The 55,332-nt window shown below is 58.4% G+C and carries 58 protein-coding genes and 1 riboswitch (2 of these 59 running past the window's edge); of the genes, 22 read left to right on the top strand and 36 right to left on the bottom strand.

Features of this window, described 5'->3' with window-relative positions; translation table 11 throughout:
* Positions 1–247, top strand: the 3' end of a protein-coding gene (phaR, locus tag GOV38_RS04430) for a polyhydroxyalkanoate synthesis repressor PhaR (protein WP_171098275.1). It extends 308 nt beyond the left edge of the window; only the last 247 of its 555 coding nucleotides appear in the window; its start codon lies off the left edge, out of view; the stop codon is at positions 245–247.
* A gap of 6 nt (positions 248–253) precedes the next feature.
* Here the strand turns inward: phaR and GOV38_RS04425 are convergent, their stop codons facing one another.
* The 6 genes from GOV38_RS04425 to GOV38_RS04400 form a co-directional block, all read right to left on the bottom strand.
* On the bottom strand, positions 254–1,987 hold the full coding sequence (locus tag GOV38_RS04425; protein WP_171207753.1) for an adenylate/guanylate cyclase domain-containing protein: 1,734 nt from the start codon (positions 1,985–1,987) through the stop codon (positions 254–256).
* Between the two features lie 88 nt (positions 1,988–2,075).
* Positions 2,076–3,290: a DegT/DnrJ/EryC1/StrS aminotransferase family protein gene (locus GOV38_RS04420; protein WP_171207752.1), complete on the bottom strand. Its 1,215-nt coding sequence runs from the start codon at positions 3,288–3,290 to the stop codon at positions 2,076–2,078.
* Positions 3,291–3,403: 113 nt separating this feature from the next.
* A complete protein-coding gene (locus GOV38_RS04415; protein WP_171207751.1) occupies positions 3,404–4,708 on the bottom strand; it encodes an FAD-binding oxidoreductase in 1,305 nt (434 codons plus the stop codon).
* A gap of 45 nt (positions 4,709–4,753) precedes the next feature.
* Positions 4,754–6,112, bottom strand: coding sequence for a glutamine synthetase family protein (locus GOV38_RS04410; RefSeq protein ID WP_171207750.1), 1,359 nt, complete (start codon positions 6,110–6,112; stop codon positions 4,754–4,756).
* Positions 6,112–6,792 carry a type 1 glutamine amidotransferase gene (locus GOV38_RS04405; protein ID WP_171207749.1) on the bottom strand — a complete coding sequence of 227 codons (681 nt, stop codon included), beginning with the start codon at positions 6,790–6,792 and terminating at the stop codon, positions 6,112–6,114. Before GOV38_RS04405 ends, GOV38_RS04410 begins: the two co-directional genes overlap by 1 nt.
* A 58-nt stretch (positions 6,793–6,850) precedes the next feature.
* Entirely contained in the window at positions 6,851–8,170 is a 1,320-nt protein-coding gene (locus GOV38_RS04400) for a glutamine synthetase family protein (RefSeq protein WP_171207748.1), read from the bottom strand.
* Positions 8,171–8,315: 145 nt separating this feature from the next.
* Between GOV38_RS04400 and GOV38_RS04395 the strand changes: the two genes are divergently transcribed.
* The gene (locus tag GOV38_RS04395) at positions 8,316–9,125 is read left to right on the top strand and encodes a zinc-dependent peptidase (protein WP_171207747.1); all 810 of its coding nucleotides are present in this window, start codon (positions 8,316–8,318) and stop codon (positions 9,123–9,125) included.
* On the opposite strand, the gene GOV38_RS04390 is transcribed toward GOV38_RS04395, so the two are convergent.
* The 12 genes from GOV38_RS04390 to secG all read right to left on the bottom strand — a co-directional run bounded on the left by GOV38_RS04390 (position 9,122) and on the right by secG (position 18,354).
* Positions 9,122–9,928: an ABC transporter permease gene (locus tag GOV38_RS04390; RefSeq protein ID WP_171207746.1), complete on the bottom strand. Its 807-nt coding sequence runs from the start codon at positions 9,926–9,928 to the stop codon at positions 9,122–9,124. The two genes, GOV38_RS04395 and GOV38_RS04390, sit on opposite strands and share 4 nt — an antisense overlap.
* A 91-nt stretch (positions 9,929–10,019) precedes the next feature.
* The gene (locus GOV38_RS04385) at positions 10,020–10,907 is read right to left on the bottom strand and encodes an ABC transporter permease (protein ID WP_171098289.1); all 888 of its coding nucleotides are present in this window, start codon (positions 10,905–10,907) and stop codon (positions 10,020–10,022) included.
* 84 nt (positions 10,908–10,991) lie between these two features.
* A complete protein-coding gene (locus tag GOV38_RS04380) occupies positions 10,992–11,741 on the bottom strand; it encodes a transporter substrate-binding domain-containing protein (RefSeq protein ID WP_171098291.1) in 750 nt (249 codons plus the stop codon).
* A gap of 32 nt (positions 11,742–11,773) precedes the next feature.
* Positions 11,774–12,550, bottom strand: a complete 777-nt coding sequence (locus GOV38_RS04375; protein ID WP_171128872.1) for an amino acid ABC transporter ATP-binding protein — start codon at positions 12,548–12,550, stop codon at positions 11,774–11,776.
* A 128-nt stretch (positions 12,551–12,678) separates the two neighbouring features.
* Positions 12,679–13,422, bottom strand: a complete 744-nt coding sequence (locus GOV38_RS04370; protein ID WP_171207941.1) for a phosphate/phosphite/phosphonate ABC transporter substrate-binding protein — start codon at positions 13,420–13,422, stop codon at positions 12,679–12,681.
* Between the two features lie 5 nt (positions 13,423–13,427).
* On the bottom strand, positions 13,428–13,865 hold the full coding sequence (locus GOV38_RS04365) for a TerB family tellurite resistance protein (protein ID WP_171098295.1): 438 nt from the start codon (positions 13,863–13,865) through the stop codon (positions 13,428–13,430).
* 20 nt (positions 13,866–13,885) lie between these two features.
* Positions 13,886–14,335: a TerB family tellurite resistance protein gene (locus GOV38_RS04360; RefSeq protein WP_171099235.1), complete on the bottom strand. Its 450-nt coding sequence runs from the start codon at positions 14,333–14,335 to the stop codon at positions 13,886–13,888.
* A gap of 42 nt (positions 14,336–14,377) precedes the next feature.
* Positions 14,378–14,671, bottom strand: coding sequence for a DUF1330 domain-containing protein (locus GOV38_RS04355; RefSeq protein ID WP_171128877.1), 294 nt, complete (start codon positions 14,669–14,671; stop codon positions 14,378–14,380).
* Between the two features lie 68 nt (positions 14,672–14,739).
* Positions 14,740–15,516 (bottom strand): isocitrate lyase/phosphoenolpyruvate mutase family protein, encoded by a 777-nt coding sequence (locus tag GOV38_RS04350; protein ID WP_171207745.1) that lies wholly within the window; start codon positions 15,514–15,516, stop codon positions 14,740–14,742.
* A gap of 63 nt (positions 15,517–15,579) precedes the next feature.
* Positions 15,580–16,062: a bacterioferritin gene (locus tag GOV38_RS04345; RefSeq protein WP_171207744.1), complete on the bottom strand. Its 483-nt coding sequence runs from the start codon at positions 16,060–16,062 to the stop codon at positions 15,580–15,582.
* Positions 16,063–16,180: 118 nt separating this feature from the next.
* On the bottom strand, positions 16,181–17,824 hold the full coding sequence (locus GOV38_RS04340; protein WP_171098302.1) for a CTP synthase: 1,644 nt from the start codon (positions 17,822–17,824) through the stop codon (positions 16,181–16,183).
* A gap of 161 nt (positions 17,825–17,985) precedes the next feature.
* Positions 17,986–18,354 (bottom strand): preprotein translocase subunit SecG, encoded by a 369-nt coding sequence (secG, locus tag GOV38_RS04335; protein WP_171098304.1) that lies wholly within the window; start codon positions 18,352–18,354, stop codon positions 17,986–17,988.
* A 149-nt stretch (positions 18,355–18,503) separates the two neighbouring features.
* Between secG and nthA the strand changes: the two genes are divergently transcribed.
* The 5 genes from nthA (at position 18,504) to GOV38_RS04310 (ending at position 21,774) form a co-directional block, all read left to right on the top strand.
* Positions 18,504–19,118 (top strand): nitrile hydratase subunit alpha, encoded by a 615-nt coding sequence (gene nthA, locus GOV38_RS04330; RefSeq protein WP_171207743.1) that lies wholly within the window; start codon positions 18,504–18,506, stop codon positions 19,116–19,118.
* Positions 19,115–19,792 (top strand): nitrile hydratase subunit beta, encoded by a 678-nt coding sequence (gene nthB / locus GOV38_RS04325; protein ID WP_171207742.1) that lies wholly within the window; start codon positions 19,115–19,117, stop codon positions 19,790–19,792. The genes nthA and nthB overlap by 4 nt, the downstream gene beginning before the upstream one ends.
* A complete protein-coding gene (locus GOV38_RS04320; RefSeq protein WP_171207741.1) occupies positions 19,789–20,127 on the top strand; it encodes a nitrile hydratase accessory protein in 339 nt (112 codons plus the stop codon). The genes nthB and GOV38_RS04320 overlap by 4 nt, the downstream gene beginning before the upstream one ends.
* Before the next feature lie 112 nt (positions 20,128–20,239).
* Entirely contained in the window at positions 20,240–21,535 is a 1,296-nt protein-coding gene (locus GOV38_RS04315) for an adenylosuccinate synthase (protein WP_171098310.1), read from the top strand.
* Positions 21,535–21,774 (top strand): DUF2842 domain-containing protein, encoded by a 240-nt coding sequence (locus GOV38_RS04310; RefSeq protein ID WP_171098311.1) that lies wholly within the window; start codon positions 21,535–21,537, stop codon positions 21,772–21,774. The genes GOV38_RS04315 and GOV38_RS04310 overlap by 1 nt, the downstream gene beginning before the upstream one ends.
* Positions 21,775–21,968: 194 nt before the next feature.
* On the opposite strand, the gene GOV38_RS04305 is transcribed toward GOV38_RS04310, so the two are convergent.
* Positions 21,969–23,756, bottom strand: a complete 1,788-nt coding sequence (locus tag GOV38_RS04305) for a hypothetical protein (protein WP_171207740.1) — start codon at positions 23,754–23,756, stop codon at positions 21,969–21,971.
* Positions 23,757–23,877: 121 nt separating this feature from the next.
* Here GOV38_RS04305 and GOV38_RS04300 point away from each other — a divergent pair, with 121 nt between their 5' ends.
* Entirely contained in the window at positions 23,878–24,585 is a 708-nt protein-coding gene (locus GOV38_RS04300) for a thiamine diphosphokinase (RefSeq protein WP_171207739.1), read from the top strand.
* Here the strand turns inward: GOV38_RS04300 and GOV38_RS04295 are convergent.
* From GOV38_RS04295 to GOV38_RS04280, 4 genes are read right to left on the bottom strand one after another with little or no spacing between them, the layout of a single operon-like run.
* Positions 24,530–25,444, bottom strand: coding sequence for a DMT family transporter (locus GOV38_RS04295; protein ID WP_171207738.1), 915 nt, complete (start codon positions 25,442–25,444; stop codon positions 24,530–24,532). The genes GOV38_RS04300 and GOV38_RS04295 overlap by 56 nt on opposite strands.
* 47 nt (positions 25,445–25,491) lie before the next feature.
* Complete coding sequence (locus GOV38_RS04290) at positions 25,492–25,908, bottom strand: GFA family protein (RefSeq protein WP_171207737.1); 417 nt, start codon at positions 25,906–25,908, stop codon at positions 25,492–25,494.
* A 32-nt stretch (positions 25,909–25,940) separates the two neighbouring features.
* Positions 25,941–27,314 (bottom strand): L-serine ammonia-lyase, encoded by a 1,374-nt coding sequence (locus GOV38_RS04285; protein WP_171128895.1) that lies wholly within the window; start codon positions 27,312–27,314, stop codon positions 25,941–25,943.
* Between the two features lies 1 nt (position 27,315).
* Positions 27,316–28,017 (bottom strand): glutathione S-transferase family protein, encoded by a 702-nt coding sequence (locus GOV38_RS04280; RefSeq protein WP_171207736.1) that lies wholly within the window; start codon positions 28,015–28,017, stop codon positions 27,316–27,318.
* Between the two features lie 167 nt (positions 28,018–28,184).
* Between GOV38_RS04280 and rpiA the strand changes: the two genes are divergently transcribed.
* The 6 genes from rpiA to GOV38_RS04250 all read left to right on the top strand — a co-directional run bounded on the left by rpiA (position 28,185) and on the right by GOV38_RS04250 (position 34,368).
* Positions 28,185–28,970, top strand: a complete 786-nt coding sequence (gene rpiA, locus GOV38_RS04275; protein ID WP_171207735.1) for a ribose-5-phosphate isomerase RpiA — start codon at positions 28,185–28,187, stop codon at positions 28,968–28,970.
* Positions 28,971–29,095: 125 nt separating this feature from the next.
* A complete protein-coding gene (gene gor, locus GOV38_RS04270) occupies positions 29,096–30,454 on the top strand; it encodes a glutathione-disulfide reductase (RefSeq protein ID WP_171207734.1) in 1,359 nt (452 codons plus the stop codon).
* Between the two features lie 72 nt (positions 30,455–30,526).
* Entirely contained in the window at positions 30,527–31,672 is a 1,146-nt protein-coding gene (gene hflK / locus GOV38_RS04265; RefSeq protein ID WP_171098326.1) for an FtsH protease activity modulator HflK, read from the top strand.
* On the top strand, positions 31,672–32,550 hold the full coding sequence (gene hflC / locus GOV38_RS04260; RefSeq protein ID WP_171128905.1) for a protease modulator HflC: 879 nt from the start codon (positions 31,672–31,674) through the stop codon (positions 32,548–32,550). Before hflK ends, hflC begins: the two co-directional genes overlap by 1 nt.
* Complete coding sequence (locus GOV38_RS04255; RefSeq protein WP_171098330.1) at positions 32,550–32,744, top strand: DUF2065 domain-containing protein; 195 nt, start codon at positions 32,550–32,552, stop codon at positions 32,742–32,744. The genes hflC and GOV38_RS04255 overlap by 1 nt, the downstream gene beginning before the upstream one ends.
* A gap of 172 nt (positions 32,745–32,916) precedes the next feature.
* Complete coding sequence (locus GOV38_RS04250; RefSeq protein ID WP_171207940.1) at positions 32,917–34,368, top strand: Do family serine endopeptidase; 1,452 nt, start codon at positions 32,917–32,919, stop codon at positions 34,366–34,368.
* Between the two features lie 234 nt (positions 34,369–34,602).
* On the opposite strand, the gene GOV38_RS04245 is transcribed toward GOV38_RS04250, so the two are convergent.
* From GOV38_RS04245 to ftsY, 4 genes are all read right to left on the bottom strand, one after another.
* Positions 34,603–35,271, bottom strand: a complete 669-nt coding sequence (locus GOV38_RS04245; RefSeq protein WP_171098334.1) for a Crp/Fnr family transcriptional regulator — start codon at positions 35,269–35,271, stop codon at positions 34,603–34,605.
* A gap of 84 nt (positions 35,272–35,355) precedes the next feature.
* Positions 35,356–35,982, bottom strand: a complete 627-nt coding sequence (locus GOV38_RS04240; RefSeq protein ID WP_171207733.1) for an inner membrane-spanning protein YciB — start codon at positions 35,980–35,982, stop codon at positions 35,356–35,358.
* A gap of 17 nt (positions 35,983–35,999) precedes the next feature.
* Positions 36,000–36,902: an EamA family transporter gene (locus GOV38_RS04235; RefSeq protein WP_171128908.1), complete on the bottom strand. Its 903-nt coding sequence runs from the start codon at positions 36,900–36,902 to the stop codon at positions 36,000–36,002.
* Between the two features lie 83 nt (positions 36,903–36,985).
* The gene (gene ftsY / locus GOV38_RS04230; protein WP_171207732.1) at positions 36,986–38,092 is read right to left on the bottom strand and encodes a signal recognition particle-docking protein FtsY; all 1,107 of its coding nucleotides are present in this window, start codon (positions 38,090–38,092) and stop codon (positions 36,986–36,988) included.
* 176 nt (positions 38,093–38,268) lie between these two features.
* Here ftsY and GOV38_RS04225 point away from each other — a divergent pair, with 176 nt between their 5' ends.
* A complete protein-coding gene (locus GOV38_RS04225; RefSeq protein ID WP_171207731.1) occupies positions 38,269–38,664 on the top strand; it encodes a hypothetical protein in 396 nt (131 codons plus the stop codon).
* Here the strand turns inward: GOV38_RS04225 and GOV38_RS04220 are convergent, their stop codons facing one another.
* On the bottom strand, positions 38,665–39,306 hold the full coding sequence (locus GOV38_RS04220) for a glutathione S-transferase family protein (protein ID WP_171207730.1): 642 nt from the start codon (positions 39,304–39,306) through the stop codon (positions 38,665–38,667).
* 3 nt (positions 39,307–39,309) lie between these two features.
* Complete coding sequence (gene xseA / locus GOV38_RS04215; RefSeq protein ID WP_171207729.1) at positions 39,310–40,794, bottom strand: exodeoxyribonuclease VII large subunit; 1,485 nt, start codon at positions 40,792–40,794, stop codon at positions 39,310–39,312.
* Positions 40,795–40,869: 75 nt separating this feature from the next.
* Here xseA and purD point away from each other — a divergent pair, with 75 nt between their 5' ends.
* Positions 40,870–42,132: a phosphoribosylamine--glycine ligase gene (purD, locus tag GOV38_RS04210; RefSeq protein WP_171207728.1), complete on the top strand. Its 1,263-nt coding sequence runs from the start codon at positions 40,870–40,872 to the stop codon at positions 42,130–42,132.
* A gap of 105 nt (positions 42,133–42,237) precedes the next feature.
* On the opposite strand, the gene GOV38_RS04205 is transcribed toward purD, so the two are convergent.
* Both GOV38_RS04205 and GOV38_RS04200 read right to left on the bottom strand, forming a co-directional pair.
* Complete coding sequence (locus GOV38_RS04205; protein WP_171207727.1) at positions 42,238–43,011, bottom strand: VCBS repeat-containing protein; 774 nt, start codon at positions 43,009–43,011, stop codon at positions 42,238–42,240.
* On the bottom strand, positions 43,011–43,334 hold the full coding sequence (locus GOV38_RS04200) for a 2Fe-2S iron-sulfur cluster-binding protein (RefSeq protein ID WP_171098350.1): 324 nt from the start codon (positions 43,332–43,334) through the stop codon (positions 43,011–43,013). The genes GOV38_RS04205 and GOV38_RS04200 overlap by 1 nt, the downstream gene beginning before the upstream one ends.
* 323 nt (positions 43,335–43,657) lie before the next feature.
* Between GOV38_RS04200 and GOV38_RS04195 the strand changes: the two genes are divergently transcribed.
* Positions 43,658–44,566, top strand: coding sequence for a DMT family transporter (locus tag GOV38_RS04195; RefSeq protein ID WP_171207726.1), 909 nt, complete (start codon positions 43,658–43,660; stop codon positions 44,564–44,566).
* Between the two features lie 277 nt (positions 44,567–44,843).
* Positions 44,844–45,617 (top strand): hypothetical protein, encoded by a 774-nt coding sequence (locus tag GOV38_RS04190; RefSeq protein ID WP_171207725.1) that lies wholly within the window; start codon positions 44,844–44,846, stop codon positions 45,615–45,617.
* A gap of 35 nt (positions 45,618–45,652) precedes the next feature.
* On the opposite strand, the gene GOV38_RS04185 is transcribed toward GOV38_RS04190, so the two are convergent.
* Together GOV38_RS04185 and GOV38_RS04180 are read right to left on the bottom strand one after the other, a co-directional pair.
* Positions 45,653–46,342, bottom strand: coding sequence for a glutathione S-transferase N-terminal domain-containing protein (locus GOV38_RS04185; protein ID WP_171207724.1), 690 nt, complete (start codon positions 46,340–46,342; stop codon positions 45,653–45,655).
* Positions 46,239–47,300, bottom strand: coding sequence for an alpha/beta hydrolase (locus GOV38_RS04180; protein ID WP_254430435.1), 1,062 nt, complete (start codon positions 47,298–47,300; stop codon positions 46,239–46,241). Before GOV38_RS04180 ends, GOV38_RS04185 begins: the two co-directional genes overlap by 104 nt.
* Before the next feature lie 131 nt (positions 47,301–47,431).
* Positions 47,432–47,509: riboswitch (SAM riboswitch) on the top strand.
* Positions 47,510–47,572: 63 nt separating this feature from the next.
* Here GOV38_RS04180 and metZ point away from each other — a divergent pair.
* Positions 47,573–48,763, top strand: coding sequence for an O-succinylhomoserine sulfhydrylase (gene metZ, locus GOV38_RS04175; RefSeq protein WP_171207723.1), 1,191 nt, complete (start codon positions 47,573–47,575; stop codon positions 48,761–48,763).
* A gap of 187 nt (positions 48,764–48,950) precedes the next feature.
* Positions 48,951–50,054 (top strand): GTP cyclohydrolase FolE2, encoded by a 1,104-nt coding sequence (folE2, locus tag GOV38_RS04170; protein ID WP_171207722.1) that lies wholly within the window; start codon positions 48,951–48,953, stop codon positions 50,052–50,054.
* A 410-nt stretch (positions 50,055–50,464) separates the two neighbouring features.
* On the opposite strand, the gene GOV38_RS04165 is transcribed toward folE2, so the two are convergent.
* On the bottom strand, positions 50,465–50,833 hold the full coding sequence (locus GOV38_RS04165; RefSeq protein WP_171207721.1) for a hypothetical protein: 369 nt from the start codon (positions 50,831–50,833) through the stop codon (positions 50,465–50,467).
* 72 nt (positions 50,834–50,905) lie between these two features.
* Entirely contained in the window at positions 50,906–51,100 is a 195-nt protein-coding gene (locus GOV38_RS04160; RefSeq protein ID WP_171207720.1) for a hypothetical protein, read from the bottom strand.
* A 191-nt stretch (positions 51,101–51,291) separates the two neighbouring features.
* Here GOV38_RS04160 and GOV38_RS04155 point away from each other — a divergent pair, with 191 nt between their 5' ends.
* On the top strand, positions 51,292–52,740 hold the full coding sequence (locus GOV38_RS04155) for a TrkH family potassium uptake protein (RefSeq protein ID WP_171098369.1): 1,449 nt from the start codon (positions 51,292–51,294) through the stop codon (positions 52,738–52,740).
* Positions 52,740–54,317 carry a 5-guanidino-2-oxopentanoate decarboxylase gene (locus tag GOV38_RS04150; RefSeq protein ID WP_171207719.1) on the top strand — a complete coding sequence of 526 codons (1,578 nt, stop codon included), beginning with the start codon at positions 52,740–52,742 and terminating at the stop codon, positions 54,315–54,317. The genes GOV38_RS04155 and GOV38_RS04150 overlap by 1 nt, the downstream gene beginning before the upstream one ends.
* A gap of 52 nt (positions 54,318–54,369) precedes the next feature.
* On the opposite strand, the gene GOV38_RS04145 is transcribed toward GOV38_RS04150, so the two are convergent.
* A protein-coding gene (locus GOV38_RS04145; RefSeq protein ID WP_171207718.1) for a serine protease crosses the window boundary here: on the bottom strand, positions 54,370–55,332 show its 3' portion. 774 nt of this gene lie beyond the right edge of the window; 963 of the gene's 1,737 nt are visible here — the last part of the coding sequence; its start codon lies beyond the right edge, outside the window — the gene reads right to left on this strand; the stop codon is at positions 54,370–54,372.

Here is a 55,332-nt window from a genome sequence, read left to right as displayed (position 1 = left end):
GCTGCGCGAAAGCCAGACCAAGATGATGGAGAACATGAACGCGATGAACCCGATGTCGCAGATGCCCGGGTTCGAAGCGATGCAGGCGCAGCAGCAGGCCTTTCTCAAGGCAATGACCGGTGGCCTGTCTGGGAACTGGTCCGGGCCGGACAGCGAAGCCGAAGGCGATGACGAGCCCAAGGAAGATCTGGACGACATCAAAAAGCAACTCGCCGAGTTGCAGCAAAAGCTGTCGAAACTCAGTTAATCCGCATCACTCGGGAAGGCCGGCGCGCCGCAAGCCTTCCAGCCATTTCTCCCAGTCGTCGTCATAGCGCACGGGTACCATCTTGCGGACCATGGCGATGGTCAGGCTGGGCATGGTGTGCAGCAACCTGTCAACGGATGCCTGTGCCTCATCCGATTTGCCAAGCATTGCAAGAGAGGCCGCCTCTTGCCGCATCAAAGAGGCATAACCGGGGCTCTCCTTCAGGCCCGCGCGGGCGTTTTCAAGACAGATATCGAAACGGTCCGTCACATAGGCGGCAATTCCAAAGCCACCCCGCCAGAAGGCCCGCAAGGGATCCCGAGGGCTGAGGATGGTCGACTTTTCATAGGCTGCCTTGGCCTCGTCAAACCGACCTGCAATTCCATAGTAGGCTGCGAAGTTGCCAAACCCTGTCGCGAGGTTTGGATTAAGCGTCACCGCGCGTGACAAGTGAGTTTCAGCCTCGTCATATTCGCGCGCGAACATACTGGCCATGCCAAGCATCGCGTGGGCATGCGCATTGTTGTCGTCCAACCCGGTGGCGATACTTGCCGCATCTTTCGCCGACAAGATTGCGTCGCGCGTATCCGGCCGCCAGACATGCAGCATGGCCATCAAATCGCAAAGCGCAATGCCGGCATGCCCGTCACACAGGTTCGGGTCAGCCTCCACTGCGTTTGAGAGCAAAGCCCGCGCCGCGTCGTTGTCGGCTTTGGCGAACTTGCCCAAATGCCATCGGGCCTGCAGCACCTTGTCCCACGAGGATAGGCTGTCAGGCCGTTTGGCCCGCGCACGGCGCGTTTCGGCCCCCAGCGTTTCCGGCGCAACGGCTTGGACAATGGCCTGGGTGATCTCGTCTTGCACCGCAAAAATGTCGTCGATGGCGCGGTCGTACCGCTCGGCCCAGATATGCGCCCCTGTCGACCCGTCAATCAGCTGTGCCGTCACTCGGACCCTTTGACCGGCCTTGCGCACACTGCCTTCCAGCAAATAGCGCACCCCAAGATCGCGACAGACCTCGTCCACACGAATGGCTTGGCCCTTATAGGTAAACGACGTGTTCCGCGCGATGACAAAGAACTCTCGGAAATGGGACAGGGCGGTGATGATGTCTTCGGCAATACCGTCCGAGAAATATTCCTGCTCGGGGTCGGCGGACATGTTGTCAAAGGCCAGAACTGCGATGCCCGGATTGTCGCTGATTGGCTGGGTCTCGGTGACGTTCTGCGGTACCGGCGCGTCATCTGGGGACCATTGATAGATGCGCACGGGGTCTTCGATGTTCTTCAGACAATGCTCACCGCCATCCGAAAACATCGCACGTAATCTTTGGCCGATCCCCTGTCGCACCATGTCCGAGATACAAATACCGCCGGGTTGCGCCTTCGCCTCAAGGCGGGCGGCAACATTGACGCCCTGGCCATAGATGTCGCCGCCTTCGATGATCACATCGCCCAGGTTGATCCCGATCCGCAGACGTAACTCGGGATCCGCCTCAGCCTCGATCTGCGTCTGCACCGCAATCGCGCAGGTGACCGCATCCGTGACGCTTGGGAATTCGACCAACGCACCATCGCCCATCAGCTTGACCAAACGCCCCGAATGCGCGGCGATTTGAGGATCGAACACGGTTTTGCGCAGGGTGAGCAGCTTGTCGAGGGTGCCTTGCTCGTCCCGCGCCATCAGGCTGGAATATCCAACGACATCAGCGGCAAGAATAGCGATCAGACGGCGGGGCATGGCGATCTCCGGACATCAGGTCCAATCGCCTGACGTCCGGTATTTGTACAAAATTTTCGACACTTGCCTACTTAAAAAGGTCGGGCTGTCAGGTGCCAAAGGCCTGTGCAGGCGTTGTCACATCAGCCACGGCAGCCAGCAGGATGTCGGCGATTACGTCCAGCTCTTCCCGTGTCAGACGGACCGGTAGGCGCACATCGCACGCTTTCATCAGCATGGCGCGGGTCTGGGGCAGGTCGAACTGCTCGGGCAGGAATTGCCAGTTCCAGAACGCCCGCGCGTTATCTTCGCTCAGGCCAAACACCTGAACCTTGACGCCGCGCGCCTCGGCGGCGGCGGCAAATTCGCGTGTTTCGGCTTCGCTCAGCCCAACCAGGTTGAACTGAATGGAATCAGGTGCGCGCCGTTCTGGGGCCAGCGGGGCAGGCACGTTGATATAGGGCGAGCTGTTCAGGCGTCCGGCCACATAGTCGTGGTTCACCAACCCGTCTTTCACACGCCGCGCAAGCTCCGGGATCTGTGGGCGGATAACTGCCGCGCTCAGATTGCTCATCCGCAGGTTATAAAGCGGCAACTGGTTCTGCCATCGGGCAAAGGCTTCTGCCAGATCCGACGTATTGTCGCCCTGCGGGCCTTTGTGCTTTTTCCAGTTATGCTCGTAAGCGCCCGACATGATCACCGCGCGAGCAACAAGATCCGCGTCATCCGTGATCAGGATGCCACCTTCGCCCGCATTGATCATCTTGTAGGACTGGAATGAGAAACACCCGACCTTGCCAATCGTGCCGATATTGCGCCCGTGCCAGGTTGTGCCCAGCGAATGGGCCGCATCTTCGACCACCGGAATACCGCGCGCATCGCACAGTTCCATGATCGCGTCCATATCCGAGGTATGGCCTCGCATGTGGCTGATGATCACCGCTTGAACATCGTCCAGCTTGGCCGCGAAATCCGTCATATCGATGCGATAGTTTTCACCGACCTCGCACAAGACCGGAATGCATTCCGCATGTACGACCGAGGACGGGACAGCGGCAAAGGTAAATCCGGGGATCAGCACCCGCGCGTCCCGCGGCAGACCCAACGCCTTGAGCGACAGGAACAGCGCAGCCGAGCAGGAAGAGACCGCCAGCGCGTATTTGGTTCCCAAAAGGGCCGCAAATTCCGCCTCAAGCAGGGCAACCGGCGCATCTTGCGGCGCGGTATAGCGAAACAGGTCGCCTGATTGCATCAGGGCGTCAATGGCATCTCGGGCTGCGGGAGGGATCGGTTCGGCGTCGTGGACGTTAGGAGGAAGCGTCATATTTGATTTTCCCAAATTCTATTATTTGGAAATATAAAGTAACGCGACAGTCAAACCAAGTGTTCATTCTGCCACTCGGCAAAATTTCACCAAACTGTCGTAGTTTTAGGGGATCAGACGCCCAAACGGTCGCGCAGCGCGTACCAGGTCATCGCCAGTGCCAAAAGCGGGCTGCGCAGCGCCCCGCCGCCGGGAAAGGGCAGGGCGGGCACGCGGGCCATAGTATCAAACCCCTCGGCCTGACCCTGAATGGCCAGCGCCATCAATTGACCTGCATGGGTTGCCGTGCCGACACCGTGGCCCGAATAGCCCGAGGCCGACAGGATGTTCCTGCCAACCCGGGCCATATAGGGCATACGTCGCATGGTAATGGCCAACGTCCCGCCCCAGGCATAGTCGATCTTTACGTCGCTCAAATTCGGAAAGATCTCGCTCATGGGTTTGCGCACTTTCGCCGCGATGTCAGCGGGAAAACGATAGCCATAGCTTTCACCACCCCCAAACAAAAGACGGTTATCGGCGCTGAGGCGGAAATAGTTCACAACAAACTTGGTGTCGGCAACCGCCACGTCCTGGGTCAGAACCCGCGCGGCCTCGGCGCCCAAAGGCTCGGTTGCCGCGATGAAATTGTTGATCGGCATGACCCGCGCCGCCACCTGGCCCTGCAACGCGCCCAGATAGCCATTGCAGGCCAGGATCACATGAGCCGCTTTCACCTGGGCCTTCGCTGTTCGCACGATGGCCGGATCGGTTTCCTCCAGACCGGTGACCTCGGTGCTTTCAAAGATCCGCACGCCCGCCGCAACCGCAGCTTTTGCCAGACCCAGCGCGTAGTTCAGCGGATGCAGATGCGCAGCACCCCGATCCAGATACCCGCCACAATAGGCGGGCGAGGGGCAGAGGTCATGGCCACCCGCCGCGTCCAGCAGTTCCATCTGGTCATAGCCATAGCGGTCCGACAAATGCGCCGCGTGATCGTGCAACTCTTGCTGTTCGCTACGGTTGAGCCCCAAAACCGCCACGCCCGGTTTCAGGTCACATGCGATCTGGTGCTTCGCGATCAGCGATTTGACCAACTCTTTCGCATCTTCGGCCAAATCCCACAGCTTTGCGGCGTCATCGTCGCCGACCAGCTTTTCCAGATCTTCCTGATCCATCCGCTGCGCGCTGCCCAACTGGCCGCCATTGCGACCCGAGGCACCAAACCCGACCCGGTGCGCCTCAAGCAGCACAACATCCATCCCGGCCTCTGCCAGATGCAGCGCCGCCGACAGGCCAGTATAGCCGCCACCCACGATGCACACATCCGCTTTCAGATCTTCCCCAAGCGCCGGAAACCGCTCCATTGGGTTTGCCGTGGCCGCGTACCAGCTGCCCGGATATTCGCCCCTACGGTCGTTGGAATAGAGCAGATTCATCTTCTTCTCGTTCCAAATTCGGAAATCCCGAACAGCCCCAGAAGCTCAGACATTCAGCAACAGGTGCTCGCGCTCCCAAGGTGAAATCACCTGAAGGAACTCCTCATACTCGGCACGTTTGACGATGCCATAAACACGCGCGAATTCAGGGCCCAGAACCTGATGGAGCGCTTCGGCCTCATCAAACAGATCCAAAGCGCTGCCCATTACCTGGGGGATGTCCCCGTCGCCATCATAGGCATCGCCATAGAACTGCCGGCGCGGGCGTTCTTGATTGACCATGCCCAAATACCCGCAAGCCAGCGAGACAGCGATGCCCAGATAGGGGTTACAGTCCATCCCGGCGATGCGGTTTTCAACCCTGCGGCTGTCCGGCCCCGACAGGGGCACCCGGATCCCGGTTGTGCGGTTGTCGCGCGCCCATTCCAGATTGATCGGTGCCGCATGGTCTTTCACATAGCGGCGATAGGAATTCACATAGGGCGCCATCACGGCCAGCCCAGCGGGCAGATGGTTTTGCAGCCCGGCGATGAAGTTATAGAACGCATCCGTCTCGCCACCTTGCGGGCCCGAGAAGATGTTCTGCCCGGTCTCCAGATCGGTGATCGAGTGGTGAATGTGCATCGCCGATCCCGGCTCATCCGCAATGGGTTTGGCCATAAAGGTGGCAAAGCAGTTGTGCCGTAAGGCGGCCTCGCGGATCAGGCGTTTGAAATAGAACACTTCATCCGCCAGTTTCACCGGATTGCCGTGACGCAGATTTATCTCAAGCTGACCTGCACCACCTTCCTGGGTGATTCCGTCGATCTCGAACCCCTGGTGCTCGGCGAAATCATAGATATCGTCGATCACCGGGCCAAACTCGTCCACCGCCGTCATCGAATAGGCCTGCCGTGCGGCTGCCGGTCGGCCTGAGCGCCCCATCATCGGCTTGATGCCCTGCGCGGGGTCGACATTGGGGGCGACCAGAAAGAACTCCATCTCGGGCGCGACAACCGGCTTCCAGCCTTTGTCATGATAGAGCTGCACGACGCGTTTCAGCACGTTACGTGGGCTGAAAGGGATCGGTTTTTCATCCCGGTCATAGGCGTCATGGATCACCTGCAAGGTCCAGTCCCCGGTCCAGGGCGCGGCGGATGCGGTTGAGAAATCGGGCTTGAGGATCATGTCGCGTTCGATGAAACCATCCTCGCCCGCAGCCTCTCCCCAATCGCCGGTGATGGTTTGGTAAAAGATGCTGTCCGGCAGGTGGAAATAGGCCTGTTTGGCGAATTTCGAAGCGGGTACGGCCTTGCCGCGCGCGATGCCTGGCAGGTCCGAGATGATGCACTCGACCTCATCCAGACGCTGACCTTCGATATAGGTTTGTGCCGCTTGCGGCAGCTCGTCTTTCCAGTCGGCCATCAGGCCCTCTCTTTCTTCAAGAAGTCAGCCATGAATTGGGCGATGCGCTTGTTGTCATCGTGGCTGCCCATGCGCGTGGTTGCCGAGTCCAAAAGCGGGTCCGGTATCGCGCCTTTGCCGCGTGTTTCGATCAATCCGCGCTGAAACCCATCAGTATGTTCCGGGTGCGGTTGCACCGTCCAGATCGTGTCCCCGTAAGCCACCACCGCATTGCGGCAAAATGCATTCGAACCCAAAACCTTGGCGCCCTCGGGCAGCTTGGTGACCTGATCCTGATGCCATGCGTTCAACGCCACGGTTTCGCCGTTCAGCTGATATTCCGTGCGACCAACGGCCCAACCTTCGCGGAATTTCTCGACCGTGCCGCCAAGCGCCTGCGCAATGATCTGGTGCCCAAAGCACACACCGATCAGCGGTCGCCCGCTGCGTTGAATGGCCCGGATCAGATCCTCTAGCGGCGGGATCCAGGTCAGATCTTCATAAGCTCCGTGGCGCGACCCGGTGATGATCCAGCCATCGGCAGCCTCGGGGCTTGCAGGGAACTCTCCGTCGACCACCGCAAACGAGACATAGTCGAACCCATTGCCTTCCAGCAATGTGCTGAACATGGTGTCGTATTCACCGAACTCGTTGAGCAGTTCGTCAGGCGGATGGCCGGTCAGAAGGATGCCAATTTTCATAGGTCACCAAATTTGATCAAATTTATCCTAAGGCCGGAACTCGGGGCGGACAAGGGGGTCATACAGAATCGAGATAGCTGAGCCAATGTTCGTCTTTTGAGCGATCCGCGAAGCGGGCGATTTCCTGACGCTTGGTCAGGCAGAAATTGCGGATCAGATCAGTTGGCAAAACCCGAGCCATCAAAGGGTCCGATTCGAAGGCAGCAATGGCCTGCGGCCAATCGGCGGCCAGCTGCGGCAAGCCCTTGACCTCGTAGGCATTGCCGGAAACCGGGGGCGGCGGTTGCATATTGTCTTCGATCCCCACCAAAGCGGCGCCCAAGACGGCAGCCAGCATCAGATAGGGATTGGTGTCCCCACCCGCAACGCGGTTTTCGATGCGACGTGCGACAGGCGCGCCACCGGGGATCCGCAGCGCGGCGGTTCTGTTATCATAGGCCCAGCTTGCCCCGGTGGGTGCATGCGCGCCTGGCACAAGCCGGTCATAAGAATTGCCGAAGGGTGCAAAGATCAATGTACTGGCGGGCATTGCCGCCAGACATCCCGCCACAGCAGCGCGAAGTAGGTCTGAACCTTGCGGGCTTCCGTCATCAAAGATGTTTTTGCCCGTCTTGTCTTTGACCGAAAAGTGCACATGCATCCCATTGCCCGCGTCGTCGCGATATGGCTTGGCCATGAAGCTTGCGGCAAACCCGTGTTTGCGCGCCAGTCCTCGGGTCAACATCTTGAAAAGCCATGTATCGTCAGCACAGCGCATCGCGTCCTGATGGTTCAGGTTGATCTCGAACTGGCCGACGCCACTTTCCGAGATTGCAGTTTGCGCCGGAATGCCCATGGCCGCGCAGCCGTCATAGAGCGCGTTGAAAAACGCATCAAACGCGTCCAGCTCTGACATCGATAAAACCGCTTCGCCGGCAAGTCGCCGACCCGTTACCGGGTTGATGGGTGGGCGAGGTCGGTCACCTGACGCGTCAAGCAGTGTGAACTCAAGCTCGGTTGCCGCGACAACTGACCACCCACGCTGTGCATAGCGGTCCAGAACCGATTGCAGCGCATGGCGGGGATCTCCGGAAAACGGAGTGCCATCATCGTCAAAAAGGCTCATCGGAACCAATGCGGTCGGAGTGTCCAGCCACGGGACCGGCACCGGCCCGCGTGCGGTCGGGCGCAGCACACCATCCGCGTCACCGGTTTCAAACACCAGCGGGCTATCTGCGATATCCGCCCCCCAAAGATCGACATTCAGGGCCGAGAACGGCAGGCGCACCGCGCCTTTGTCCAGTTTCTCACCATAGCTGGACGGGACGCGTTTACCACGGGGCACGCCGTTCAGATCACAGGCGGCGACGCGAAATGTGTGCAGGGCACTCAGGTCCATGGGGGCTCCGTTCCTAGTCTGGGGTAGGTGTAATTCAGCTTGCGGCCCTTGTCACGGAATTTGATCAAATTCTTAATACTGCAGCAAACGGTGCGAAACGTTAAAGCAATTGTGCCGCGAAGCTTGCACCATATATTGGTTGGCGATGGTTATATTCTTCTCAGTCCTTCTCTTGGTTGCCGGTATTCTGGCCTATCGGTACTGGTCGAAACAATCCAAACGCGCGGCGCTGTTGGCCACAGCCTTGTCCGAGGACGAGCGTGACACGATCGAGCGGATGGTGCCGATCATCCGAAGGTTGCCCGCAGGTTTACGCAATAAGCTGGACGGCAAGGTGAACCTGTTTCGCAATCAGGTCAGCTTTTACGGATGCGACGGGTTGGAGGTGACGGAAGAGATGGAGCTGTCTATCGCTGCCCAAGCCTGTCTGCTCGTGATCAACAGCGATCTTTGGTATGACAATCTGACAACGATCCTGATCTATCCCAACGCCTTCAAATCCAAGCAGCAGCGGCATTCGGGTTATGTGGTGACCGAAAAGGAAATCATCCGCACCGGTGAAAGCTGGGATCGGGGTCCGGTTATCCTGTCCTGGGCGCATAGCAAACAGGGCGCTTTGGATGACCATGACGGGCATAATGTGGTGCTGCACGAGTTCGCGCATCAGATTGATGATCTGTCAGGCGGCACCAACGGTGTCCCGATCCTGAGCGAAGGGCAAAGCTTTGCCGAATGGGAAAAGGTCTTTCTGACCGCCTATGACGCGCATGTTCAGGCGGTGGAACATGGCCATCCCACGGTGATCGATCCATATGGCGCCACCGGGCATGAAGAGTTTTTCGCCGTATCCGTCGAGGTGTTCTTTGAACGCCCGCGCGCGCTGAAACAGGCAGTGCCGGATGTGTACGCTCAGTTATCCAAGCTCTTCCGGCTGAACCCCGTGGACTGGGCTTAGCGCGCCAGGTTCGGGCGAAAGCGCATTTTGCTGCGATGGGCTGCAGGCAGGTGACGGTTCAGACGTTTGTTGACCCGGCCAAAACCCCAGACGATCACAAGTGTGAGCAGGATGAAATAGAAGGCCAGGATCGGGTAGGGGATGAACGGATTGAACGTCTTATCCGCGAAATAGCTTGCATAATACAGCGCATCACCGCGTTGCTGCCAGGCCGGGAAGGCCGAGAAAAAGACCAGCGTGGTCGACTGGAACACAAAGATCGCCTCATTTGTATACGCAGGCCAGGCCAGACGCAGCATGGTAGGCCAGACGATCCTGCGAAACCGCGCCCAACCGGTCATGCCATAGGCGTCGGCGGCCTCGATATCGCCTTTGGGGATCGAGCGCAGCGCACCATAGAAGATCTCACCCGAATAGGCGGATGTGTTCAGAAACAAGACGATCAGCGCCCCAAACCAGGCCGAGGTAAAGGCGTCGAACATCGGATAGGCCTTCTTCAACGACAGGAAGAAGAAATAGGCAAAGAAGAACTGGATAAAAAGCGGCGATCCACGGAACAGGAAGATGAACCACTCGGCCGGTTTGCGCAGCCATTTGTTTGGCGAGGCTTTTCCAACCGCCAATGCGGTGGCCAGAAAGAATCCGGTTACCATGGCCATAATCCCGAAATAGATATTCCAGATCATGCCCGAGCCGATCAGCGTAAAATGCTCGCACAGGGTGAAGTCTGTTTTGGGAAGCAGCCGTTCGCCGAAGCCGATGGACCGGAGCGCGTAGTCCTGAATGGTCTGGATGCAGCTCATGCGCGGGCTCCTTGGAAAAGAGCGCGGGTGCGCGGCAGTGGTTGTGCAGCAACTGCGCGCGGCATGCAGAAGAGGTCGTGCAACAGGCGGATCATGCTGTGGTCTCCTTGCGCAGAAGCTCTCCGCCCGATGTGGCCTGACCGTGGGACAAGCGCCGCATCAACCTCTCGAGCCCGATTTCCGAGACGCGGGTCATGCCCAGATAGAAGATCAGCAGGAACAGGAAATACCACATGCGCCAATCGCCATGTGGATAGTCGGTAAAGCGCGAGGTTTTGGTGCCACCCAATTCGCGCGCCCAATAGACGATGTCTTCGATCCCCAGCAAGAACAGAAGCGGTGTGGCCTTGATCAGCACCATCCAAAGGTTGCTGAGGCCGGGCAGGGCATAGACCCACATCTGCGGTACGAGGATGCGCCAGAAAGTCTGGCGGCGGGTCATGCCGTAAGCCTCGGCCGTCTCTAGCTGCGCATGAGGCACCGCGCGCATGCCACCAAACAGGACGTTGGCGGCAAATGCGCCGAAGACGATGGAAAAGGTGATTACCGCAAGCGCAAAGCCATAGGTTTCATGCACCCATTCGGGCGCGGTGCCCAATGGCAGTTTGGCCGATTGGCAGACCAGAAAATCATTGCCCTGACGGATCGGATCGGTCCACTCGGGGCACAGCACCTTGTGCCGGATCCACTCGAATCCCTGATCCAGTGCGATGACAAAAAATAGAAAGAAGGCGATGTCGGGCACACCGCGCACGACGGCGATATAGGCCTTGCCCAGCCAGCTGAGGGGCAGGAATTGCGACCGGGCTGCCATGGCGCCTGCAAAACCAAAGCTGAGTGCGACAGGGGCGGTGACCGCCAGCAGGCCCAACACTTTCAGGAAAGACAGATAAAACGACCAGTGGACGCCATTGGTCAGATAGCACGAGAACCAAAAGAACGTGCTTAGCGTTTCGGGATCAGCGCAATAGGAAAACATATGGCGTCTTTCGAGCGTCAGGTCCGGTCCGGGGCCGGGGTCGGCCCGGCACCCAGATCAGGTGCCGAGCCGTAGAGATATGGCTTAGTTGGTTACAACCGAGCCGTCGGTGCCATAGGTCGCGGTGCCTTCACCGAACCACTTGATCAACATCTCGTTCAGAGAGCCGTCAGCCTTCATCGAGGTGATGGCTTCGTCGAATTTGCCGCGCAGTTCGCCGTCACTTTCGCGCAGGCCCATGCCGACACCGCCACCCAGTGGGACCGGATCGCCAACAAAGACCAGTTCGCCGCCCGATTCCTCGACCAGCGGCGCCAGATAGTCACGGTCGGCCAGAACCGCATCTGCTTCACCATTGCGCACTGCGGCAATGGTTTCTTCAGGTGTTGCGAATTCGACCAGCGTCGCGCCGGATTCGGCCACGTAACCCGCCTGGATGGTTGCGGTTTGGGCCGCAACGATACCACCGGTCACATCAACGCCTTCCGATGCGGCGACATAGGCCGAGGCTGTGGGCGGATAGTAGTTCTGGGTAAAGTCGATAACCTCGTCACGCTCGTCCGTGATCGACATGCCCGCGATAATGGTGTCGTAGTTGCCCGATACCAGGTTCGGAATGATCGAATCCCAATCATTCTTGACCCATTCGCATTCCAATCCGGCGCGTTTGCACAACTCATCACCCACTTCACGCTCGAACCCGTCGATCTCGCCAGCGTCGTTGATGAAGTTATACGGAGGGTAGGCACCCTCGGTGCCCATGCGCACAGTGTCGGCCATGGCGATGCCAGCGGTCAGCGCGAGTGCCGCGGTGGTCAGAATCAGGTTTTTCATGAGTTACTCCCCTTTTTTGGTTCTGATTTTGATTAAGCCGCCTGAGTGGCGGAAAGAAAACCCTGAAGCCTTTCGGATTCAGGGGCAGTGAAAATGTCTTCGGGCAGGCCTTCTTCCTCGATCAGACCCTGGTGCAGGAACACCACGTGGCTTGAAATATCGGCTGCCATCTTCATGTCATGGGTCACGATGATCATGGTGCGCCCCTCGGCAGCCAGATCCTTGATCACGCGGATCACTTCCTGTTCCAGTTCGGGGTCCAGGGCCGAGGTTGGTTCATCGAACAACAAGGCCTCGGGCTCCATGCACAGGCCGCGCGCGATGGCGGCGCGCTGTTGCTGACCACCGGACAATTGTGCTGGATAGACATCGCACTTGTCGCCGATACCGACCTTTTCCAGATACTTCCGCGCGCTGTCCTCAACCTCGGCCTTGTCACGGCCCAGAACAGTGATCGGCGCCTCCATCACGTTTTGCAGGATGGTCATATGGGCCCACAGGTTGAATTGCTGAAACACCATCGACAGGTTGGTTCGAATGCGCATCACCTGCTTGGCATCTGCCGGACGGCGACTATGCCCGCTGCCAGCCCATTGAACCGGTTCACCTTTGAACAGAATTTCGCCCTGCTGGCTGTCTTCCAGCAAGTTGCAGCACCGTAGCAGCGTGGACTTGCCCGATCCTGAAGATCCAATCAGCGAAACGACGTCGCCGCGATGGGCCGTAATATCTACTCCCTTGAGCACTTCGAGATTGCCGAAGCTTTTGTGCAGGTTCTTGATCTCGATGACGGGCGTGGAGTCTGTCACGGGCGGTCCTGTTGTTGTGAACGGTTTTGATGCGCTACTTGGACTGAAAAAAGCCGCCAATGCAATGAGCAAAACACAGAATCCGGGGCGGATACTGCCAAATTGACCAAAGGGAATTGCCGAAATGGTCAGCTCTTGTGCAAAAGCGCCTGCGGTGATGGCGGTGTCGGAACGCGCAAATAGTGCTCGGCCGGAATGTCCACCAGTCCCCTGAGGTGCAGCGCCGAGCGGTCCTGCGGTGCAAGGTCTGAAATCGCTTTGCCAAGGGCAGAGTTGAGCTGCGCAGCATCCCGTGTATTCGAAGTAATGTAGGGCAGTGCAGGGGTTGGTGTGGTAAGCTCTACCTCGCGCAGAGCTTCCCCCAAATCCGTGTGTTCGCGCAGCAGCAACCAGGTCAGAAGGTCAAGCGACGCCAGATCCGCCTGACCGCTGGCAACAGACTGCGCCGAAGCCGCATGTGCGCCTGTTTGCAATAGCGTTTCGGGGCTCAGCCCCAGTTCAGATAAATGCGTGATTGGTGCGGACCAGCCAGATTGTGACAACGGCTCGTTATAGGCAAAACACCCGCGAACCAGTTCGGACAGAGGCCTGTTGTCCTTCGCACGCGCCACAAAAATCGAACGGTAATAGCCGGGCGGGCATCCGGGCAGGCCATAGTCCGGCGTACCCACGAGCTGAACTGTATCATGCAGCTTCGTGCGATAGGGCATTCCACAAGTTTGTGCAAAGACCAGATCCGGGTCCTGCCAGATCTCCCAAAAATCGCGATCCCGGGTCAGCCTTGGCGGGCCAAACCCAAGATGATCACGAATCAAGGTCCAAAACCGATCATTGGCGGGCTGGAGGGCGGACATGTCATACATGCCCAGCATTGCCGTCACGCTTGGGAAGCCTTCTGTCGGGCCCGCGCGGAATCCACGTCGCTGACGCCCAGCAGGCTGACCACAAGCCGCAGCAGCGAGTCCTCTTCACCACTGCGCTGCCCATCAGCCAACGCTACCGACCACATGGCTTGCACTACGGATAGGCGGTCATCGTAGGCAACCGCCTCTTTGATAGCGCGTGTAAAGCGGACCGTGTCGGGGGCTTCGGCCTCCAGGTCTTCGGCGCGGGCGCGCAAGGCGGCAGCCTCGAACGGGGACAGCCCGTAACGTTCTGCCGAAATCCGATCGATCCGAGCCATTTCGGTGTCGGCATAATCATTGTCTGACCGGGCAATGCGTACCAGCAACGCCGTGAGTGCAAGGCGGGCATCGTCATTAGCCAGCGGATCGGGTTCGGGCTGTGTCAGCCGGGACAGAAGATCTTTGAACATGGGTTTGATATAGTCCCGACCTATAAGGCTTCCAAGCGGCTTTGTACCCGCGCGCGCGCTGCCTGACTGTCGTTAAAGCTCAGACCCATGGCCGCGCGGGCCTCTTCCACGATCTTGATCTCACCTTCGTCTGATACGCCGTCGGCCAGCACCACTTCCCACAGGGCTTCCATAGCGGCCAGACGTTCGGCCTCGCCCGTTGTTTCGCGGATCAATTTGCCGAACGTATCGGTTTCGGGTGCTGCGGCATGAAGCTTTTCGCAGGTGGCGCGCACTTTTGCGGCCTCTATCGCGTTATGCTGGTAAAGACGCGCCAGTATGCGGTCGATCAGGCTGATCTCTTCAAGTTTATAATCCCGGTCCGCCTGTGCCACACGCACCATCAACGCCCCAAGCGCCAGTTCGGCGTCGGGATCAGGCAGCATGTCATGCTGTGGCGGTCGAAACGCCTGAAAGAGCTTTTTCAACATGGGCATAGTTTATTCGATATTTTGATAAGCGCCAAGTTCCAGCTATCCGTCATAGCCTTGGATGATCACAAGATCGCCGGTCGAGATCGGGTCGCGCAGGGCCTTGGCCTTTTGATATCCCTCGCTTTGGTAGCAGGCCAGCGCCTGTTCATAGCTGTCGAACTCTATGACAACTGTCCGCGCGCGGGCGGTGCCTTCTGCAATTGTTCTATCACCGGCGCGGACCAGAAATTTCCCACCATATTCTGCAAATGGCGCAGCATTGGCAGCGATGTAGTTTTTATAGACGTCCATGTCGTCGATATCGACATGCGCAACCCAATACCCTTTGGCCAAGGTGCAATCCTCCTGAGGTTGATGCCGCAGGGTGCGAGGATCAGATCGAAATTGCAATGGCGTATTGATCAACCGGCGGATTGTAGCGCTGTTTCGGCCTTGGCTTTCAGCCATCCCAACATCTCGCGATAGGGCACAGGGCCATAGCTGATCCGGGCGACGCCCAGTTTTGCCAGTGTCACATTATCCGGTGTACCGGGCAGAGCAATGATATTGACCGGCAGTTCTGTGGCGTCACACAGCTTGCCAATCATTACCTCATCCCGCAGACCGGGTGCGAAAAAGCCGCTAGCGCCTGCATCCGCATAGGCCTGGGCCCGTAGGATGGCATCAGTCAGCATCGCCTCATCATGGGTATCGGGGTGCGCTTTGAGGAAAATATCTGTCCGCGCGTTGATAAAGGCCGAAACGCCTGTAGCGTCACAGGTTTCGCGCAGAGCAGCGACACGGGCGGCCTGAATCTCTGTCTCGTAAAGCTCTTTCGTTCCAACGATCTGATCTTCAAAGTTAAAGCCCACTACACCCGTGGCCAGTGCCTTTTTTGCGTTCAGTGCGATGTCTGAGGGAACTTCGGCATAGCCGCCCTCGAAATCCAGTGTCACGGGCAGATCGACCGCCTCGACAATCCGGCGCACATTGTCCAGTGCAAAGTCCAAGGGCAGGTTCTGACCGTCCGAGAATCCTTGGGCCATCGCAACTGGTGCGCTGCCTGTCGCGATGGCCTTGGCACCTGCGTCGCGCACGGCTCCGGCGCTGCCTGCATCCCAGATGTTGTACAGGATTACAGGATCACCTTTCTGATGGAGCGCGGCGAATGCCTCGGCGCGTTGAACTTGGTCAGTCATGAGATCGTTCCTTCAAAAATCGCCGTTGGATCACTGTAAGGCGCAGCATATGCGTTGGCCTGCCTATTCGCTGCCCGCGCTGCCCGAAACATAACGCGCGCTGAATGTCGCCTCTCCCAGCCGTTTCAGCAATGAAAGCTCGGTCTCTAGCCAGGATTTATGGCCTTCCTCTTCCAGCAAGATACGCTCGAACAGGGTGCGCGATCCCACATCGCCCACTTCAGCAGCCTGTGCCGCCGCTTGGGTATAGAAATCAACGGCTTCCGTCTCGTCCTTGAGGTCCGAAGAGAACATCTGCTCAAGGCTTTCAGCCGCTGCGGGGCTTTTCTGAAGTTCAAGCTGCGGGGTGCCGCCCAGAAACAGGATGCGCTCGATAAAGACGTCCGAATGCCTCATCTCTTCTTGCATTTCACCGCGCATCTTCTCGGCCAGAATATCAAGGCCCCAATCATCCAGCACATGCGCATGCAACTGATACTGATGGGCCGCCGTCATCTCCATCCGAAGCGCTTGTTGAAGATTGGTGATCGTTGTCGCGTTGCTCATCTGAACACTCCCAAGTCTCTGATCCAAGCCTGACCAGCCCAAAGGAGCAGGTCTGCTTGTTCAAAGACTTAGGGGGTCGCATCGGTCAAAGCAATGCGCTTGCGCAAACAGAGTACGATCAGACCAGGCGCGAGCTGTCTTTCGCTGCCCGCACAAAGTCGCGAAACAGCGGATGGGGATCAAACGGCTTGGATTTCAGTTCAGGGTGATATTGCACCCCGATGAACCAAGGGTGATCCGACCACTCGACGATTTCTGGCAGGCGACCATCGGGCGACATGCCCGAGAAGTTCAAACCAGCTTTTTCCAACTTGTCGCGGTATTTGATGTCCACCTCATACCGGTGGCGGTGCCGTTCCTCGATCTGGGTGTTGCCATAGACATCCGCCACTTTGGAGCCCTCGGCCAGAACCGCGTTATAGGCGCCCAGCCGCATGGTGCCGCCCTTGTCGTCACCCACTTTGCGCTCGACCTTGTGGTTGCCCTGAACCCATTCTTTCAGGTGATAAACTACTGGTTCGAAACGCTTTTTCCCGGCCTCATGGTCGAATTCCTCTGATCCGGCCTCGGTAATGCCCGCCGCATTGCGCGCCGCTTCGATCACCGCCATCTGCATGCCCAGACAGATGCCCAGATAGGGCACCTTGTGCTCGCGCGCATATTGCGCGGCCTTGATCTTGCCTTCCGTGCCCCGCTCGCCAAAACCGCCGGGGACGAGGATGGCGTGATAGCCTTCCAAATGAGGTGCTGCGTCTTCGGTGTCAAAGATCTCGGCATCGACCCATTCGACCTTGACCTTGACCCGATTGGCCATGCCGCCATGGGTCAGCGCTTCGGCAATCGACTTATAGGCGTCTTCCAACTGCGTGTATTTGCCGACAATCGCGACTTTCACCTCGCCTTCGGCATTGTGGATGCGGTCGCTCACGTCTTCCCACTTGGCCAGATCGGGCTTGGGGGCGGGGCTGATCTGGAAAGCGTCCAGAACTGCCTGATCCAGACCTTCGCGGTGATAGGCCAGCGGAGCGTCATAGATGGTTGAAAGGTCCTGCGCCGCGATCACGCTGTCGGGGCGCACGTTACAGAAGAGGGCCAGCTTTTCGCGTTCCTTGGTTGGGATCGGCCCCTCGGACCGGCAAACCAGAATATCGGGTGCCAAACCGATTGAGCGTAGCTCTTTCACCGAGTGCTGGGTCGGCTTGGTTTTCAACTCGCCCGAAGCCTTGATGTAAGGCAGCAGGGTCAGATGCATAAAGATGCACTGCCCGCGCGGCTTGTCCTGGCTGAACTGGCGGATGGCTTCGAAAAAGGGAAGGCCCTCGATATCGCCCACGGTGCCACCGATTTCACACAGCATAAAATCAACCTCATCCTCGCCGATGGCGATGAAATCTTTGATCTCATTGGTGACGTGCGGGATCACCTGAATGGTCTTGCCCAGATAGTCGCCGCGGCGCTCTTTCTCGAGCACATTCGAATAGATCCGCCCGGAACTGACCGAGTCGGTCTTGCGCGCGGCCACGCCGGTGAAACGTTCGTAGTGACCCAGATCCAGATCCGTCTCGGCCCCGTCATCGGTGACGAACACTTCGCCATGCTCAAAGGGCGACATGGTGCCGGGATCGACGTTCAGGTAAGGATCCAGCTTGCGCAGGCGTACGGAATATCCCCGGGCCTGCAACAAAGCGCCCAAAGCCGCCGAAGCCAGCCCTTTTCCCAAGGATGAAACCACACCACCGGTGATGAAAATAAAACGCGCCATGTTGTTCGGCTAGCTCCCGTGAGACGTCAAAATCAGCTGCCCGGCGGTTCAAGAAAAACCGCTGCATCACGGGACTTCACGTATAAAGGATTCGCGCCCATAGCGCAAGAGAACCGCAAGATGCTGTTGCAGTTCTCTGTCGAGTTTCTAGGTTTAGTGGCTTAGTCGGCCTGAGGGATCAGTGGCGCATTGTCGCCCGACGCCGGTGGCAGCAGGTCATCCGCCGACGGAACCGCAGGTGTGCTGTCTTCGGCCGAAGCCGGTGCCGGAACGCCCAAACGGTCAATAACCGAGCCGCTGGAAGATTTTTGCGCTGCCAGAATGGTCAGCGTGATCGACGTGACGATAAAGCAGGCCGCCAGGATCCAGGTCACCTTACCCAATGCCGTTGCCGCAGCGCGACCTGTCATGGCACCGCCACCGCCGCCTCCGCCCATGCCAAGACCACCGCCCTCGGACCGCTGCATCAGCACGACGGCGATCAGGCCCAAAGCCAAGAGAAGGTGGATGATAAGAACGACGTTTTCCATAGTGGTCCTGTACAGCGTGGCGTGTATCGCGTGGTACTTATGCAAGTTTGCCAGCGGGGGCAAGTCACGAGTTTGCATCATTTGTGCTGATGGACCCTATCACAGCAAAGGGACTGGACAGAGCAATTCATCCGGCGCAGGTTGCGGCCATGCCACATGACAGTCACGACCACCCGCACGCCCTGTTGCCGCCTGAGCCCGCTTTGCGCGTCAAAGCGCTTGAGACGATCTTGACCCGCAAAGGGTTGATCGATCCGGCTGCACTGGATGAAATCATCGATACCTATCAGAACAAGATTGGGCCCCAGAACGGTGCCCGTGTTGTTGCCAAAGCTTGGACCGACCCAGACTTCAAGGCCGCGCTGCTGGAAGATGCCACACCAGTGGTGGCCGATCTGGGCTATTACGGACGTCAGGGTGAACATATGGTGGTGGTCGAGAACACGCCGGACCAGCATAACATGGTCGTCTGTACCCTGTGCAGCTGTTACCCATGGCCGCTGCTTGGCATCCCGCCGGGGTGGTACAAGTCCGACGCTTACCGTGCCCGCGCGGTGCGCGAGCCGCGCAAGGTTCTGGCCGAGTTTGGCGTCAGCCTGCCCGACACCTCCTCGGTGCGGGTTTGGGATTCAACCGCTGAAGTGCGTTATCTCGTCTTGCCCATGCGTCCAGAAGGCACAGAAGCGCTGGACGAAGAGGCGCTTGCCGCACTGGTCACACGCGACAGCATGATCGGCACCGGCTTGCCCAAGGTGCCGGCATGACGCGGGTGCATGACATGGGCGGGCGCTTTGGCGACGGCGCGATCAATCCCGAACCCGAAGACGCGCCGGTTTTTGCCGAAGACTGGCATGGTCGGGCGCTGGCTGTCACTCTGGCGGCTGGGTTCCTGGGGCAATGGAATATTGATGTCTCACGCCATGCGCGGGAATGCCTTTCCCCCAAGGATTACACGCGGTTTTCTTATTATGAGAAATGGCTGGCTGGTCTGGCCGGCCTGTTGGTCGATCGCGGTGTTCTGACCTTGGACGATTTGCGGGGCGCAAGCGAGGAAGGCGCGCATCCGTTGGTGGGCAAAATGTTGCGAGCCGAGGCTGTGGCCGCTGCGCTGGCCAAAGGCGGGCCCGCAGATCGCCCTTCGAATATCGCGCAGCGTTTTTCGATTGGGCAAGAGGTTGTCACCGCGCGCCCTGCTGGCAATCGGCTGGTTGACGGTGGCCATACACGGTTGCCGATCTATGCAGCAGGTGCCAAGGGACGCATTCTGCGCGTGCACGGATCCCATGTTCTGCCGGATTCCAGCGCTCATGATCTGGGCGAAGCGCCCGAACCGCTCTACGCGGTGGCCTTCGCAGCCTCGGAGCTTTGGGTAAACCCCGAACACCCCAGGGACGAGGTCGTCTTGGATCTGTGGCAAAGCTATCTGGAGCCTGCATGAGCGATTGCGCCGAAATCGCCGCGCCGGAACCGGTATTTGCCGAACCTTGGCACGCTCAGGTCTTTGCGGTGACTGTGGCGTTGAACGAAGCAGGGCGGTTCGCCTGGCCCGAATGGGCCGCGCGGTTTTCCGAGACGCTCAAGCGAAATGGGCTGAGCCGCGACTTGGACGGCGGTGACGACTATTTTCACGCCTGGCTCGAAACGCTTGAAACGTTTCTGGCGGAACAGGGCGCGGCGCTGCCCGATGACGTTGCCGATATACAGTCGGCCTGGGAAGATGCCTACCTGACCACACCACATGGACAACCGGTGCGATTGCCTCAGGGCAGGTAAGGGCAATTTGCCTCTGCTCCATTTCAGGGCTGCGGCGAAATATCGGTTTCCCTGTTCACAGAGCCTCGTTATACGAGCCGAGTTTGAGTCCTCAGAGTGAAAAGGATCGGGTATGGCCAACGTGGTTGTTGTCGGCGCCCAATGGGGTGACGAAGGAAAAGGCAAGATCGTCGACTGGCTCAGCGAGCGGGCGGATGTGATTGCGCGTTTTCAGGGCGGTCACAATGCCGGGCACACTCTGGTCATCGATAAAGAGGTCTACAAGCTGCACGCGCTGCCCTCGGGCGTGGTGCGCGGTGGCAAGCTGAGCGTGATCGGCAATGGCGTTGTTCTGGACCCGTGGCATCTGATCAAAGAGATTGGAACGATCCGCGCGCAGGGCGTCGAGATCACGCCCGAGACGCTGATGATCGCGGAAAACACACCGTTGATCCTGCCAATTCACGGCGAGTTGGACCGGGCGCGCGAAGAGGCGGCCAGCAAGGGCACCAAGATCGGGACCACCGGTCGCGGGATTGGTCCGGCTTATGAAGACAAGGTGGGGCGCCGCTCGGTTCGGGTGGCCGATCTTGCGGATGAAGCCACGCTGGAGGCGCGGGTGGACCGCGCTTTGCAACACCACGATCCTTTGCGCAAAGGTTTGGGGATTGATCCGGTGGATCGCGACGCACTGATCGCCCAGCTCAAAGAGATTGCGGCCGAGATTTTGCCCTTTGCGGCACCAGTGTGGAAAGTGCTGAACGAAAAGCGCAAGGCCGGAAAACGTATTCTGTTCGAAGGGGCGCAGGGCGCGCTTTTGGACATCGACTTTGGCACTTATCCCTTTGTCACCTCGTCCAATGTGATTGCGGGTCAGGCGGCCACCGGCGTGGGGATCGGCCCGGGCTCGATTGATTTCGTTCTTGGCATTGTGAAAGCCTATACCACGCGCGTGGGCGAGGGGCCGTTTCCGACCGAGCTGGAGGATGCAGACGGCCAGCGCCTGGGCGAACGGGGCCACGAGTTTGGCACCACCACCGGGCGCAAGCGCCGCTGCGGCTGGTTTGACGCCTGCCTTGTGCGCCAGACCTGCGCCACCAGCGGGGTTAACGGGATATCTCTGACCAAGCTGGACGTGCTTGACGGGTTTGATACGCTGAAGATCTGTACCGGGTACATGCTGGACGGTGCGCGGCTGGATTACCTTCCGACCGCGGCAGATCAGCAGGCGCGCTGCACGCCGATCTATGAAGAAATGCCGGGGTGGAGCGAATCCACCGAGGGGGCGCGCAGCTGGGCCGATTTGCCAGCGAACGCGATCAAATATGTGCGCAGGGTCGAAGAGCTGATCGAATGCCCGGTGGCGCTGTTGTCCACCAGCCCGGAGCGGGATGACACCATTCTGGTGACCGACCCGTTTGCAGATTGATGGCGGATCAGCAGAAACCCGGCCTCAGCTACAAAGCAAGGCGGCGCTGGTCGCTGGTTTTGCTGCTCGTCGGCTTGCCGCTTTACATTGTCGCGGTGGTTACCGTGGTGAACTGGCTTGATCGTCCACCGATCTGGTTGGAGTTTGTCGTCTATGTGGTTTTAGGTGTGCTCTGGGCTTTGCCGTTCAAATTCGTCTTTCGCGGTGTCGGCAAGGAAGACCCTGATCACGACCAATAGTTCGGTTGTCTCTCGAAGGACGATCACCGAAGGACCAGATGGTCCGTGCTCTGCCGCTTTCTCTAACAGAGCACCTACAAGCGGTAGGTTCAGGTTTGGTTAGACGTCAACGCAACCCCGGTGGAGGGAAAAAAGGCCAGAGCATAACTCTGGCCTAGTTTACGAGGGGTAATTTCTAACGCAGGCCGGTGTGCTTACCCGGCCGCGCGTTCGTCGTCCGGGCGAAAGCCGATATCCGTTGACGCGGCAAAGCGACCGCCACCGGCTTTTTCGATCTTTCCGTCCCGCAGCAATTGACCGAATGAACGCAAGCTTTCTTCTCGGTCAAAGCTGTCTTGTTTCAGCGAACGCACCTTGTTCATCAGTTGCGGGCGCGAAAACTGTTCCTGACCTTCGATGAACGACAGATAGGCGGCGGCTGCCTCAAGAAGATCGGGCAGGGATTGCGCGCCTTGTTCTTGCGCGAAGGTTGCGAATCCACCTTCTTCTTCGCCAGCAAGTGGCTGAGATACGCTGCTGTGCTGCGCCAATGTCTCGTCTTCGTTCCTCTCTGGCGCGGCGTCCACACGCTGTTCAGCTACCAGTTTCAGCGGAGACGCGGCATCCGCATTTGGGCGTTTGCTGGTGACCTTGACTTCGGGGCGACGCGGGCTCACCACCGAGGCCAGATCGCCTCTGTACTCTTCGTCTGGTGAGCCTTGGTTCGCGTTCGGATCAGCCTGTCTTTCTGCTTCGGTTGCAGCCACGGCTGTACGCAGATGCGAATACGCTTCACGCTGTCCGCTGGTTTCCGGGTCTTCCATCCGTTCATCCGCCGTATCCATCAGACGCGAGACGTCTTCGGTGCGGGTGTCTTCTTCTGGGGCGTCCTCTGGCGGGGTTGGGCGTGCCGCCATTTCAGCTTCGATCAGTGAAATCTCTTCCAACAGGTCGGCTTCGTCATCCGCGTCCAGGACGTTGCGCTGATCCTCTTCTTCATCCGACTGCTCTGGCGTGTGCGATGTCGCCGAGGTTTGACGTTCGCTGGAATCTTCCGGCATGTGCAGTGGCTCGCTGCTTTCAACGACGTGATCGGCACTGACAGCAGCTTGATCCGTGGCGTCGTCTTGACCCGCATCGGTATCACGCGCCAGCATTGCAGCGGCTTCTTCGATAACCGAACTGTCGAAAACTGGCTCCATATCGGCGGGTTCTTCTTCGGTGTCAAAGTCCGCGTCGAGATTGCCCGGCTTCGTCGGTGTTGTGGGCAATTCCTCAGCGAATTCTTGAGGCTGGGGTTCGGCCTTAACCTCAGGTGCAACTGTTTTCGGACGATGGGCTTCATACTCTGCGACTACAGCGTCCAGTTCACGCTGTTGACGGTCGGCTTCCGGCCAATCGTCGTCCTCTGCAGGTTCATTTTCGGCGCTGTCGGAAGTCTCAGCTTCCAAATCCGAAGGATCGAGAGCACCCGACGCGAACGCAGCAGAAATTGCGTCATATTGTGGCTTTTTGGGTTCGATATAACCGGTATCCACATCTTCACCGCCCGCGTCGGCGGCAGGGGTCTGATCCGAATGTGAAACGACGGCGCGGATACGCTGCAGTTTTGCAGCAATGCTGTCTGCCGGAGGCTCGTCTTGAAAGTCGACTGCCGGGGCAGGCGTGGGAACAGGGCTAGATTCAGGTAGGGTTGGAGCCGCAGCGGCAGGGGCGATGTCAGCACCCTCAGCATTACCCGTTTCACTTTCGGTCGCGCGCAAGAGCAGTCCACTCTCGCTTTGGCGGGCTTCGACGTGGCGCGATGCTTCGCGCTGGGCAATACGGGTCAGCATCGCGGCGTCAGGTTGTGGAGGTTCGGACCCAAAATAGCGGTCGTCAGCCGCCAGGTCACGGAAGTACTCGGCAATCGCCTTCATTGTTTCAAATGAGTCGTCAAAGCCTTCCAATGTGCATGAGAAGGTGCCGTAAGAAACGGTCAATACCTTGTTGTTCTGTACCATCAGACGCACGTCCTTTACAAACTAACGGGCCGTTGTACCGCGCGTGTGGCACGGCCTCGACACTAAACTATGACCATGAGCCTATCATTTTGTGGTCTCAATATGTCCAAAACCGGGAAAAATGGTCAATCTTACGAAAATTGAGGTTATTGTACGCTCAAACGGGCCAATAGCGTTGTTTGGTGGGGGTGAAATCGCCCCGCAAGACGTCGAATTGGCGTTAAGCCGCGCCGAATCCGTTGTCGCGGCGGATGGCGGTGCCGCGCGGGCAATCGATTCGGGGCGTATTCCTGACGCGGTAATCGGTGATTTCGACTCGTTGGACACGCGATACCGCGAACAAGTCTCGCCCGAGCGTTTGTTTCCAATTCGTGAACAGGACAGCACGGATTTTGAGAAGGCACTGACTCGCATTTCTGCGCCCGTCGTCCTGGGTATCGGGTTTCTGGGCGCGCGTGTAGATCATCAATTGGCGGTCTTCAATACGCTGGTGCGTTATCCCGACAGTGGCTGCATTTTGCTGGGCGCGCATGAGATTGTTTTTCATGCGCCACCGCGTCTTTCAGTGCCGCTGAACGGCGGAGAAACCGTGTCTTTGTTTCCGATGCGACCGGTGTCCGGGCGCAGTCAGGGTCTGGAATGGCCGATAGACGGGCTGGCACTTGCGCCGGACGGGCGCATCGGCACGTCGAACCGGGCCACCGGTGATCTTGATGTACAGACGGACGCCCCGGGCCTGTTGGTGATGCTTCCGCGTGCGGCTTTGGATGATGTTATGCAGCTGTTTCTGTCAGGGCGCTGCGGGCGATGGAGCGTTCCCTCCATATGACATAGAACCCTGCGGCCATAGTGATGAGGATGCCAATTGCGGCCAGCCCGTTTGGAAGATCGTGGAATATGATCCAGCCGAACAAGGTGGCCACCGGAATCTCCAGGTATTGCATTGGGGCCAGTGTCGCCGAGGGTGCATACCGCAGCGACCAGGTCATGCAAAGATGTGCCAATGTGCCCATCACGCCAATGCCTGCCAAGAGCCAGAGGGGCGTGTTGGGAGCGATGGTCAGCGAAATATCCCAGGTCTCTGTGAGTGTGCCAATCAGCAAAACCGGCAAAAGCACAACCGAAGCCATAGCGCCAGACACCGCCTGTTGTGAAACCGGATCGGTTTCCTTGGCGATTTGGCGTGTAACCAGCATGAACAGCGCAAAGATTACAGCGACGACAAGCGGCAGCAGGGCAGGTGCACCCACCTCGGCAAAGCTGGGTTGAATGACCATCAAGGTGCCGATGAAACCCACAACGCAAGCCATCAGACGCCGTGCGCCGACCTCTTCATTCAGAAAGTAATTGCCCAAGAGCAGCAGGATGAAGGGCATAACAAATGCGATGGCCACGGCATCGGCCAATGGTAGAAACTTGAGCGACGTGAACATGGCGGTAAGACCTGCGATCTGCAGCGCTGTCCTGAGTGCGGTCAGCGAAAAGATCCGCCCGCGCATCCGCCATGGTCGCTTAGTCAGATAGACAATCGGAACAAGAATCAATGCTTGCACCGCAAAACGGGCAAAAACCAAAAGGCCGATGGGCGTTGTTTCCCCTAATAACTTGGCCAAGGCATCACCCATCGGGGCGAGCAGGCAAAAGCCAAGCATAAACATGATGCCGATCAGCGGCCGATCCTGAGTCATTGCGCGACGCTAAACGGTTGTTTGGTTGGGGGAAAGGCGGATGAGCTCTAATTTTCAGGCAAGGGCTGAAATTTTGTGTAGTCAGGACCGATGCAATGCGGCAGACCGTCATTCAACTCCAGCCAGTTCAGTTTCTCTTCGAACGCGACATGCAGGGTCGGGCGCAAGGCCTCAGGGTCTAACAGCGTTGCAACATAGAGGTGCAGCACATCCGACATGGCGGTCGAGCGGAATGAGATCGGTGTGCCGCAAGTCGGGCAGAAACTGCGTTCAACACCAGGAGACGAGCGGAACAGCTTTGGCGCTTCGCCGGTCCAGCGCCACTTGCCATCCCGCACGCCAAAATAGGTGGTCATGGGGGCCGCGCATTGGCGTCTGCAACTGTCACAATGGCAGGTCACGCAGGACAGAACCGGTGGTTCAACCGCATAGCGGACCGCTCCGCATAGACATCGACCTTCCATTCGGCGGCTCCTTTTTTCGTTATCCCTTGCGCTCAGCAGTTGGGCACGTTCACGGCCAACCCGCCCAGCGATGTTTCCTTGTATTTCTCATGCATGTCATGCCCGGTCTGGCGCATGGTTTCGATCACTGAATCTAGTGGCACAAAATGCTGCCCGTCTCCGCGCAGCGCCAATGACGCGGCAGACACAGCCTTGATCGCGCCCAGCCCGTTGCGCTCGATACAGGGCACCTGCACCAAACCCGCTACCGGATCGCAGGTCATGCCAAGATGATGTTCCAGCGCGATTTCCGCTGCGTTTTCAACTTGTTCTGGCGTTCCGCCCATCACGGCACACAGCCCAGCCGCAGCCATGGCCGCGGCGCTGCCAACTTCGGCCTGACACCCGGCCTCAGCCCCCGAGATCGAGGCGTTGAACTTGACCAAGCCGCCAATGGCCGCAGCCGTCAGCAAGAAATCTTCGATCCGGCTTTCCGAGGCGCCGGGCACGTGATCAAGGTAATAGCGCAGGACCGCAGGCAAAACGCCCGCCGCACCATTGGTGGGCGCGGTCACCACCTGGCCACCGGCGGCGTTTTCCTCGTTCACCGCCATGGCATAGACGCTCATCCAGTCGTTGATCGTGTGCGGTGCGTTCAGGTTCATGCCCCGCTCGGCTTGCAGCGCATCGTGAATGCCCTTGGCGCGGCGGCGCACGTTCAACCCACCGGGCAGGATGCCATCAGTGGTCAAGCCCCGCTCGATACAGTCATTCATCACTTGCCACAGCCGGGCTGACCCTTTGGCAAGGCTTTCGGAACACCCACGTGAGATCTCATTCTCACGCTTCATCTGCGCAATCGACTTACCGCTGGACCTGGCCATATCCAGCATCTCGACCGCCGACTTGAACGGGAAGGGAATGGGCGCGCCTTCTTCGGTTGCCTTACCTTCGGCAAGTTCCTCTTCGGTCAGGACAAAGCCACCACCGATGGAATAATAGACCTGCCGCAAGATCACATCGCCTTGCGCATCGGTGGCCATCAGGATCATGCCATTGGCGTGGCCGGGTAGGGTGGTGTCGAAGTCGAAGATCAAATCGGCTTTGGGGTCAAATGCCAGATCAGGCAGGCCTTCAGGTGAAACCCTCTGTGTCTTTGCAATCTCGGCCAGAGTGGCTTCGGCCTTTTCGTGGTCGTAGGTGTCGGGCACAAACCCTGCCAGCCCCAGAATGGTGGCACGGTCGGTGGCGTGGCCCACACCGGTAAAGGCCAGGGACCCATGCAGCGACCCGCGCAGGCCCGAGAATTCAAACGGTGACGCGCGCATCAGATCAAGAAAACGCGCAGCGGCCACCATCGGGCCCATCGTGTGCGAAGAAGACGGGCCGATGCCCACTTTGAACATGTCGAAGACAGAGAGGAACATATCAGAGAGCAGAGCCTTCAGGCGGGTTGGGGAGGATCGGTGAAGTAAACGGGTTTGGCCCCAGACCTTCTGCAACAATCGCAGTCTGCGTCGCGGGGCGGGTTTCAAGCCGTGTCAGGATGTGATGCAGATGGGGCGTGTCGGCCAACTGAAACCAACTTTTGTCAGCTTGCGTCGGATAAAGTTGCATCCACCGCATCATCGCGGCCAGATAGTAGGTCAAGACCGAGGGGTGATCGGGCTGCAACCAGCGCGGGGATCTCGCGGCTTCTGCCTCCAGGTTCTGCAGATGGGTTCTCAACCGTGGACGAATTCCGGTGCGCAGGGTCTCGGCCTGTCCGGAGGCTATGTACTTTTCAGCATAGAACAGGATCCGCAGATCCGCGTGCAGCGTGTTCGATGCAAAAAACAGCCATTTCAGAAAACTCGCGCGCTCGGCGCTGTCAGGGGCAGGGGCAAGTTGTTGGTGCGTGTCTGCAAGCCATAGTAAAATGGCGGCGGTTTCAAAGATCGGCCCCTGGGGCGTTTCCAGAACCGGGATCAACCCGTTGGGGTTCAACGCGCGATAGGCCGAACTGTCCTGCGCCTTTTCACGCCGGTCCACCAGCATTGTCTGATAGCGTTGGCCCATCTCGTCCAGCGCCAGGCGGACGACCAGCGAAGCGTTGTCAGGAGCATAGTGAAGCACGTAAGGCGTTTGCATAAGTCCTGTCTACGGCGATGGGCTCGAGTCGGAAGGTTCGAATGCGACGTTTCCTATCGGAAACGCGCAGCAAATTCCACCTTCTATCCTTTGTTTTCGTGAATTGCCCCTCGCAGTTGTCGGGGTCATTCCGTATAAGCCTCACACGAGGGTGTAGGAAAGCTTTCATGGTAGGAGAAATGACACCGATCGAACGGGCCAAACGGGTTGCAGCTTACCGTGCTGCAGAACTTGTCGAAGACGGAATGCGCGTGGGTTTGGGAACGGGCTCGACCGCCGAATGGCTGGTGCGGCGCCTGGGCGAACGGGTTCGGCAGGGTGGCTTGAAGATCAAGGCGGTCCCGACCTCAAGTGCCACAGCTCAGTTGGCGCGCGAAGTGGGGATCGAGGTGGTCTCACTGGATCAGGCGCGCTGGCTGGATTTGACAATCGACGGCGCTGACGAATTCGATGACGAACTGAACCTGATCAAAGGCGGCGGCGCGGCTTTGTTACATGAAAAGATCGTTGCAACGGCAAGCGACCAGATGGTTGTGATTGCTGATGCCGGAAAAGAGGTTGAGAATCTGGGTGCCTTTCCCTTGCCTGTCGAGGTTATCCCTTTTGGCTGGCAAACTACGCGGACGCTGATCGAAGAAGCGCTGGATGCAATGGATGTGCTGGGCACTTCTGTCACCCTGCGCATGGCAGGTGAAGTTCCGCGCGTCACCGACGAAGGTAACCATATTCTGGATCTGCACCTCAAGCGGATCGGCAATGTCCGGCAAATGGCATTGGTCCTGAACCAGATCCCGGGCGTGGTCGAGAACGGGTTGTTCATCGATATCTGTGACAAGGTCATGATCGGCTTTGGCGATGGCCGGGTCGAGCTGCGCGATATCAATGCGGGCACGGTCCAGACCGATCAGCCGCAAGACAATACAGAAAACGTCTTCTCGGACGAGATGGACTGAGTCCCACGGGCCGAGATGGTACAGTTCGAACGCAAAATCGCTTTTCTTGCGCCAAGGGGTTGGCAGGCCGGAAATAACGCCCAGATATCCTGCGGTATTTGGCAAGCTGATAGAAGGAACCCAGCATGAGCTTTGACTATGATCTTTTTGTCATCGGTGGAGGCTCGGGTGGGGTCCGTGCGGCACGTGTCGCGGCAGGAGAGACCGGTGCAAAGGTGGCTTTGGCCGAGGAAGATCGCTATGGCGGTACCTGCGTAATCCGGGGTTGCGTGCCGAAAAAGCTGATGGTGTTTGCCAGCGAGTTTTCCGGCATGGTCGGTGACGCGCAGGCGTTTGGCTGGGATATTCAGCCCGGTGCGTTCAACTGGGATACGTTTCACGGCAAATTGGTGGCCGAGCTGGACCGGCTGGAAGGCGTTTACCGCAATATCCTGAAAAACAACGGTGTCGAGAGCTTTGACCAGCGCGCGCATCTGGTGGATGCGCATACAGTTGAACTGGCCGATGGCACCCGCAAGACCGCCAAGCATATTTTGATTGCCACGGGTGGGCGTCCTGTTGTGCCAGACTTTCCGGGCTCGGATCTGGCGATTACGTCAAATGAGGTCTTTCATCTGGACAAGCTGCCAGACAGCATCCTGATTGTCGGTGGTGGCTATATCGCCAGTGAATTTGCCGGGATCATGAATGGGTTGGGCGTCAAAACCACCCAGTTTTACCGCGGTGCGCAGATTTTGCGCGGATTTGACGATGAGGCGCGTGGGTTGGTTTGTGAGGAAATGCGCCAGAACGGGATCGATGTGCGTCTGGGTACGAATGTACTTGAGATGACCAAAGACGGTGATCAGATCCGCGTCAAGGCCACTGACGGGACCGAAGACCGGTTTGACGTCGTCATGTACGCCACCGGCCGCGCACCCAATGCTGACAACCTTGGGCTGGAAGCTTTGGGCGTCGAACGCGGCCGTAAGGGTGAGATCGTCGTGGACGCATACAGCCAGACCGCCGTGCCGTCGATCTATGCAATTGGTGACGTGACGGATCGGGTCAACCTGACCCCCGTTGCCATCCGCGAAGGGATGGCCTTTGTCGAAACCGTCTTCAAAGGCAACCCGACGCCTGTGGATCACGAGCTGATCCCAACCGCGATCTTCACCCAGCCTGAAATGGGCACTGTGGGGCTCAGCGAGGAAGAGGCGGCCGCGCAGGAACCGATCGAGGTCTATGCGACCTCGTTCAAGCCGATGCAAAAATCGTTTGCGGGCGGTACCCAGCGTGTTTTGATGAAATTGCTGGTCAGCAAGGCAACCCGCAAGGTTCTGGGCTGCCATATTGTGGCTCCGGGCGCAGGGGAGATGATCCAGCTGGCCGGCATTGCCATCAAGATGGGCGCCACCAAAGAGGATTTTGACCGCACGGTTGCAGTTCATCCGGTCATGGCCGAAGAACTGGTCACTATGCGGCAACCTGTGCGCACGGCTTGATTTGCAACCGGACGCACACAAGTTACAAGTAATTCCGTGATCACACGGGCCTAGACAAAGGAAATGATACATATGGCGGGCAACAGCGGCGGCCCCTGGGGGGGCGGAGGCTCCTCGGGCGGCGGAGGAAATCGGGGTAACAACGGGAACGGGCAACGCCCACCCGAAGGCGATGGCCCGCAGATCCCCGAGATCGATGAGCTGATGAAAAAAGGTCAGGAACAGCTGCGTGTGCTGATGGGCGGACGCGGGGGTTCGGGCCGTGGCGGCGGCGGCAAAGGGTCTGGCGGCGGTGGTCCGGCCTTTACCAAAAGCACGATTGCCATTGGCGCTGTCGCAGCCGCTGTGCTGTGGGGGCTGGCCAGTTTTTACACGGTCAAGCCAGAAGAACAGTCGGTCGAGCTGTTTCTGGGCGAGTTCTATGCGGTTGGAAACCCAGGCCTGAACTTTGCCCCATGGCCCTTTATCACCGCCGAGGTGATCCCGGTCACGCGCGAACAGAACGAAGATATGGGCGGGTCAACCGGACGTGACGACGGCTTGATGTTGACCGGCGACGAGAATGTGGTCGATATCGACTATCAAGTGGTGTGGAACATCAACGATCCCGCCAAGTTCTTGTTCAACTTGCGTGATCCGCGCCAGACAATCCGCGCGGTGTCTGAATCGGCCATGCGCGAGATTATCGCGCAAAGCGAACTGGCCCCGATCCTGAACCGGGATCGTGGTGTGATCGCCGAGCGTTTGCAGGAACTGATTCAAGCCACCATGGACAGCTATGATTCCGGTGTGAATATCGTCCGTGTGAACTTTGACAAAGCAGACCCGCCGCAGGACGTGATCGCCGCCTTCCGCGACGTTCAGGCTGCCGCTCAGGAACGCGACAGGTTGCAGAACGTGGCCGATGCCTATGCCAACCGCGTTTTGGCCGAAGCCCGTGGTGAAGCCGCGCAGGTGTTGGAAGAGGCCGAAGCCTATCGCGCGCAGCAGATCAACAGCGCGCAGGGTGAAGCCAGCCGTTTCAGCGCGGTTTTGGAAGAGTATACCAAAGCGCCCGATGTGACGCGCAAGCGCTTGTATCTGGAACGGATGGAACAGGTGTTGGGTGACGTCGACAAAATCATTCTTGACGAAAACTCGGGCGGCCAAAGCCAGGGTGTTGTACCCTATCTGCCGCTAAACGAACTGCGCCGCAATTCCGGTCAGGAGAATAACTGATGCGTAAGTCTACTCTCATTCTTCCCGTCATTGTTGTTCTGATCGTCGGTCTTCTGTCTTCGATCTTTATCGTGGACGAACGCGAGCGTGCGCTGGTCCTTCAATTCGGTCGTGTTGTCGCGGTTAAAGAAGAGCCGGGTCTTGCGTTCAAGATCCCGCTTATTCAGGAAGTAGTCCGCTATGACGACCGCATTTTGTCGATTGACGTGCAACCATTGGAGGTGACACCTCTGGATGACCGCCGTCTCGTGGTGGATGCCTTCGCACGCTATCGGATTTCGGATCTGGAACAGTTCCGGCAAGCGGTTGGTGTTGGTGGCATACCCGTTGCCGAAGACCGGCTTGACCGCATTCTGCGCGCCGAAACCCGCGAAGTTCTGGGTTCGGTCTCGTCCCGCGATATCCTCAGCTCGGATCGTGCGGCCCTGATGCTGCGGATCCGGAACAGTGCGATTGCCGAAGCGCGGGCGCTGGGCGTGAACGTGATCGACGTGCGTTTGAAAGCAACCGACCTGCCACAAGCCAACCTTGAAGCCACATTCGACCGGATGAAGGCGGAACGTGAGCGTGAGGCAACGGACGAGCGCGCCCGTGGTAACGAAGCCGCGCAACGTGTGCGCGCACAGGCCGACCGTACCGTGGTGGAACTGGTGTCCGACGCGAACCGTGAGGCCGAGATCATTCGCGGTGAGGCGGATGCCGAACGCAACGCGATCTTTGCCGAAGCTTTCGGTCAGGACCCAGAATTCTTCGAGTTCTATCGGTCCCTGTCTGCCTATGAGCGCGCCCTTCAAGGGGGCAACAGCTCGATGGTCCTGAGCCCAGATTCCGAGTTCTTCAATTATCTGAAGTCTCCGACCGGGCAGGCCTCGCAGTAATGGGTATGATCCTGCTGGCTTTCGGGCTGGTGCTGATTGTCGAGGGGCTGGCCTATGCGCTGGCCCCTTCGCTTATCGAACGCATGTTGGAAGCGCTGCGTTCGGTTCCAGAACAAGCGCGCCGCCTTATGGGACTTTTATGTGTTGTTTCAGGCCTGATCCTGCTTTGGGGCGCCTATCAGTTCGGGTTTTGACCTGTCGGAATTTCACGGCTGAGTGAATTCCCTGCGATCCCGAGTTGCGGGCGTGATCAAACTGACTACATTGTTTCCCAACACATGCCGCGAAACGCGGACATTTAGGGTTGGTATAAGGAGATCCCAGGTGCAGGCACATGCGCGCAGTCTTGCGGTACGATCTGACGAAATGGTCACGAAAATGCGGTTGGTATGGTTGGGATTTGCTACGATCCTGCTGGTGATGGCGCAAGCTCTGGCCGCGCATGCGCGGGGGGAAAGCCTGGCGCCATTGGCAGAACAGATCAGCCCGGCGGTGGTCAACATCACCACAAGCACCTTGATCGAAGGGCAGGCTGGCCCGCAAGGTATCGTTCCCGAAGGCTCTCCGTTCGAAGATTTCTTCCGTGAATTTCAAGACCGCAACGGAGGTGGCGACAGCGACCGCCCACGGCGCAGCAATGCGCTGGGGTCAGGATTCGTGATCTCGGAAGATGGTTATATCGTAACCAATAATCACGTTATTGCCGAAGCCGATGAGATCCTGATCGAGTTTTTCCCGGGCGATGGCCAACCGGTCAAGGAGTTGGTGGCCAAAGTTGTGGGCACCGATGAAAAAACGGATATCGCGCTGTTGAAGGTAGAGGCCTCGGGCCCGCTGCAATATGTGCAGTTCGGTGACAGTGACACCGCGCGCGTAGGCGATTGGGTCATCGCGATGGGCAACCCGTTGGGGCAAGGCTTTTCGGTCTCGGCTGGCATCGTTTCGGCACGCAACCGGGCGCTCAGCGGATCTTATGACGACTACATCCAGACCGATGCTGCAATTAACCGAGGCAACTCGGGTGGGCCGTTGTTTAACATGAGCGGCGAGGTGATCGGTGTGAACACCGCGATTCTGTCGCCCAATGGCGGATCGATCGGGATCGGCTTTTCGATGGCGTCGAACGTTGTGACCAAGGTCGTTGACCAACTGCGTGAGTTCGGTGAAACCCGTCGTGGTTGGCTGGGCGTGCGCATTCAGGACGTCACCGAAGACATGGCCGAGGCGATGGGCCTGGAAAAACCCGGCGGTGCGCTGATCAGTGATGTCCCGGATGGCCCTGCCAAGGAAGCGGGCCTGTTGGCTGGTGATGTGATTGTCAGCTTTGACGGTGTCGAAGTGGAAGACACCCGTGGGTTGGTCCGTCAGGTCGGTGAGACCACAGTCGGGAAGTCGGTTCGTGTTGTGGTCCATCGTGATGGTGGCACGCAAACCGTACTGGTGGTGCTGGGACGCCGGGAAGACGCAGAACGTGCCGAAACCGCAGAGGCGCCCGCAGTAGAGGAAGAGGAAGGCGCAAACAGCGAATTCCTGGGCCTGACGATTTCTCCGTTGACGGACACTCTGCGGGAAGAGCTTGGTCTGGCCGCTGATGCCGATGGCTTGGTTGTCACGGATGTAGACGAAGCGTCCGAGGCGTACTCCAAGGGCTTGCGGGCAGGGGATTTGATCACAGAAGCAGGCCAGCAAAAGGTCACTTCGGTTTCCGACCTCGAAACACGCATGGAAGAAGCCACCGAGGCGGGGCGCAAGTCGCTGCTCTTGCTCGTACGGCGGGGCGGTGAGCCGCGCTTTGTCGCGCTGAGCCTTTCAAGCTGACGCTCTCTAAACTGAAAATGTATCAAGGCCGGGGGCTATGGTCCTCGGCCTTTTCTTTTTCTCAACGCGCACGCAAAAAAGAAGCCATATGCCGGGGAAGGCATATGGCTCTGGTACAGGGAGAGGCCGATGGACAGATATCGGGGATGATAAATCAGCCTCCTACGGTAACAAAACAACGGCTAAACCCAGAACTGTGTCGAGTCTGTGAACAAGTTCACATAAGCCGAAAAGCTACATCAGATCCGACTCGGCCAATTCGCGCAGAGCTTCGAAATCATGGATCTGAACGCCGCCGCGAGTCGCCTCGACCATATCCTTGCGTTTCCAGGTCGAGATCGTTTTTGAAACGGCTTCTCGTGTGGCCCCGACAAATTCGGCCAATTCGCTTTGCGACATGGTGATGCGGTCGTTTGGATCGTCCTGCTGGTTGGCCAGATACAACAGTTTCCGCGCCAACCGGATGGGCATGGGCAAGAATACCTGTTCGTTCAACTGCAACCCCATATGGCGCATCCGCGCTCCGGCCAGCCGGATCATATCGACGGCAAGGTCAGGTTCTTGCCGGATCTGAGCCATGACATCGCGATGAAACACGCGCAACACGCGCGATGGTTCGGCAGCAGCGACGGTCGCAGTGCGCGGGCCTTGGTCAAACAGGGCAATCTCGCCGAAAACTTCGCCCGGACGCATCAGGCTGAGAGACAGTTTTCGCCCACTCATGGAAAGGAACGAAACCTCTAACGTGCCGTCCAGTATAGCATAAAGTGCATCCCCTTCATCGCCCTGTTCAAACAGGATATCCCCGCGATCCAAGGACACTTCTTTTGCCTGCGCGGTCAGCATCTCGCGCAGTTCCTCTGACGCTTCGGAAAGGAAGCCGCTGTTGGGAAAGGCCATCATTGGCGCTCTATTCTCCGATTGAGTGGTGGCAGTGGTGCTTCAACCTTCCACAGCTTTGACGCCAAGCCAAGGAATTTGTCGCGGCTATTCGCTGCGCGGTGGGGCTTTCTCACCTTCCGGGTCATCCATGAACCGTTGCAGTATACTGAACTGCAGCATCAGGAAAGCCATCAACGCGATCGGGAAGCCGAAGGTTTCGATTTTGACCCAAAGGTCGGTGGACATCGTCCGCCAGACGAACTCATTGGCGACTGCCAAGACGGCAAAACAGGCGCAGAGGCGGCGGGTCAGGATCATCCAGCCTTCGTGTTTCATCGGCAGCATGTCTTCCAGCACATAGGCTAGGTAGGATTTCTTCTGCAGCAGGCCAATGCCGAGGATCAGTGCGAAAAAGCCGTAGACGAGCGTTGTTTTCATCTTGAAGAAGCGTTCGTCATTGAACCATGCGGTCAGTCCGCCAAAGAACAGCACCATGAACGCAGTGAAGATCTGCATGCGGCTGAGCTTGCCCGTCAGGAACCACAATACACCCATCGCCGCCAGCATGAGGGGGACAAAGAGGATCGTGGCGACGATAAAGCCGGAATACTCGGTGCCGCCGATCATGAAACTATCGTCGCGCAGGCGCAGGTAGATGAAGAAAAAGGCCAGTGGCGGCCCAAGTTCCAGCACCTGTTTCAGAAACGGGTTGATGTCTTTCTTGTCGGTCATCTGAGCCTTCCTGCTGCTTACCCGCCCATTTCAACTATTACGGCGCCAAGTGCAATCAATGCCATCAAGGCGATCCGTCGTGGTCCAACGGTTTCTTTCAGAACCAGCCATCCGATCAAGGCGGCAAAGACGGTTGAGGTTTCGCGCAGGATGGCGGCTTCACCCACTTTGTCGAGACGTGTGGCCAGCATGATCGAGCCGAAAGAGAGCGGTGCGATGATCCCTCCGACCAACCCGCGCAGCATAAGAGGACCCAGGGCCGGGCGGTTGACCATGGCGCGCCACCGGAGCGCAGCGTAGACCGGCATCGCCGCGCCGTCGATCATGAAAAACCAGGCCAGAAATGTGAAGGGATCGGCGGTCGCGCGAATGCCATAGGCGTCATAGGTGGTGTAAAGCGCCACAAACAGCCCGGTGATCACCGCAAGAACCAGAGCGATGCCAAGTGTATCCCTGTCCGTTTCGAGATAACGCAGGTTATACGCGGCCAGGCCGAAGATGCCCGCCATCAATGTGGCGACACCCAGCCATTGGGTAACGTTGAAGGTCTCGCCAAACAGAAGATAGGCACCAAAGACGGTGAACAGCGGCCCGGTGCCGCGCACCACCGGGTAGACAACCGTATAGGAGCCCTTGGTATAGGCCAGTGCCTGTAGAGTTTTGTAGGCGATATGGATCAGCCAGACCAAAGCGAAGATCGGCCACATATAGGGCTCGGGCCAAGGGACCACGAAAAAAGCAAACGGTGCTGCCATGAGCCCATAACAGGCGTCAATCGCGCCACGCGATAACCACGGGTCATGGCGGCCTTTTTGCAGCGCGCCAAAAGCGGCATGCAGGAAGGCGGCGCTGAGTGCCAGTGCAAGGGCCAGATGATGGCCCGCTTCAGTACCTTCGAGGGAGATTAGCCAATCGCTCAAATCAGGGCTTTCGCTGGGAGAGAGGCCGGGGGTTTTCCATCCCCAGACCCCCGGAGGAATTTGGGGCCAGATGAAGGGGCGGATCAGCCTTGGGCGAGGCCGGTGAGGGCGGCGGCGAATTCTTCGGGGTCGAAGGGGGCCAGATCATCGATCTGTTCGCCGACACCGATGGCGTGGATCGGCAGGCCGAACTTGTCAGCCAGCGCCACCAGAACGCCGCCTTTGGCGGTGCCGTCAAGCTTGGTCATCACAAGGCCCGAGACATCAGCCAGCTTCTGAAAGGTCTCGACCTGGCTAAGCGCGTTCTGGCCTGTGGTTGCATCCAGCACCAGCAGCGTATTGTGCGGGGCTGTTTCATCGACCTTGCGGATGACGCGGACGATTTTGGCCAGCTCTTCCATCAGGTCGGCGCGGTTTTGCAGGCGGCCGGCGGTATCGATCATCAAGAGATCCGCGCCTTCGTTCTGCGCCCGCGTGAGCGCGTCAAACGCAAGGCTGGCCGGGTCCGAGCCCTCGGGTGCGGTCAGGACTGGCACACCAGCCCGATCGCCCCAAACCTGAAGCTGTTCGACAGCGGCGGCACGGAACGTGTCACCGGCGGCAATTACGACCTTTTTGCCAGCTGCTTTAAATTGGCTCGCCAGCTTGCCGATGGTGGTGGTTTTGCCGGATCCATTGACGCCGACAACCAGAACCACTTGGGGCCGCTTGGGGTAAAGCGGCATCGGTTTGGCCACAGGCTCCATCACCCGAGCCACTTCCTGCGCCAGCAATTGTTTGATTTCCTGTGTTGAGAGTTTGCGGCCAAAGCGGCCTTCGGCCATGTTGGCGGTGACGCGCAGAGCGGTGTCGACGCCCATATCCGAGGCAATCAGAAGCTCTTCGAGCTGTTCCAGCATATCGTCATCCAATGTGCGCCGGACAACGGCGCGGTCATCGGATTTGGAGAACAGACGGCTGAGCAACCCCTTTGGTTCCTCGGCTGGTTCCTTGGCGGCAGCTTGGGGTTCCGGATCGGGCGCTGCGGCTGGTGTGGGCTGCGTTTGTGGCGCGACCGGGGCGACGTCGACGGTTTCTGCAGGCGCGGGGGCTGTTTCCTCACCGCCATCTTCGACGATTGCATCCAGACCCTCTTCCAGGCGGGATGAGGATTTGAACAGCTTGTCCTTCAGCTTTGAGAAAAATGCCATTTATCAAGTCTCCGCAGGTGTTCCCCTCACCTAATGCGGATTTGCAGCAGTTGCAAAGGGTCCGGTGCATGCAATTGGATGCCCGATAACTGTGGGGCAGGTGGTCGCACTAAACGGGTTCTGTTTTGCCTCAAGCGTGAATGGCGCGGCGGCGCTAGCTCTGCCAAGATGGAGGCATGTTGAAACGTATAGTGATTCCCGCGCTGATTTGCGCCCAGGCCGCTGCGGCCCAATCACCGCTGAGCGCGGATGAGTTTGACGCCTATACTCAGGGCAAGACACTTTTCTATGGGTTTGAAGGTCAGATCTATGGGGTCGAACGCTATTTGCCGAACCGCCGTGTGATCTGGTCGTTTCTGGACGGACAGTGCAAAGAAGGCATCTGGTATGAGCAACAAGGTCAAATCTGCTTTGTCTATGAAGACCGATCGGACCCGCAATGCTGGGTGTTCACCGAAACCGGGCGCGGGTTGCTGGCGCAGTTTGAAGGCGATCCGCAGGCTACCGAGCTTTATGAGGCCGAAGATATCGGGGAAGAGATGGTCTGCCTTGGTCCCGACGTGGGCGTTTGATCAGTGCGCGCGCAGTTCGTCATAGTCAAGCATGACATGGGTTTGATAGGCGCGCCTTTTGGTGAGGCGGCGATAGTAGGCTTGCAGATTGGTGAGTGGCAGGCGCGGGATGTCGATATCGTAATACCGGTAAAGAACGTGACCTAACTGTATGTCGGCAAGCGAAAATTCCTCACCCGCCAACCATTTGTTTTGTGCAAGCTGTGCATCGGCAATAGCCAGTTTGTCGTGCAGGTTGCGAAGAGCTTGGGCAAGGGCCAGAGCGTCTTGCTGATCAGGCGGTGTGCGCACAACGTGCCAAAAGACAGGGACAGTGAACGCCATTGCCACATTCAGCTTGGCCCATTCGGCCCATTTGTCGATCTGGGCGCGGCGCGCGTTATCCGTCGGCCAAAAGCTGTCCTGAGCATGGACGCTGGCGAGATATCGCAAGATTGCACCGGTTTCCCAAAGAACGGGCCCGTCATCGTCCTGCAGAACCGGGATGGTTCCATTGGGATTGAGCGCCAGAAACTCGGGCGTATCCAACCCGCCAAAATGATGCCCCAGATCATGCCTGTGATAGGGCAGTCCCAACTCGCCCACGCACCACATCAGGGCCTGCACGTTTGACGATGTTTTGCGCCCCCAGATCGTAAGCATCGCTTAGAACAGGCTGCCCTGATCAGGCGCGTCAGGTTTGGGTTTCTTGGGCGCGGGTTTTGCAGCAGTGCCTGTGCTGAGAATGCCGTCAGCGAACTCGATCTCAAGCGTGCTTTGTTTCGACGCTTGGGCCTTGGTCGTCACCACACCGCCCTCAGCGCGAACCACCGCATACCCACGTTCGAGCGTCGCCTTGTAGCTGAGCGTTTCGCGCAGACGGTCAGTGGCCTGAAGCTGTTGGTGCAAACGGTCCAGACGGTTGGATTGTGCCGTGTTCAACCGGTCAGTCAGGCGGGTCAGGCTGTCTTTTTGCTGGGCGATGTCGCGCTGGATCGGGCGCAGCGACAGGCGCGACGAGACATTGCGCAGCGCATCTTGGCGCGTCGTTACCAGATTGCGCAGGGTTGCGGGCCGCAGATGGGCCGAGAGCTTAACCATTTGCAAACGCCTGTTCTGCACGCCGCGATCCAGGGCTGGGGTCAGGCGATCTGCAATCAGATCAAGCCTTTGGCGCGGGGTGTTCAACAAGCTGTCTGGGCGCGGCAAGGCGCGGGAGAGGTCGCGCAATCGCTGAGCCCGGCGTTGCACCGCATCGGTTGCTGCCCGCGACAGGCGCGCACCTTGTTCACCGGTCCAGGCCAGTAGTTCCATGCGCACCGGCACGGCCAGCTCGGCGGCTGCCGTGGGCGTGGGCGCGCGCTGGTCTGAGACATAGTCGATCAGCGTTGTATCCGTCTCGTGCCCAACGGCTGAAATCAACGGGATATCCGACGCTGCGGCGGCGCGGGCGACGACCTCTTCGTTGAAACCCCAAAGGTCCTCGATGGAACCGCCCCCGCGTGCGACGATGATCAGATCAGGGCGCGGCAATGCGCCTCCCGGCGTCAGTTTGTTGAAACCGTCAATGGCGCGGGCAACTTCAGGGGCGCAGTTCGCGCCTTGAACAGCCACGGGCCAGATCAGCACCTTGCGCGGGAAGCGGTCGCGCAAGCGGTGCAAAATATCACGGATCACAGCGCCCGAAGGCGAGGTCACCACACCAATGATCTGCGGCAGATAAGGCAGGGTTTTCTTGCGCTCGGCTGCGAACAGACCTTCTGACTCTAGCTGCTTCTTGCGCTTTTCCAGCAAGGCCATCAGCGCGCCTTGGCCGGCGACGGCAACCTCATCAACGTTCATGTTGTATTTTGACTGGGCCCCAAAGGCGGTCAGGCGGCCTGTTACGACAACCTCCAGCCCTTCTTCCGGCACCACAGACAAGCCCGAGATCTGACCCTTCCACGTAGTGCAGGCCAGCACGTTCCGATCATCCTTGATGTCGTAATACAAATGCCCTGAGCGCGCCTTGAACACGCGCCCGACCTCACCACGCACGCGGATTCGTCCGAAAGTGCCCTCGAGTGTGCGTTTTACCTCACCCGAGATGTCAGAGACGCTGTATTCGGGTGTATTTTGGCCGGGAAGCGGGTCATCAAGCAGGTCGGACATTTCAGCGCCTTGTGTCAAATGCTGACCCAGCTTAGAACGCCGCGCAGGCAAGGCCAAGCAGATCGGAGCGCATTCATGAATATCCTAATCCTCGGCAGCGGCGGGCGCGAACACAGCCTGGCCTGGGCGGTGATGCAAAACCCCAAATGCGACCGTCTGATCGTGGCTCCGGGCAATGCCGGGATCGCGCAGATCTCGGATTGTGCTGCGCTGGACATCGAAGACGGTGGCGCCGTGGTCAGCTTTGCCGAAGAGAATGCAATTGATTTCGTGATCGTCGGGCCTGAGGCGCCTTTGGCCGCAGGGGTCGCAGATCGTTTGCGCGACGCAGGTGTGCTGGTGTTTGGCCCTTCGGCAGAGGCCGCGCGGTTGGAGGCCTCAAAGAGCTTCACCAAAGAGGTCTGTGATGCATCCGGCGCACCCACCGCAGGGTATGCGCGGTTTACCGAGGCTGAGCCTGCGAAAACCTATATCCGCCAGCAGGGTGCTCCGATTGTGGTCAAGGCCGATGGGCTGGCTGCAGGCAAGGGCGTGATCGTTGCCATGGATGAGCAGACTGCTTTGGACGCCATTGATGATATGTTTGGCGGGGCCTTTGGCGGTGCAGGCGCCGAGGTGGTCATTGAGGAGTTCATGGAGGGTGAAGAAGCGTCTTTGTTCGTGCTCTGTGATGGCGAGGATATCCTGTCCATCGGCACTGCGCAGGATCACAAGCGCGTGGGCGAGGGCGATACCGGTCTGAACACCGGTGGCATGGGCGCCTATTCACCCGCACCGGTTTTGAGCCCCGAGGTCGAGGCCCGCGCCATGGACGAGATCGTGCGCCCGACCATGGCCGAAATGGCGCGCCGAGGTACACCGTTTCAGGGGGTTCTCTATGCCGGTCTCATGATCAAGGACGGTCAGCCGCGTCTGGTGGAATACAATGTACGCTTTGGCGACCCGGAATGTCAGGTGCTAATGATGCGCTTGGGCGCTCAGGTGTTGGATCTGATGCATGCCGCTGCTGAAGGGCGCTTGTCCGAGGCGCGGTTAAACTGGGCAGACGATCACGCCATGACCGTGGTTATGGCCGCCAAGGGTTATCCCGGGTCCTATGAAAAGGGCACAGTGATCAACGGGTTGGAGGGTCTGGGTGAAGACAGCATGAACATGGTGTTTCACGCCGGTACAAAAGACGCTGACGGCAAGATCGTGGCCGCAGGAGGACGGGTTTTGAACGTCACGGCGCGCGGCGACACGCTGCAAGAGGCGCGGGATCGGGCCTATGCGATGGTGGACGATATCGACTGGCCAGACGGGTTTTTCCGCCGCGATATCGGCTGGCGTGCGCTGTGATCCAATAGCCGGGCTGCGCCCGACTTGATTCTATAGGAAGGGGGCCTTGCCCCCTCGACCTGTGGCCTCACCCCCAGGATTTTTTTGGCTAGATGAAGGGGCGGATCAGCAGTTCAGGGCCTGGTCGAAGCTTGCGGGGCCATTGAAGGGCCCGATATCGGATTGTGTCCAGCCGTTTTGATAGGACACGCTGATCAGCCGCGACCAGTTTGCATTTGCGACAATGAGCTCTGGGCTTGCCCCGCAATCCCTGACACCTCCACTGATGAAATCTTCACCGATGCGATGGTTGGTGAGATTGGGCAGGGTTGCAATCTCGGTCAGGCCGCCGTCTATGAAGCGCCATATTCGCAGTGTTTTGGCCAGGTGAGGACGGTCGATATAGGCGATTTCCACATGGCCGTTACTGTCCAGGTCCAAAATTGCGACCGGTGCGAGCCAGCGAAACCGGGTGCCGATATGCGGCGTGGCGGCGAATTTTTCACCGGCTGCATTGTAAATTGCCAGCTGCGCTCCGGTGTCTTGATGCGACTCAACGACAACGACCTCGTTGGTGCCATCCAGATCGACATCCGCGAGGCGTGGGGCGAGATCCTCAAACACCCTATTCTTTGGCAATCTGATGGTCAGAACGGTTTGCGTCCCACCGGATTGTCGCGCATCACTTTGGACAGTGATTTCAAGCGCACCAAATTCGATGTTGTCGCCCAAAACGCCATGCGCATAGCGCGTTGTGGGCTCTGTGTAGCGGGCTGCAACGATCGTTTCGGCTGCAGCAATGGTTCCTGCTGCCGTTAGCCACAGACACAACGCCAACAACGCGCCGCGGGCTCCGTCGTGCCAGAGGCGGACGGGCAGGCGCGGCGCTTTAAGGCGCATCAGATTTGCTTTTCGGGCATCTGAACAACCAGACCGTCCAGCGCGTCGGTCACCTTGATCTGGCATGTCAGGCGCGAACGGGCAGGATCGGGTTCAAAGGCAAAGTCCAGCATGTCTTCTTCCATGTCGTCCTTTGCTGGAAGCTTTTCGACCCAATCGGGATGAATGTAGACATGGCAGGTCGAACAGGCACATGCGCCGCCGCAATCGGCTTCGATGCCGGGAATGTTGTTGTCACGGGCCCCTTCCATGACGGTCAGTCCGTTGGCGACCTCGACAGTGTGTTCGGTCCCGCCATGCTCGACATAGGTGATCTTTGCCATTGCGTGCGTCTTCCTTTTACGATGTTCGAAAAGCTGTTTAATCAAGGCGTTCCGCTCTGACCAGTCCGATTTGCCACTCGTTGCAGCATGGCCCGGATTTCTTTCCCAATGTTCCGCTTGTGTTCCAAAGATGCTGCATGAGTGCGCGCACTGTCGCAGGTCAGTGGGTTTGTGCGTCAGGGCTTGCGTGTCCGATAGTGTTCGATTGCGGTTTCAGCCGATGAAAAAGCTCTGAATTGCAGTGTTGATTTTCGATGTAGAATCGGTGCCTGTATTTTGCTCAGCATCCGGTAACGGGCGTTGACCTTGCTATCGGAGCCCAAATGGCCGCGTCTTCCCAAGATCACTCGCTTGCTGCAGCAGGCCTCATGATTGCCGCCATGGCAGTGATTGGGGTGATCGACAATTACATTGCACCTTTGGCGCGCCATGTCGGGCTTTGGCAGTTTCACCTCACGCGTGCCTTGTTTGCTCTACCCCTGGTCTTGTCGCTGTCGCTGATCGGGTTGGGCCGGTTGCAACCAATGCGTCTTTGGGCGGTGGCCTTGCGCAGCGCGCTCGTCGCGACTTCGATGCTGTTTTACTTCACCGCGCTGGCCATGATGCCAATTGCCGAAGCGCTGGCCGGGCTGTTTACGTCGCCGATCTTCATATTGTTGATTTCGGTCGGAGCCCTGAGGCAGCGGATCGGGATCTGGCGCATTTTTGCGGTCCTTCTTGGGTTTCTAGGCATTGTTCTGGTGCTGCAGCCAGATCCCCGAGATTTTGACGTCACCGTCTTGATCCCCATTTGCGCTGGGTTTTTCTATGCTTTGGGTGCAATTACAACGCGTAGCCTGTGCCGCGGTGAAAGCACTGTGGCCTTGCTGGCGGGTATGTGGATCACGCTTGGAACGATCGGGGCCTTGGGCTCGGTCGCCTTGTCGATCTGGCCTCAGGTTTCGAGCGGAGATGAGGTGCAGTTTTTCAATCGACCTTGGGTTTGGCCGATCTGGCCGGCCCTCCCTTTGATCGTACTGCAAGCCGTGGGGTCGGTTGTCGCCGTGTTCATGATTATCAAGGCGTATCAGTTGAGCGAGCCAAGCTATGTCTCGGTTTTTGAATACTCTGTCATGATATTTGGGCCGCTTTTTGCATGGATTGCATTTGGTCAGCCTGTTGGTGGGTGGCAGGTGCTGGGGATCGTGTGCATCGGCTTGGCCGGGACCATTATCGCTCTGCGATCACGTTAAGTTTAGCGGCCCGAACGCAAAACACGCGAGTCACGCGACTCAATGCCCTGATTTTGCCCGATTCATCGTTCAGCTATAGGTTAAGTTTGGGTATATTTTGATGAATAACAAGTATTTGTATCGATTGTTTCGACTAAGGCGATTAATTACTGTCAGTTTGGTCTTGCTCTTCACCCAATGGGCCTTGGGGTGGTGGATTTTCGGATCTTCGACGCTGCTGAGCCATCCTTTTTTGATCTACTCAGCCGCTCTATTTTGTACCGTAGTAATCTTTGCGATGGTTCTTATCTATCCTCGAGTCTGGGTCGAAACGATATCGACGGCGATGGTTCTGGGGTTGGTTCTCATGCTCTTGCCCGTGATCGAGCATTTGCCCGAGATCGCGTCTGAACGCAGCCGCGGTTTTGCGATGATTTGGACCACGCTTGGCACATTGCTAGGGGCTCTGTTCCTTTGGTTGGGGTTGAATTGGCTTCCTACGCTTTTGATCGAGCTGCCATTTGGCGTGCGGCAATGGCGTTCAAGCATATGGTTTGAAATCTCCGCAAAGGACGCGATGAAAGCGTTGAAGGCCAGCCCCAACACCGATAACGGGCGTACCCACTATGGACCGCTGGAAAGCGACGGGATGTTCTGGGCATGCACCCGCATCAATTCAGTCGACCCGGTAAGCCATAACTCCGATGTTCAGGAATTGTCTTACAAGTGCAAGATCGAACAGGAGAGTGAAAGTCATCAAGTGATAACGGTGGTTTACAAAATCGACGGTGAACCCATGGTGGATGTCGAACACACGCGCGTGCGCCAAATCGGTCGTCAATGCTTGTGCGAAACGCGTACGATCAAGAGCCGACGGAACCTGTTCGAAGATATCGGATTCTGGCTTCAGGACTATGGTGGCGACCATATCTACGGACGCCTTGCCCGCGCTTCAGGGCAGGATTCCATCGCCTTGGTTGACGTGCCGTATCAAAGCCCGCTTGTTGGCTTGGCCCGGTTTTTCGAGCGGTTCGACAACTCGCATCCCGACAACCGAAGTGGACCTATCTAGCGGGCTCAACCGGTCAGCAAGGCCAGAGTCGCTTCCTAACGTTTGAACAATACGCTTTGGGATTGTTTGTCCCTGTGATCTCCACGCAATTCCGCGTGCAATGCGCGACCGGCCTGAACGGCGGGGCGAGCACTGACCGTCTCGAGCCAGCGCGCGAAATGCGGCTTGTCGTGCAAGACCTGCTGTTGACCTTCCCACAAGCTGGCCCAGCCCCAGATCGAAATATCCGCTATGGAATAGAAATCGCCCGCCACATATTCATTGTCTGCCAGTCGCCGGTCGAGTACGCCATAAAGGCGCGACACTTCCGAGCGGTAGCGATCCTTGGCATAGGGCAGGTCCTGCGGCGGATCCAGCTGCGGGGCGTATTTCAGAAAGTGATGCGCTTGCCCGGCCATTGGACCGACACCGCCCATCTGCCACATCAGCCATTCTTCGACAGCGATCCGGTCACGCTCGGTCGTTCCATAAAACCGCCCGTTCTTGCGGGCGAGATACATCAGGATCGCACCGCTTTCAAAGACCGATACCGGCGCCCCATCTGGGCCGTCATGGTCCACGATTGCTGGCATCCGGTTGTTGGGGGCGATTTTCAGAAACTCGGGATCGAACTGATCCCCTTTACCGATGTTGATCAGATGCGTGGTGTAGGGCAGGTCCATCTCTTCCAAAGCGATGGATGCTTTCCAACCATTTGGCGTGGGCCAGAAATAAAGGTCGATCATGAGCGCTCCTTGGGTTGAGGGGATCATGAGGCTTTCTGCGCAAACGGCAAGAGGGCGCGTGGCTTTGGAGTGGCAAAAAGACGTGACCAACGATGCGCGTGCGCTTTGGGTAGGCCATGGCGCAGCGCGGCCAGTGACAGCCGCTGTGGTTCGCGCAACAGGGCATTATAGACCCGCAATGCACCTGGCCGCGTATAGCTGGACCAATGGCAAACGCGGCGCTGAGAGTGACCGATGGGGCGATCATATGCGAAAGATGCGCCAGTGTCGTATTGCAGTCGATCTGAAGTGTCACTGCATTTTCAGCGTCGATCCCCGCGCCAACGCTGCGGTCACCAGGTTGGGGAGGTTGCACCAGTTGCTCATACAGAAAGTCAAACAGATCGTTCTCGCGGCTGGTGATATTGATCAGTTCTGATCGACGCCCCGCTTCCAAGGCCAGGGCTGCCAAAACCCGAGCGCGATAAGTGGCACCGGTCATTGAGATGATGCGCTTCAATGCGCCCGGAGAAATGTGGTGCAGTGCTTCGATAGCCAGTTCTACACCCATCGAATGGCCGATGAAGTGAATAGGGCGGTCCGGGTTGAGCCGGTGCAGCTTATTGATCACATCAGCAAGCACCCGCCCGGCCGATTGCGCCCTGCGCTGCGCGGTCCAAAGCGGGCCGCGTGCATTCCAGCCGAAGGCAACGGCCAGACCTTCATCGGTAAAGCCCGAGCCGAAACCCAGATGTTGAGGCCAGCTTGGGCTGTAATCCGGCAAGGCGCGGGGACGTAGGGCCAGGATATGACGGTGCGGGCAGGTTGCGGAATTGCCGGGCCTGTATTTGTACCCATGGGTCATGATGATGACCGGGCCCCTGATATCCTGCGTTTGCTGCAAGACGCTTTCGACAAGGCGCGAGCTGCGATGCAAAACCGCACGAGGTCCCTCAGCATTGATCCTGATCATTGGCATGGCGCTGCCTCACACAAGATGTTGTGGTGCCGATTTCTCATAACGCTATGACGTTTCGGTGAACGATGGATTACAGAACCGTGACGATGGGTCTGTCGGGGTTGACGAAGCCCGGACCGAGGCGTAATGGCAAAGCACCACGTGGCGATTTGTTACCGGATTGCGGGCCACGCTAAACAACACCGCTAAAAGGTCAGGATGAAAGACCCCTTTCGCTTGGCCGCGTCTGGGGTTTTTTGTTTGCCTCCCACAGCGAGGCTGAAAGGAAAGACATGAGCGAGAGCTGGAACAAACGCACGCAAGCCGTCCATGGTGGCATTCGTCGCAGTCAGTATAACGAGGTCTCTGAGGCGATCTTTCTGACGCAGGGTTTTGTCTATGACAATGCCGAGCAGGCCGAGGCCCGGTTCATCGAAACCGGCCCGGATGAGTTCATCTATGCCCGCTATGGCAACCCCACCGTGTCAATGTTCGAACAGCGCATCGCCGCGCTTGAGGGCGGCGAGGATGCCTTTGCTACCGCCTCGGGCATGGCGGCGGTGAACGGGGCGCTGACCTCGATGCTGAAGGCGGGTGACCATGTGGTGTCGGCCAAGGCGCTGTTCGGGTCCTGCCTCTATATTCTGGAAAGCATCCTGACGCGTTTCGGCGTTGAGGTGAGCTTTGTCGAAGGCACAGATCTGGCCGCTTGGGAGGCCGCCATCCGGCCTGACACCAAGGCCGTGTTCTTCGAATCCATGTCGAACCCCACGCTTGAGGTGATCGACATCGCATCCGTGTCCAAACTGGCCCATGCGGTGGGCGCCACGGTGATCGTGGATAATGTGTTTTCAACCCCGGTCTTCTCGCGCGCCATCGAACAGGGCGCTGATGTGGTCGTCTATTCGGCCACAAAACATATCGACGGGCAGGGGCGTGCGCTGGGTGGTGTCATCATTGGCACCAAAGAGTTTATTCGCGGCACGGTTGAGCCCTATATGAAACACACCGGCGGTGCGCTCAGCCCGTTCAGTGCTTGGATCATGGTCAAGGGGATCGAAACCATGGCGTTGCGTGTGAATGCACAAGCGGACAGCGCCCAGAAGATCGCCGAAGCATTGGACGGCCACGATGCATTGGAGCGGACGCTTTACCCGGGCCTGAAGACGCATCCTCAGAATGCACTGGTGCAGGATCAACTGGGGGGCAAGGGCGGCACGGTTCTGTCTCTGGACATCAAGGGTGGCAAGGACGCGGCGTTTGCGTTCCTGAACGCTTTGACCATTCCGGTGATCTCGAACAATCTGGGTGACGCGAAATCCATCGCAACCCACCCGGCGACGACCACCCATCAGCGTCTCAGCGAAGAACAGCGCGATGAGCTGGGCATCACCCCGGGCCTGATCCGACTGTCTATTGGTCTGGAAGACGCAGATGATCTTCTGGCAGACTTGCGTCAGGCCCTGGCGGCATCTCAGCGCTAGGCACTTGCTCGGGCGGGGACACTGCCCGAGCCGTTCCAAGCTCTGGATAAATGACGTTTTCGCCCGCTAAGTGGCGGATTTCTGCAGTTGATTTCGATCCAGGCTGCTATTTCACACGTATGAGAGTATACTGGTATGTCTTCCAATACCGTCTATATTCGGACGGTGAGCAAAGGAACTCTTGCGTATGAACCTGCACCCGCTTGACCTGGGCAACGCGCCCGATAACGATGAAGCTGCTGCTGCGCTTGATGTCTTGCGCAAATGGGCGGCCTCGGCAACCGAGGCTGAGATCACGCAATTGGACCCTGCAGTAGCGCGCTTGGTCTCGGGAACGGTACCAGACAACTATCCAACTCTCTCGCGTGATTACCCCGAGGGTTTTGTTGTGGATGCGGCATACAAATCATCACTGCCGGACCTGCAAAACGGGCCGTCCAGCCTGATCCGAGGCGCCAAACAGCAAATCCAGCATGTGGGTATATCGAACTTCCGCCTGCCAATCCGGTTTCAGCGCAAGGAAGGTGGTGATCTGACGCTTGAGACGTCGGTGACGGGTTCTGTCAGCCTTGAGGCTGAGAAAAAGGGCATCAACATGTCCCGGATCATGCGCTCTTTCTACAAGCATTCCGAGCGGACGTTCAGCTTTGAAGTCATGGAAGCGGCGCTGGACGATTATATGACCGATCTCGACAGTCTGGATGCACGGATTCAGATGCGGTTTTCTTACCCCGAGCGTATCGAAAGCCTGCGGTCGGGTCTGTCTGGCTATCAGTATTACGACATCGCGCTGGAACTGGTTGAACGCGGTGGCGAGCGGCTGAAAATCATGCATCTGGACTATGTCTACTCCTCGACCTGCCCATGTTCGCTGGAACTGAGCGAACATGCACGCGCGACACGCGGACAATTGGCCACACCACATTCGCAGCGCTCTGTGGCGCGTATTTCCGTTGTGGTCGACTGCAACGCGGATTGTCTGTGGTTCGAGGACCTGATTGCCTTGTGCCGCCGCGCTGTTCCGACAGAGACGCAAGTCATGGTCAAGCGTGAGGACGAACAGGCCTTTGCCGAGTTGAACGCGGCCAATCCGATATTTGTCGAGGATGCAGCCCGCCTGTTCTGTGCCGAACTTCTGGCTGATCATCATGTCGGCGATTTCCGCATTGTGGCCAGCCATCAGGAAAGCCTGCACAGCCATGATGCCGTATCGATTCTGACCGAAGGCCCCACCTTCGACACTGCAAGTCTGGACCCACGTTTATTCTCGACCCTGTTCCACGTCGGATGAGTTGATCCGCGAACCGATTGGAAACCGGTGAAAAAAAGGGCGATGGGCGCCTTTTTGCCGCAGTGCAGCGGGAAATGCTGCGCTGCGGCTGAAAGTTCGGTATGCTGCGACAGAGAGCAGGTGCCGCAACCAATCAGATCTTGCCGCACCGCAGCCTGAAAGGACGTCGGGACGTGCAAGGCCAAGGACCGCGACTGAGCGAAACCGCCCCGATAAATGGGGTGTCCGTATCCCATTCTTCACTACTCGGCTGCCTCAGTTTCACAGGAGAGACATGTGATGAACCCGATTTCCCAACCCCTTGAGTTCCAGGCCGCAGCCATTCGTGTGGCCGGGTATGCTGTCGTCAGCCAGATGAAGATCATGCAAGTCATGGCGCGCTCGGCGATCGAGCTGCCTATGGCTCCGGTTCATGCCTTGCATGCGGCAGCCTCGGCCCCCGCAAAGACAGCCCCGAAACCCGTCGCAAAAAAAGCGGCACCAAAACCTGTGGCCAAGAAAGCTGCGCCGACCAAGCCAAAGCCGGTGGCGAAAAAGGCCGCGCCGGCCAAACCCAAAGTGGTGGCAAAGCCCGCAGCCGTGGCTAAGCCTAAGCAAGCTGCACCCAAAGTTAGAACCCCGCTGACAAGCAGGGCCAAGCCCGTTGTTGCGAAACCGGCCGAACCAAAGCCGACACCTGCTGCCAAAGCGTCCAGCACCACAGAACCGTCAAAGCCAACAACCAAAGCTGCACCAGTGAAAGCCCAGCCAAAGGCAGAGGCACCAAAGCCGACAGCCAAAGCTACACCAGCGAAAGCTCAGCCGAAGGTAGAGGCGCCTAAGCCGACAGCCAAAGCTGCACCAGTGAAAGCTCAGCCGAAGGTAGAGGCACCAAAGCCGACAGCAAAAGCAACTGCGGCAAAAACGGCCCCGGCAAAGACCAGCCAAGCTCCAGCAAAAGCAGCGACCCCGGCAAAAGCGGCATCGGCGCCTACAGCGCCGGCCAAAGCACCTGCAAAGCGGACGCAAGCCAAAACCACAACGGCCAAGCCCGCAGCCGCGCCCAAGGCTCCCGCGAAGGCAGAGACTGCGTCAACTGCGGCTGTTAAGCCGTTAGATCAGAAGGAAAACCCTCCGGTTCGCCGCACACGCGCCCCGTCCAAGCCCCCGGCGATGCCAGCAACATCTGCAAAAACCCAGGACTGACTTGGGATCAAGCGCTTGACACGGTCGGGCAGGCACGCCAACGCTGCCCGACATGATGGATCTTCGCCCGGTCGGATATGTGATTGGCTTGCTGGTCGCCATTCTTGGGGTGACCATGCTGCTGCCCATGGTGGCAGACCTGATCGAAGGTCGGAGCGAATGGCATGTGTTTCTGGAAAGCGCAATCATCACGACCCTGACCGGGGTTGTGATGGCTATGAGTTGCGCAAACGGAGTGGGCGAGGGGCTGACAATCCGCCAGACCTTTTTGCTGACGACCGGCGTCTGGGTGGCGCTGCCGGTGTTTGGTGCTATCCCGTTTTTATACGGTGCCACTGAACTGCGGTTTGTCGACGCCTATTTCGAAGCGATGTCCGGCCTGACTACGACAGGCTCGACGGTGATTTCCGGCTTGGACGATCTCCCGCAGGGATTGCTCTTGTGGCGTGGACTTCTGCAGTGGCTGGGCGGCATCGGTATCATTGTTGTTGCCATGGTTTTTCTGCCTGAACTGCGCGTCGGTGGCATGCAGATCTTCCGCTCGGAAGGGTTCGAGACCATGGGGAAAATCCTGCCGCGTGCGCAGGAAATCGCCGGGCAAATCTCGTTGATCTACGTGTTCCTCACGGTTGTATGCGCGTTTGTCTATGCCGGTTTTGGCATGGGCTTTTTCGATGCGGTTGTGCATGCGATGACCACAATCGCCACGGGCGGGTTTTCGAACTATGACAGTTCCTTTGCAACTTTCTCGGGACCCATGGAATACGCGGCGTCGGTCTTCATGATCCTGGCGGCGCTGCCCTTTGTCCGGTACGTGCAACTGGCCAATGGCAGCACCAGTTCCTTGTGGAAAGACAGCCAGATACGAGCCTTTCTTGCCACGATTCTTGTGCTGGTCATTGTGATGTCGGTGTTCCTGACCTCGGTCTTTCCGCATCATTGGGAACAAGCGGTGCGCGAATCGCTGTTCAACATCACCTCGATCATCTCTGGCACGGGCTATGCCAGCGTCGACTATATGCTCTGGGGCAGTTTCCCGGTGATGCTGTTCTTTCTGATCGGGTTGATCGGAGGTTGCGCGGGATCAACCGCCTGTTCGATCAAAGTCTTCCGCTATCAGCTGCTGTTTGCCTCGATCAAAACCCAGATCAACCGCATCCGGTCGCCTCATGGCGTGTTTGTCCCCACCTATGACGGGCGCAAGATCAGCCGGGATGTTCTGACCTCGGTCATGAGCTTTTTCATGTTCTTCGTGCTGTCCATGGGTGCGCTGTCTTGGGCTCTTGCTCTGACGGGGCTCGACTTTATCACCTCGGTCTCGGGTGCCGCGACCGCTTTGGCCAATGTGGGGCCGGGGCTGGGCAGCCAGATCGGCCCAGCAGGCAATTTCGCGGGGCTCAACGATACGGCCAAGTGGCTGCTGACCATCGGTATGCTGGTCGGGCGGCTGGAACTGCTGGCCGTCTATGCAATCTTTACTGTTCAATTCTGGAGAGCTTGATGAAGAAACCCTTGGGGGCGCAAATCTCGCATATGCTGCGGGATCGTGGGGTCGAGGTGATATTTGGTATTCCCGGTGTACATAATCAGGAGATGTATCGCGGTATCGAAGAGGCCGGGATCACTCATGTACTTGCGCGGCACGAGCAGGGCGCGGGCTTCATGGCCGATGGCTATGCACGGGCCACAGGTAAGCCGGGTGTCGCCTATGTGATCACCGGGCCTGGCCTTTGCAATATCATGACGCCGATGGGGCAGGCCTATTCGGATTCGGTACCGATGTTGGTTTTGTCCTCTTGTCTGGATGAAACACAGGCCACGCGCGGGCAGTTGCATCAGATGAAGGATCAACGTGCCGCTGCCGGAACGGTGGCCGATTGGTCCTCTCAGGCGGAAAGTGCGGCAGCGGCCTATGGGTTGGTTGAACGGGCATTCGAGGAATTTGCCCTGTCGCGCCCACGTCCCAAGCATATCCAGGTGCCGATCGCTCAGCTTGAGGCCGACGCAGAAGCCGCTCCGTTTCCCAACCAGGATGCGCTGAGGGTGCAGGTCTTACCGCCGGATCTCGCTCCGGTTCTTTCGATGCTGAACATTGCGCAGAGGCCCTTGTTCATTTTGGGGGGCGGTGCAAAGTCGAACCTGTGGCGTCAGATCCTGACCCAGCTGGGCGCAGCCTGTTTCACCACATACGCGGGTCGAGGGCTGGTTGGGTCAAATTACCCGCTGGATTTTGGTGCGATGCTGCCGCGACCGGGCAGTGCCGAGGTGATTGCATCTGCGGATCTGGTGGTCGCCGTCGGCACAGAACTGGCCGAAGTTGACTTGTGGCGCGACGCGTTGGGCCATACCGCGCAATTGGTGCGCGTTGATCTGGATCCCGAAGTGCTGTCTGACCGCCATCGCGCAACGATCAAGCTGCAAGCGGATGCGGAAAGCTTTGCCCATGCGTTGTGGGCCGTGGCGGATCAGGCAAAACCCTCCACTGGCTGGAGTACGGATGAGGTCGCCGACGCCCGCGCGCGCTGGCGCGCTGAGGTCGATGCAGAGCGTCCGGGGATCGTGCCAGTTATCGATGCCCTGCGCGAAGCAATGCCCGCCGACACAATGATCTATTCCGACATGACGCAGTTCGCTTATGTCGCCAAAGAGGTCTGGGACATGGCTGTCCCGTATCACTGGCACCATCCGACCGGTTTCGGAACACTGGGCTATGCGCTGCCCGCTGGCATCGGTGGCGCAGTTGCGCGGCGGGGAAAGCCAACGGCGGTTATCGCCGGGGACTATGGCTTTCAATACACGCTGCAAGAGCTTGGCACGGCGGTGGAACTTGGACTCTCGTTGCCAATCATCCTGTGGGACAACGGCAAGCTGAAAGAGATCGAAGACAGCATGGTGCGCAGCCAGATTGCTCCCAACGCGGTCATCGCGCGCAACCCGGATTTCGGAAAGCTTGCCGAAGCCTATGGTGCGCTGTCGGCACGACCGACGGACCTCGCCGCACTTCAAACACAGGTCCGTTCTGCGTTCGACGCGCCCGTGCCCACATTGATCCATGTGACGCCGGACATTCTGGGATAAAAAAGGGCGCCGCAATCTTTTGCAGCGCCCCAAATTACTCAGAGCAGTCAGATCAGTCCCAGCAATGCACCAGAACCGTCATGCCATTGGCGCGGCGGCTCAGTTCATTCGGGGTTATGCGCGTTTCGCTCTGTCCGGCCTGTCCTGCAACACCGGCTTTTTCCAGCACCGCATTCAGGCTGTCCACCGATGCTGCGAGGCTGACGCTGGCGGGCAAGGCGCGGCCTTCGGTGGGGGTGGGCAGTAACATCCCGACCACGTGGCCGTTATCGTCAAAGACAGGGCCACCCGCGTCGCCGGGCTGTGTGCTCATGGCCAAGCGTTTCACACCGCTTTCGCCGTTCAATCCGCGAATATCGGCGACTTGTCCGAAGGTCAGCGTGGGTGCACCCAAAGCGCCTTCATACGAGAACCCGGATGCCGCAATTTCGGACTGGATGCGGGGCGTCACGGGGCTGAACTCGGCCACGTTGATCGGTGCCAGGGTCTGACTGGGTCGCAAGACAGCAATACCCAGTTCCGCGTCGCTCCAGGCCACCTGCAATTGCTGATCCCCGTCGAGCGTGATGCGCGCGCAACTGTCTGCGGCCTCGGCCACGGTCAGGACGATACCCGAAGTATCGGCAAAAAAGCCCGAGCGCGAAACGCGCGGTTTGCGGATTTGCAGGCCCGAGACCAGGTCGATCCGCTGATCAGCGTCAGCACCTGCTGCAGCGTCCAGTACTGCATCTGTTGTGGCATAGCTGTTTGTCATGGCGGCCAGAACACGCGTGCGTCTTGCGTCATCCCCTTCGGGCCAGACCAGGGTAAAGCCCTTGATCTTGCCGTCTTCCAGCTGTGCCTGCGTATAGGACACAATACCGTTGCCGCGCCCTTCAATGATAAAACGGTTGTTGCGCAACTCTCTGGGGCCGTTCAGCGGGATGATCTCAAGCGATTGCATCACCTCGTAAAGCGCCTGCAGCGTGGCTCGGTTGCCTTCCTGGCTGATCAAAAGCGCCTGCGCGTCCAGATC

Origin of the sequence: Ruegeria sp. HKCCA5839, from assembly GCF_013035585.1 — a bacterium.
Classification (GTDB): Bacteria; Pseudomonadota; Alphaproteobacteria; order Rhodobacterales; family Rhodobacteraceae; genus Ruegeria.
Note: the sequence above shows the minus strand (reverse complement) of the source record. Positions and strands in the feature narration are given on the sequence as shown.

Coding starts and splice junctions, on each gene's coding strand:
- GOV38_RS04395 (WP_171207747.1), top strand. CDS start 8,316: ATGGTTATATTCTTCTCAGTCCTTCTCTTGGTTGCCGGTATTCTGGCC.
- GOV38_RS04320 (WP_171207741.1), top strand. CDS start 19,789: ATGAGCGATTGCGCCGAAATCGCCGCGCCGGAACCGGTATTTGCCGAA.
- GOV38_RS04180 (WP_254430435.1), bottom strand. CDS start 47,300: ATGCCAATGATCAGGATCAATGCTGAGGGACCTCGTGCGGTTTTGCAT.
- folE2 (WP_171207722.1), top strand. CDS start 48,951: ATGAACCTGCACCCGCTTGACCTGGGCAACGCGCCCGATAACGATGAA.
- hflK (WP_171098326.1), top strand. CDS start 30,527: ATGGCGGGCAACAGCGGCGGCCCCTGGGGGGGCGGAGGCTCCTCGGGC.
- GOV38_RS04305 (WP_171207740.1), bottom strand. CDS start 23,756: ATGGTACAGAACAACAAGGTATTGACCGTTTCTTACGGCACCTTCTCA.
- GOV38_RS04340 (WP_171098302.1), bottom strand. CDS start 17,824: ATGGCGCGTTTTATTTTCATCACCGGTGGTGTGGTTTCATCCTTGGGA.
- GOV38_RS04300 (WP_171207739.1), top strand. CDS start 23,878: ATGGTCAATCTTACGAAAATTGAGGTTATTGTACGCTCAAACGGGCCA.
- GOV38_RS04195 (WP_171207726.1), top strand. CDS start 43,658: ATGGCCGCGTCTTCCCAAGATCACTCGCTTGCTGCAGCAGGCCTCATG.
- GOV38_RS04385 (WP_171098289.1), bottom strand. CDS start 10,907: ATGTTTTCCTATTGCGCTGATCCCGAAACGCTAAGCACGTTCTTTTGG.
- GOV38_RS04190 (WP_171207725.1), top strand. CDS start 44,844: ATGGTTCTTATCTATCCTCGAGTCTGGGTCGAAACGATATCGACGGCG.
- GOV38_RS04365 (WP_171098295.1), bottom strand. CDS start 13,865: ATGTTCAAAGATCTTCTGTCCCGGCTGACACAGCCCGAACCCGATCCG.
- GOV38_RS04250 (WP_171207940.1), top strand. CDS start 32,917: ATGGTCACGAAAATGCGGTTGGTATGGTTGGGATTTGCTACGATCCTG.
- GOV38_RS04310 (WP_171098311.1), top strand. CDS start 21,535: ATGGCGGATCAGCAGAAACCCGGCCTCAGCTACAAAGCAAGGCGGCGC.
- GOV38_RS04360 (WP_171099235.1), bottom strand. CDS start 14,335: ATGTTGAAAAAGCTCTTTCAGGCGTTTCGACCGCCACAGCATGACATG.
- GOV38_RS04285 (WP_171128895.1), bottom strand. CDS start 27,314: ATGTTCCTCTCTGTCTTCGACATGTTCAAAGTGGGCATCGGCCCGTCT.
- GOV38_RS04225 (WP_171207731.1), top strand. CDS start 38,269: ATGTTGAAACGTATAGTGATTCCCGCGCTGATTTGCGCCCAGGCCGCT.
- GOV38_RS04200 (WP_171098350.1), bottom strand. CDS start 43,334: ATGGCAAAGATCACCTATGTCGAGCATGGCGGGACCGAACACACTGTC.
- GOV38_RS04185 (WP_171207724.1), bottom strand. CDS start 46,342: ATGATCGACCTTTATTTCTGGCCCACGCCAAATGGTTGGAAAGCATCC.
- GOV38_RS04370 (WP_171207941.1), bottom strand. CDS start 13,422: ATGCTGGGCATGTATGACATGTCCGCCCTCCAGCCCGCCAATGATCGG.
- GOV38_RS04420 (WP_171207752.1), bottom strand. CDS start 3,290: ATGACGCTTCCTCCTAACGTCCACGACGCCGAACCGATCCCTCCCGCA.
- rpiA (WP_171207735.1), top strand. CDS start 28,185: ATGGTAGGAGAAATGACACCGATCGAACGGGCCAAACGGGTTGCAGCT.
- ftsY (WP_171207732.1), bottom strand. CDS start 38,092: ATGGCATTTTTCTCAAAGCTGAAGGACAAGCTGTTCAAATCCTCATCC.
- GOV38_RS04245 (WP_171098334.1), bottom strand. CDS start 35,271: ATGATGGCCTTTCCCAACAGCGGCTTCCTTTCCGAAGCGTCAGAGGAA.
- nthA (WP_171207743.1), top strand. CDS start 18,504: ATGCCACATGACAGTCACGACCACCCGCACGCCCTGTTGCCGCCTGAG.
- GOV38_RS04390 (WP_171207746.1), bottom strand. CDS start 9,928: ATGAGCTGCATCCAGACCATTCAGGACTACGCGCTCCGGTCCATCGGC.
- GOV38_RS04410 (WP_171207750.1), bottom strand. CDS start 6,112: ATGGCCGACTGGAAAGACGAGCTGCCGCAAGCGGCACAAACCTATATC.
- GOV38_RS04150 (WP_171207719.1), top strand. CDS start 52,740: ATGAAGAAACCCTTGGGGGCGCAAATCTCGCATATGCTGCGGGATCGT.
- hflC (WP_171128905.1), top strand. CDS start 31,672: ATGCGTAAGTCTACTCTCATTCTTCCCGTCATTGTTGTTCTGATCGTC.
- GOV38_RS04205 (WP_171207727.1), bottom strand. CDS start 43,011: ATGCGCCTTAAAGCGCCGCGCCTGCCCGTCCGCCTCTGGCACGACGGA.
- GOV38_RS04240 (WP_171207733.1), bottom strand. CDS start 35,982: ATGACCGACAAGAAAGACATCAACCCGTTTCTGAAACAGGTGCTGGAA.
- GOV38_RS04380 (WP_171098291.1), bottom strand. CDS start 11,741: ATGAAAAACCTGATTCTGACCACCGCGGCACTCGCGCTGACCGCTGGC.
- GOV38_RS04295 (WP_171207738.1), bottom strand. CDS start 25,444: ATGACTCAGGATCGGCCGCTGATCGGCATCATGTTTATGCTTGGCTTT.
- gor (WP_171207734.1), top strand. CDS start 29,096: ATGAGCTTTGACTATGATCTTTTTGTCATCGGTGGAGGCTCGGGTGGG.
- GOV38_RS04155 (WP_171098369.1), top strand. CDS start 51,292: ATGATGGATCTTCGCCCGGTCGGATATGTGATTGGCTTGCTGGTCGCC.
- GOV38_RS04425 (WP_171207753.1), bottom strand. CDS start 1,987: ATGCCCCGCCGTCTGATCGCTATTCTTGCCGCTGATGTCGTTGGATAT.
- GOV38_RS04400 (WP_171207748.1), bottom strand. CDS start 8,170: ATGGACCTGAGTGCCCTGCACACATTTCGCGTCGCCGCCTGTGATCTG.
- GOV38_RS04315 (WP_171098310.1), top strand. CDS start 20,240: ATGGCCAACGTGGTTGTTGTCGGCGCCCAATGGGGTGACGAAGGAAAA.
- GOV38_RS04345 (WP_171207744.1), bottom strand. CDS start 16,062: ATGAGCAACGCGACAACGATCACCAATCTTCAACAAGCGCTTCGGATG.
- GOV38_RS04350 (WP_171207745.1), bottom strand. CDS start 15,516: ATGACTGACCAAGTTCAACGCGCCGAGGCATTCGCCGCGCTCCATCAG.
- GOV38_RS04405 (WP_171207749.1), bottom strand. CDS start 6,792: ATGAAAATTGGCATCCTTCTGACCGGCCATCCGCCTGACGAACTGCTC.
- secG (WP_171098304.1), bottom strand. CDS start 18,354: ATGGAAAACGTCGTTCTTATCATCCACCTTCTCTTGGCTTTGGGCCTG.
- GOV38_RS04255 (WP_171098330.1), top strand. CDS start 32,550: ATGGGTATGATCCTGCTGGCTTTCGGGCTGGTGCTGATTGTCGAGGGG.
- GOV38_RS04220 (WP_171207730.1), bottom strand. CDS start 39,306: ATGCTTACGATCTGGGGGCGCAAAACATCGTCAAACGTGCAGGCCCTG.
- GOV38_RS04280 (WP_171207736.1), bottom strand. CDS start 28,017: ATGCAAACGCCTTACGTGCTTCACTATGCTCCTGACAACGCTTCGCTG.
- xseA (WP_171207729.1), bottom strand. CDS start 40,794: ATGTCCGACCTGCTTGATGACCCGCTTCCCGGCCAAAATACACCCGAA.
- GOV38_RS04290 (WP_171207737.1), bottom strand. CDS start 25,908: ATGGAAGGTCGATGTCTATGCGGAGCGGTCCGCTATGCGGTTGAACCA.
- purD (WP_171207728.1), top strand. CDS start 40,870: ATGAATATCCTAATCCTCGGCAGCGGCGGGCGCGAACACAGCCTGGCC.
- metZ (WP_171207723.1), top strand. CDS start 47,573: ATGAGCGAGAGCTGGAACAAACGCACGCAAGCCGTCCATGGTGGCATT.
- GOV38_RS04415 (WP_171207751.1), bottom strand. CDS start 4,708: ATGAATCTGCTCTATTCCAACGACCGTAGGGGCGAATATCCGGGCAGC.
- nthB (WP_171207742.1), top strand. CDS start 19,115: ATGACGCGGGTGCATGACATGGGCGGGCGCTTTGGCGACGGCGCGATC.